This window comes from Pseudomonas aestiva, from assembly GCF_039908605.1.
GTDB lineage: Bacteria > Pseudomonadota > Gammaproteobacteria > Pseudomonadales > Pseudomonadaceae > Chryseomonas > Chryseomonas aestiva.
This window is the reverse complement of the sequence record NZ_CP150916.1, coordinates 4,362,858-4,420,223: the sequence shown is the minus strand read 5'-3', so window position 1 is coordinate 4,420,223 and position 57,366 is coordinate 4,362,858. Positions and strand designations below refer to the sequence as shown.

At 65.8% G+C, this 57,366-nt stretch carries 45 protein-coding genes, 3 tRNA genes, 3 rRNA genes and 1 pseudogene (2 of these 52 running past the window's edge); 37 read left to right on the top strand and 15 right to left on the bottom strand.

The window, feature by feature from the left end; translation table 11 throughout:
* Together AABM56_RS20480 and hemJ are read right to left on the bottom strand one after the other, a co-directional pair.
* Positions 1–770, bottom strand: partial view of an SDR family oxidoreductase gene (locus tag AABM56_RS20480; RefSeq protein ID WP_133863071.1) — the 5' portion only. It extends 19 nt beyond the left edge of the window; only the first 770 of its 789 coding nucleotides appear in the window; it begins with the start codon at positions 768–770; its stop codon lies off the left edge, out of view.
* A 204-nt stretch (positions 771–974) separates the two neighbouring features.
* Complete coding sequence (gene hemJ, locus AABM56_RS20475) at positions 975–1,400, bottom strand: protoporphyrinogen oxidase HemJ (RefSeq protein ID WP_058792657.1); 426 nt, start codon at positions 1,398–1,400, stop codon at positions 975–977.
* A 174-nt stretch (positions 1,401–1,574) separates the two neighbouring features.
* Between hemJ and erpA the strand changes: the two genes are divergently transcribed.
* On the top strand, positions 1,575–1,925 hold the full coding sequence (gene erpA / locus AABM56_RS20470; RefSeq protein WP_007162616.1) for an iron-sulfur cluster insertion protein ErpA: 351 nt from the start codon (positions 1,575–1,577) through the stop codon (positions 1,923–1,925).
* 30 nt (positions 1,926–1,955) lie between these two features.
* Here erpA and AABM56_RS20465 read toward each other — a convergent pair whose 3' ends face one another.
* Complete coding sequence (locus AABM56_RS20465; protein WP_263259635.1) at positions 1,956–3,041, bottom strand: anhydro-N-acetylmuramic acid kinase; 1,086 nt, start codon at positions 3,039–3,041, stop codon at positions 1,956–1,958.
* Between the two features lies 1 nt (position 3,042).
* Positions 3,043–4,281 carry a peptidoglycan DD-metalloendopeptidase family protein gene (locus tag AABM56_RS20460; RefSeq protein ID WP_263259634.1) on the bottom strand — a complete coding sequence of 413 codons (1,239 nt, stop codon included), beginning with the start codon at positions 4,279–4,281 and terminating at the stop codon, positions 3,043–3,045.
* Between AABM56_RS20460 and AABM56_RS23140 the strand changes: the two genes are divergently transcribed.
* The 7 genes from AABM56_RS23140 (at position 4,264) to rrf (ending at position 11,588) form a co-directional block, all read left to right on the top strand.
* On the top strand, positions 4,264–4,500 hold the full coding sequence (locus tag AABM56_RS23140) for a hypothetical protein (protein ID WP_231500985.1): 237 nt from the start codon (positions 4,264–4,266) through the stop codon (positions 4,498–4,500). The two genes, AABM56_RS20460 and AABM56_RS23140, sit on opposite strands and share 18 nt — an antisense overlap.
* 145 nt (positions 4,501–4,645) lie before the next feature.
* A complete protein-coding gene (gene tyrS / locus AABM56_RS20455; protein ID WP_133863074.1) occupies positions 4,646–5,845 on the top strand; it encodes a tyrosine--tRNA ligase in 1,200 nt (399 codons plus the stop codon).
* A 506-nt stretch (positions 5,846–6,351) separates the two neighbouring features.
* A 16S ribosomal RNA gene (locus tag AABM56_RS20450) occupies positions 6,352–7,888 on the top strand.
* Between the two features lie 96 nt (positions 7,889–7,984).
* Positions 7,985–8,061: transfer RNA gene (locus tag AABM56_RS20445), tRNA-Ile, on the top strand.
* A 6-nt stretch (positions 8,062–8,067) separates the two neighbouring features.
* Positions 8,068–8,143 (top strand) — tRNA-Ala (locus tag AABM56_RS20440).
* 278 nt (positions 8,144–8,421) lie between these two features.
* A 23S ribosomal RNA gene (locus AABM56_RS20435) occupies positions 8,422–11,314 on the top strand.
* A gap of 158 nt (positions 11,315–11,472) precedes the next feature.
* Positions 11,473–11,588, top strand: a 5S ribosomal RNA gene (rrf, locus tag AABM56_RS20430).
* The 16S, 23S and 5S rRNA genes sit together here with 2 tRNA genes alongside, the layout of an rRNA operon.
* Positions 11,589–12,094: 506 nt before the next feature.
* Here rrf and mksF read toward each other — a convergent pair.
* From mksF to mksB, 3 genes are read right to left on the bottom strand one after another with little or no spacing between them, the layout of a single operon-like run.
* Positions 12,095–14,896 carry an Mks condensin complex protein MksF gene (gene mksF / locus AABM56_RS20425; RefSeq protein WP_347883668.1) on the bottom strand — a complete coding sequence of 934 codons (2,802 nt, stop codon included), beginning with the start codon at positions 14,894–14,896 and terminating at the stop codon, positions 12,095–12,097.
* Positions 14,893–15,570 carry an Mks condensin complex protein MksE gene (gene mksE / locus AABM56_RS20420; protein WP_347883667.1) on the bottom strand — a complete coding sequence of 226 codons (678 nt, stop codon included), beginning with the start codon at positions 15,568–15,570 and terminating at the stop codon, positions 14,893–14,895. Before mksE ends, mksF begins: the two co-directional genes overlap by 4 nt.
* Positions 15,560–16,822 carry an Mks condensin complex protein MksB gene (mksB, locus tag AABM56_RS20415; protein ID WP_133861597.1) on the bottom strand — a complete coding sequence of 421 codons (1,263 nt, stop codon included), beginning with the start codon at positions 16,820–16,822 and terminating at the stop codon, positions 15,560–15,562. The genes mksE and mksB overlap by 11 nt, the downstream gene beginning before the upstream one ends.
* A gap of 171 nt (positions 16,823–16,993) precedes the next feature.
* On the opposite strand from mksB, the gene AABM56_RS20410 reads away from it, so the two are divergent.
* Both AABM56_RS20410 and rimI read left to right on the top strand, forming a co-directional pair.
* Positions 16,994–17,824, top strand: a complete 831-nt coding sequence (locus AABM56_RS20410) for an energy transducer TonB (protein WP_133861596.1) — start codon at positions 16,994–16,996, stop codon at positions 17,822–17,824.
* Entirely contained in the window at positions 17,821–18,273 is a 453-nt protein-coding gene (gene rimI / locus AABM56_RS20405; RefSeq protein ID WP_133861595.1) for a ribosomal protein S18-alanine N-acetyltransferase, read from the top strand. The genes AABM56_RS20410 and rimI overlap by 4 nt, the downstream gene beginning before the upstream one ends.
* Positions 18,274–18,286: 13 nt before the next feature.
* On the opposite strand, the gene AABM56_RS20400 is transcribed toward rimI, so the two are convergent.
* Positions 18,287–18,820, bottom strand: a complete 534-nt coding sequence (locus AABM56_RS20400; RefSeq protein WP_133861594.1) for a hypothetical protein — start codon at positions 18,818–18,820, stop codon at positions 18,287–18,289.
* Between the two features lie 127 nt (positions 18,821–18,947).
* On the opposite strand from AABM56_RS20400, the gene otsB reads away from it, so the two are divergent.
* Both otsB and otsA read left to right on the top strand, forming a co-directional pair.
* Positions 18,948–19,706, top strand: a complete 759-nt coding sequence (gene otsB, locus AABM56_RS20395) for a trehalose-phosphatase (RefSeq protein ID WP_133861593.1) — start codon at positions 18,948–18,950, stop codon at positions 19,704–19,706.
* 1 nt (position 19,707) lies between these two features.
* Positions 19,708–21,159: an alpha,alpha-trehalose-phosphate synthase (UDP-forming) gene (gene otsA / locus AABM56_RS20390; RefSeq protein ID WP_133861592.1), complete on the top strand. Its 1,452-nt coding sequence runs from the start codon at positions 19,708–19,710 to the stop codon at positions 21,157–21,159.
* 435 nt (positions 21,160–21,594) lie between these two features.
* On the opposite strand, the gene AABM56_RS20385 is transcribed toward otsA, so the two are convergent.
* Positions 21,595–21,671 (bottom strand) — tRNA-Met (locus tag AABM56_RS20385).
* Positions 21,672–21,780: 109 nt separating this feature from the next.
* Positions 21,781–22,695 carry a MurR/RpiR family transcriptional regulator gene (locus AABM56_RS20380; protein ID WP_133861591.1) on the bottom strand — a complete coding sequence of 305 codons (915 nt, stop codon included), beginning with the start codon at positions 22,693–22,695 and terminating at the stop codon, positions 21,781–21,783.
* A gap of 230 nt (positions 22,696–22,925) precedes the next feature.
* On the opposite strand from AABM56_RS20380, the gene iolC reads away from it, so the two are divergent.
* From iolC to AABM56_RS20285, 19 genes and pseudogenes are all read left to right on the top strand, one after another.
* Positions 22,926–24,863 (top strand): 5-dehydro-2-deoxygluconokinase, encoded by a 1,938-nt coding sequence (gene iolC / locus AABM56_RS20375; protein WP_133861590.1) that lies wholly within the window; start codon positions 22,926–22,928, stop codon positions 24,861–24,863.
* Between the two features lie 25 nt (positions 24,864–24,888).
* Complete coding sequence (gene iolE / locus AABM56_RS20370; protein ID WP_133861589.1) at positions 24,889–25,785, top strand: myo-inosose-2 dehydratase; 897 nt, start codon at positions 24,889–24,891, stop codon at positions 25,783–25,785.
* 11 nt (positions 25,786–25,796) lie between these two features.
* The gene (iolB, locus tag AABM56_RS20365; protein ID WP_133861588.1) at positions 25,797–26,612 is read left to right on the top strand and encodes a 5-deoxy-glucuronate isomerase; all 816 of its coding nucleotides are present in this window, start codon (positions 25,797–25,799) and stop codon (positions 26,610–26,612) included.
* Positions 26,613–26,663: 51 nt separating this feature from the next.
* Positions 26,664–28,163, top strand: coding sequence for a CoA-acylating methylmalonate-semialdehyde dehydrogenase (locus tag AABM56_RS20360; RefSeq protein ID WP_347883666.1), 1,500 nt, complete (start codon positions 26,664–26,666; stop codon positions 28,161–28,163).
* Between the two features lie 13 nt (positions 28,164–28,176).
* The gene (gene iolD / locus AABM56_RS20355) at positions 28,177–30,114 is read left to right on the top strand and encodes a 3D-(3,5/4)-trihydroxycyclohexane-1,2-dione acylhydrolase (decyclizing) (RefSeq protein ID WP_133861586.1); all 1,938 of its coding nucleotides are present in this window, start codon (positions 28,177–28,179) and stop codon (positions 30,112–30,114) included.
* Positions 30,115–30,157: 43 nt separating this feature from the next.
* Complete coding sequence (locus AABM56_RS20350) at positions 30,158–31,168, top strand: Gfo/Idh/MocA family protein (protein WP_133861585.1); 1,011 nt, start codon at positions 30,158–30,160, stop codon at positions 31,166–31,168.
* A 42-nt stretch (positions 31,169–31,210) separates the two neighbouring features.
* Entirely contained in the window at positions 31,211–32,305 is a 1,095-nt protein-coding gene (locus AABM56_RS20345; protein WP_133861584.1) for a Gfo/Idh/MocA family protein, read from the top strand.
* A 111-nt stretch (positions 32,306–32,416) separates the two neighbouring features.
* The gene (locus AABM56_RS20340) at positions 32,417–32,587 is read left to right on the top strand and encodes a hypothetical protein (protein ID WP_166655915.1); all 171 of its coding nucleotides are present in this window, start codon (positions 32,417–32,419) and stop codon (positions 32,585–32,587) included.
* Between the two features lie 129 nt (positions 32,588–32,716).
* On the top strand, positions 32,717–33,643 hold the full coding sequence (locus AABM56_RS20335; RefSeq protein WP_133861583.1) for a sugar ABC transporter substrate-binding protein: 927 nt from the start codon (positions 32,717–32,719) through the stop codon (positions 33,641–33,643).
* A 439-nt stretch (positions 33,644–34,082) separates the two neighbouring features.
* On the top strand, positions 34,083–35,636 hold the full coding sequence (locus AABM56_RS20330) for a sugar ABC transporter ATP-binding protein (RefSeq protein WP_133861582.1): 1,554 nt from the start codon (positions 34,083–34,085) through the stop codon (positions 35,634–35,636).
* A 59-nt stretch (positions 35,637–35,695) separates the two neighbouring features.
* The gene (locus tag AABM56_RS20325) at positions 35,696–36,721 is read left to right on the top strand and encodes an ABC transporter permease (RefSeq protein WP_133861581.1); all 1,026 of its coding nucleotides are present in this window, start codon (positions 35,696–35,698) and stop codon (positions 36,719–36,721) included.
* A 234-nt stretch (positions 36,722–36,955) separates the two neighbouring features.
* A complete protein-coding gene (locus AABM56_RS20320; RefSeq protein WP_133861580.1) occupies positions 36,956–38,065 on the top strand; it encodes a Gfo/Idh/MocA family protein in 1,110 nt (369 codons plus the stop codon).
* Positions 38,066–38,114: 49 nt separating this feature from the next.
* On the top strand, positions 38,115–39,383 hold the full coding sequence (locus tag AABM56_RS20315) for a DUF445 domain-containing protein (protein ID WP_133861579.1): 1,269 nt from the start codon (positions 38,115–38,117) through the stop codon (positions 39,381–39,383).
* 279 nt (positions 39,384–39,662) lie between these two features.
* On the top strand, positions 39,663–40,739 hold the full coding sequence (gene uvsE, locus AABM56_RS20310) for a UV DNA damage repair endonuclease UvsE (protein ID WP_133861578.1): 1,077 nt from the start codon (positions 39,663–39,665) through the stop codon (positions 40,737–40,739).
* Between the two features lie 296 nt (positions 40,740–41,035).
* Positions 41,036–41,953: an aldo/keto reductase gene (locus AABM56_RS20305; RefSeq protein WP_347883665.1), complete on the top strand. Its 918-nt coding sequence runs from the start codon at positions 41,036–41,038 to the stop codon at positions 41,951–41,953.
* Positions 41,954–43,246 carry an NTP/NDP exchange transporter gene (locus AABM56_RS20300; protein ID WP_133861576.1) on the top strand — a complete coding sequence of 431 codons (1,293 nt, stop codon included), beginning with the start codon at positions 41,954–41,956 and terminating at the stop codon, positions 43,244–43,246.
* 98 nt (positions 43,247–43,344) lie between these two features.
* Positions 43,345–44,463, top strand: a complete 1,119-nt coding sequence (locus AABM56_RS20295; protein WP_347883664.1) for a metallophosphoesterase — start codon at positions 43,345–43,347, stop codon at positions 44,461–44,463.
* A gap of 217 nt (positions 44,464–44,680) precedes the next feature.
* Entirely contained in the window at positions 44,681–45,634 is a 954-nt protein-coding gene (locus AABM56_RS20290; protein WP_178083909.1) for a GlxA family transcriptional regulator, read from the top strand.
* A gap of 158 nt (positions 45,635–45,792) precedes the next feature.
* Positions 45,793–46,509, top strand: a pseudogene (locus AABM56_RS20285) (transcriptional regulator); the annotation flags it as partial.
* A 621-nt stretch (positions 46,510–47,130) separates the two neighbouring features.
* Here AABM56_RS20285 and AABM56_RS20280 read toward each other — a convergent pair.
* The 4 genes from AABM56_RS20280 to AABM56_RS20265 all read right to left on the bottom strand — a co-directional run bounded on the left by AABM56_RS20280 (position 47,131) and on the right by AABM56_RS20265 (position 50,463).
* Positions 47,131–47,571: a helix-turn-helix domain-containing protein gene (locus AABM56_RS20280; protein WP_133861573.1), complete on the bottom strand. Its 441-nt coding sequence runs from the start codon at positions 47,569–47,571 to the stop codon at positions 47,131–47,133.
* Between the two features lie 115 nt (positions 47,572–47,686).
* On the bottom strand, positions 47,687–48,274 hold the full coding sequence (locus AABM56_RS20275; protein ID WP_133861572.1) for a DedA family protein: 588 nt from the start codon (positions 48,272–48,274) through the stop codon (positions 47,687–47,689).
* Between the two features lie 80 nt (positions 48,275–48,354).
* Positions 48,355–49,077 carry a pirin family protein gene (locus tag AABM56_RS20270; RefSeq protein ID WP_133861571.1) on the bottom strand — a complete coding sequence of 241 codons (723 nt, stop codon included), beginning with the start codon at positions 49,075–49,077 and terminating at the stop codon, positions 48,355–48,357.
* Positions 49,078–49,236: 159 nt separating this feature from the next.
* Positions 49,237–50,463, bottom strand: coding sequence for an MFS transporter (locus tag AABM56_RS20265; protein ID WP_133861570.1), 1,227 nt, complete (start codon positions 50,461–50,463; stop codon positions 49,237–49,239).
* A 97-nt stretch (positions 50,464–50,560) separates the two neighbouring features.
* Between AABM56_RS20265 and AABM56_RS20260 the strand changes: the two genes are divergently transcribed.
* Positions 50,561–51,481: a LysR family transcriptional regulator gene (locus tag AABM56_RS20260; RefSeq protein WP_133861569.1), complete on the top strand. Its 921-nt coding sequence runs from the start codon at positions 50,561–50,563 to the stop codon at positions 51,479–51,481.
* Positions 51,482–51,517: 36 nt separating this feature from the next.
* Here the strand turns inward: AABM56_RS20260 and AABM56_RS20255 are convergent, their stop codons facing one another.
* Positions 51,518–51,925 carry a DoxX family protein gene (locus AABM56_RS20255; RefSeq protein ID WP_133861568.1) on the bottom strand — a complete coding sequence of 136 codons (408 nt, stop codon included), beginning with the start codon at positions 51,923–51,925 and terminating at the stop codon, positions 51,518–51,520.
* 296 nt (positions 51,926–52,221) lie between these two features.
* On the opposite strand from AABM56_RS20255, the gene AABM56_RS20250 reads away from it, so the two are divergent.
* The 5 genes in view from AABM56_RS20250 to AABM56_RS20230 are tightly spaced (at most 52 nt apart) and all read left to right on the top strand, a layout consistent with a single transcriptional unit that may run on beyond the window.
* Complete coding sequence (locus AABM56_RS20250; RefSeq protein WP_133861567.1) at positions 52,222–52,647, top strand: DoxX family protein; 426 nt, start codon at positions 52,222–52,224, stop codon at positions 52,645–52,647.
* Complete coding sequence (locus AABM56_RS20245; RefSeq protein ID WP_133861566.1) at positions 52,644–53,273, top strand: antibiotic biosynthesis monooxygenase; 630 nt, start codon at positions 52,644–52,646, stop codon at positions 53,271–53,273. The genes AABM56_RS20250 and AABM56_RS20245 overlap by 4 nt, the downstream gene beginning before the upstream one ends.
* The gene (locus tag AABM56_RS20240; protein ID WP_263259266.1) at positions 53,270–54,088 is read left to right on the top strand and encodes an alpha/beta fold hydrolase; all 819 of its coding nucleotides are present in this window, start codon (positions 53,270–53,272) and stop codon (positions 54,086–54,088) included. The genes AABM56_RS20245 and AABM56_RS20240 overlap by 4 nt, the downstream gene beginning before the upstream one ends.
* Positions 54,089–54,140: 52 nt before the next feature.
* Positions 54,141–55,982, top strand: coding sequence for an amidohydrolase (locus AABM56_RS20235; RefSeq protein WP_347883663.1), 1,842 nt, complete (start codon positions 54,141–54,143; stop codon positions 55,980–55,982).
* A gap of 12 nt (positions 55,983–55,994) precedes the next feature.
* Positions 55,995–57,366, top strand: partial view of an MFS transporter gene (locus AABM56_RS20230; protein ID WP_263259267.1) — the 5' portion only. The gene runs 224 nt beyond the window's last position; only the first 1,372 of its 1,596 coding nucleotides appear in the window; it begins with the start codon at positions 55,995–55,997; the stop codon falls past the right edge of the window.

Genomic DNA, 57,366 nt, shown 5'->3' with positions numbered 1-57,366 from the left:
TTGCCGACCCGCACCGCGGCCGAACGCACCAGGGCGCGGGGGAAGAAGCGCGGCAACAGGCTGCCCAGGCGATTGCGCCAGCCCGGGACGATCACCGCCTGGCGCCTTTCCAACCCGCGCACCGCGGCCAGGGCCACCTCCTCGGCGGACATCAGCAGCTTGCCTTGCTCCATGCGCCCGGTGTGCAGCCCGGCATTCTTGAAGAAGGCGGTACGGGTCGGCCCGGGGCAGAGCACCGACACCGACACGCCGCGCTTCTTGAGCTCCTCGCGCAGGCCCTCGGAAAAGTGCAGCACATAGGCCTTGGTCGCCGCATAGCTGCTCATGTAGGGAATGGGCTGGAAGGCCGCGGTCGAGGCGACATTGAGAATCTGACCGCCACCCTGGATCGCCATGTGCTGGCCCAGGGCATGGCACAGGCGGGTGAGCGCCAGGATGTTCAGCTCCAGCTGCTCCTGCACCCGCGGCCAGTCGGCGGCGAGAAAATCCCCGCCGCTGCCGATCCCGGCGCAATTCACCAGCAGGCCGATGGCTCTCTCGCTCTGCTCCAGCTCGTGCAGCAGACCGGTCAGGTGCAGCGGCTCCGCCAGGTCGCAGACCCGGTACAGCACCTCCACGTCGAAGCGCTGGGCCAGTTCGGCGGCGATGCTTTCCAGCTTGTCCTTGCGCCGCGCCAGCAGGATCAGCGGCTGACCCCGTCTTGCCAGGGCCTCGGCCAGGGCCAGGCCGATCCCGCACGAGGCACCGGTTACCAGGGCATAACGCTGCATACTGCTTTCTCCAGGAAAACGCCGGTCGCCGGCGGATCTGCCGGGTGAGGGTCTGTACGAAAAGTCGCCGAGCGAAGGTCAGGCAAGGCAAAAATCGGCAAGGAAGCGGACCGGGCTCGCGAACAAGTTTACGAGTGGTAAATGAGCATTCCGAGCTGATTTCTAACGCAGCATTGCCGAGCGCAGGCACTTTTCTTACAGAGCCTAGTAGGGTTTGACCACCACCAGGATCACGATGGCGATGAGCACCAGTACCGGCACCTCGTTGAACCAGCGGTAGAACACATGACTGCGCTTGTTCTCGCCGCGCTCGAATCTCTTGCGCATGGCGCCGCAGACATGGTGATAGCCGATCAGCACCACCACCAGCGCCAGCTTGGTGTGCATCCAGCCCTGGGTCAGCCAGCTCGGATTGATCACCAGCAGGCCGATGCCGAACAGCAGCGTGAGGATCATCGCCGGCAGCATGATGCCGCGATACAGCTTGCGCTCCATCAGGCAGAAGCGCTCGTGGCTCACGGCGTCGCTGCTCTGGGCGTGATAGACGAACAGGCGCGGCAGATAGAACAGACCGGCGAACCAGCAGACCAGGGCAATCAGGTGGAAGGCTTTCAACCATAGATAGAGCATCGGGGCGTTCTCCTTATCGGGCGGCGCGATATTAGAGTGGCGCTGCCGGCAAGTCATTCACTCCGGTCGTCTCGGCTGGCAGCCCATGGTCGCGCAATAGTTGACCGTTTTGCTCGGGCAAGCGGATAATTTCCGGACTGAATTGTGTTCGGCGCAAGCCGGGAGACTACGGCAATGACCATTGAAACCTTCACCCCGACCCCCCTGCAGTTCACCCTGGGCGCGGCCAGCAAGGTGAAGAATCTGATCGAGGAAGAGGGCAATCCCCGCCTGAAGCTGCGCGTCTTCGTTACGGGTGGCGGCTGCTCGGGTTTCCAGTACGGCTTCACCTTTGATGAAGACTCCGCCGATGACGACACCGTCATCGAGCGCGATGGTGTGCACCTGGTGGTGGATCCCATGAGCTTCCAGTACCTGGCCGGCGCCGAGGTGGACTACCAGGAAGGCCTGGAGGGCTCGCGCTTCGTCATCAAGAACCCCAACGCCGCCACTACCTGTGGCTGCGGTCAGTCCTTCTCCATCTGACCCGGCAGTCCCTTCGGCCCGGCGCGCTGGCTAGTGCGGGTAGAGCGCGCCCAGCACGCGAAGGCCACGGGCGCCGGTGACTTCCGGGCAGTTGCCGGGCAGGCGCTCGCAGAAGCGCTGGGCCAGCCAGGCAAAGGCCGTGGCTTCCAGCCAGTCCGGCGAGACGTCATAGGCCGCGGTGCTCTGCACCACGGCTGGTGCCAGCCGCCTGGCCAGACGCGCCATCAGGTCACGGTTGTGTGCCCCGCCGCCACAGACCAGCACCTCGTCCACCGCCTGGGCGGCCAGGATGCTCTCGGCGATGCTGCGAGCGCTCAGCTCGGCCAGGGTGGCCTGCACATCCGCCGGATCCAGTGCCTCCTGCTGGGCGAGCTGTCCCTGTAGCCAGGGCAGATTGAAGTGCTCGCGCCCGGTGCTCTTCGGTCCGCTCTTCATGAAGAAGGGATCGCTCAGCAGCCGTTGCAGCAGCGCCGGCACGACCTGCCCCTGCGCCGCCCAGGCGCCATCGGCATCGAAGAGTCGTCCCTGGCTGTGGTGGGTCCAGGCATCCAGCAACACATTGCCCGGTCCGCAATCGAAGCCCCGTACCGGCAGACCCGGCGCCAGCAGGGTCACGTTGCTGAAGCCTCCGATATTGAGTACCGCACGCGGGCGATCCAGACCGAAGAGATCGGCATGGAAGGCCGGGACCAGGGGCGCGCCCTGACCCCCGGCGGCCAGGTCGCGGCGGCGAAAGTCGGCGACCACGTCGATACCGCTCAACTCGGCCAGCAGGGCGGCATCGCCGATCTGCAGGGTGTAGCCCTGTGCCGGCAGATGGCGGATGGTCTGGCCGTGGCTACCCACGGCGCGGATATCCGCGGAGGTCAGTCCCTGCTGGGCCAGCAACTCGGCGATACCCTGGGCGGCCAGCCTGACCCAGGCCTGTTCGGCCCGGGCAATGCGCTCGATCTCGTTGTCGCCGGGCGCGCACAGCGCCAGCAGCTCCTGGCGTAGCGCGTCCGGCATGGGCACGCCCAGGGCGGCGACGAAACGGGTCCGCTCGTCCTGTTCGATCAGGGCAATATCCAGTCCATCCAGACTGGTGCCGGACATTACCCCCAGGTAGCGCTCCATCTCAGCGCTTGTTCATCGCGAGCAGAGAGGCACGTTCCTGGTCCATGCGGGCCATGAGCGGCTGGCTCTGCGCCAGGAACCGCGAAATCTCGTTCTTGGCGATGGGATCGGCCATGGGCAGCTTCACCCCGAGCGGATCGACGTGGTTGCCGTTGATGCGGAATTCATAGTGCAGGTGCGGACCAGTCGCCAGGCCCGTCATGCCCACGTAGCCGATCACCTGGCCCTGCTTCACCGAGGCGCCGGCCTGCATGCCCTTGGCGATCCGGCTCATGTGGCCATAGACGGTGGTGTAGGTCTTGCCATGCTGGATCATCACCACGTTGCCGTAGCCATTCTCGCGACCGGCCTTGGCGATCTTGCCATCGCCGGTGGCATGGATCGGCGTACCAGTGGGCGCGGCATAGTCGACGCCCTTGTGTGCGCGCATCTTGTTCAGCACCGGGTGGAAGCGGCCCATGGTGAAGCGCGAGCTGATGCGCGAGAACTCCACCGGGGTACGGATGAAGGCCTTGCGCATGCTGCCGCCTTCCGCCGTGTAGTAGTTGGTGGTGCCGTTCTTGGCGGTGTAGCGCACGGCCGTGTAGGCCTTGCCCTTGTTGACGAAGCGAGCGGCCAGGATGTTGCCGTAGCCGACGTGCCTGCCGTTGACCACCTTGTCCTCGTAGACCACCTCGAATTCGTCGCCTTCCTGGATGTCCAGCGCGAAGTCGATGTCGTAGCCGAAGATGGTGGCCAGCGCCATGGTCATGTCATGGGACAGCCCGGCCTTTTGCGCCGAGGCGAACAGCGAACTGCTGATCCGGCCCTGGGCATAGGCCTTGCGGATGTCCGGGGTGACGGTCTTGTGCTCGACCTCGTAGCCCTGGTCGGACTTGACCAGCGACAGTGTCTGCAACGCGGTGAGCTTGGTGCGCACCGCCAGCAGGTCACCCGAAGTATCACGCTGGAATTCGATCTTCTGGCCCACCCGCAGGCGAGTCAGCTTCTTGGCTTCCTTGCTGCTGGCCAGTACCTCGTGCACCACGGCAGCGGCAAGGCCGGCCCGCTCGAACAGCGTCGAGAGGGTGTCGCCCTTGCGCACGGTTTCGGTCTTCCACTGCGGCTCGACGCGTTCCGTGGCGGCAACCTCTTCTTCGGCAGGCGCTTCCTCGGCGGTCTGGGCTTCCGTCTGCTCCGGGGCTACCTGGGCAAAGGGGGAGGGGGACTGGGTGTCCGCGGCTTGAGTATCTGCGAGCACTTGCTCCTTCAGGTCATCCTGACCCTGCACGACGCGCCGGGCGTCCTGTTCAACATCCAGATTGATGGAAGTGCGTTTCGCCTCGACCTGCTGAGAGGGAAACACGAGCAAGGCCAGACTCAAGAGTGCGGCCACCCCGCTGGCGGCCACGAGGTGGCTTTTGGGGTAGAACGGACTTTTGGGGATTGGCTTCGTCATTTAGCTAAAGTGATGATCTGACGTTAAAAGAAGTGAATAACTGCCTAAAATATAATCAAAATCTGGCTGTCACAACCCTTTGGGGTGGTGATCCGACGTGCCGGCTGGCGGCTACTAGGGGCATCTTGCTAAGGTTCACGCTTTCGAAATTCAGAGGCGAAGCCCCATGAAAACGGTCCAGGAGCAGCTGGCGGTCATCAAGCGTGGAGCAGATGAGCTGCTCGTCGAGTCAGAGCTTGTAACAAAACTGGAGCGCGGCACCCCGCTGCGCATCAAGGCAGGCTTCGATCCGACCGCTCCGGATCTGCACCTCGGCCACACCGTGCTGATCAACAAGCTGCGCCAGTTCCAGGAGCTGGGCCATCAGGTCATCTTCCTGATCGGCGACTTCACCGGCATGATCGGCGACCCCAGTGGCAAGAGCGCCACCCGCCCACCGCTGACCCGCGAGCAGGTGCTGGAGAATGCCGAGACCTACAAGGCCCAGGTATTCAAGATCCTTGATCCGGCGCGTACCGAAGTGGCCTTCAATGCCACCTGGATGGATCAGCTGTCGCCGGCCGACTTCATTCGCCTGTCTTCCCAGTACACCGTGGCGCGCATGCTCGAGCGCGACGACTTCAGCAAGAGATACGCGGGCAACCAGCCCATTGCCATCCATGAATTCCTCTATCCGCTGGTTCAAGGCTATGACTCCGTTGCCCTGCGCGCCGATGTCGAGCTGGGTGGTACCGACCAGAAATTCAACCTGCTCATGGGCCGCGAACTGCAGCGTGCCTACGGCCAGGAAGCCCAGTGCATCCTCACCATGCCGCTGCTCGAAGGTCTGGATGGCGTGAAGAAGATGTCCAAGTCCTTGGGCAACTACGTTGGGATACAGGAAGCGCCGGGGGTCATGTACAACAAGCTGGTGTCCATTCCCGACACCCTCATGTGGCGTTACTTCGAGCTGCTCAGTTTCCGCAGCCTGGAAGAGATCGCCCAGTTCCGTAGCGATGTGGAGCAGGGCGCCAATCCCCGCGACATCAAGATCAAGCTGGCCGAAGAGATCGTCGCGCGCTTCCACGGGGAAGAAGCCGCCCAGACCGCCCACCGCTCCGCAGGTAACCGCATGAAGGATGGCGAGCTGCCGGAAGACCTGCCGGAAGTCGAGCTGGAAACCGATGCGGCGCTGCCGGTCGCTGCCGTCCTCAACAAGGCCGGGCTGGTGAAGAACGCTGCGGCAGCCCGCGATCTGCTGGCCGCGGGTAGCGTCAAGGTGGATGGCGAGGTGGTCGATCGCGGCTTCCTGTTCGAGATCGGCCGTACCTATATATGTCAGGCCGGCAAGAAGGCCTTTGCTCGCATCAGTGTCCTTCAGCAATAAATTTGAAATAACCTGTTGACCTGTCCTGAAACTCCCCTATAATGCGCCCCACTTCCGGCGCAGACGCTGAAGCGGCTTGAAAATCAAGCACTTAGGTCTGGGCCGGGCGAGGGGTCCACGGATTCTTCGCTGTTTGGTCGCTACCTCCGGGTGATGACGAGATGAAGCGGAGGGGGTTGACAGCGTCTCAGGATGCTGTAGGATTCGCCTCCCGCTGCCGAGATTGGCTAGGTCGATCAGGCAAGCGCAAGTGGTTGAGTTGAAACGAAAAAGTTCAAACCAACGCTTGACAGGATGTGAGGACAGCGTAGAATGCGCGCCTCGGTTAGCGACACGGTCGCAACCAACTGCTCTTTAACAAGTTGAATCAAGCAATTCGTGTGGGTGCTTGTGAGATAAGTCTGGTGTCGCAAGATTATCAGCAACACAAGTAACTCGTGAATTCATGAGTTTTTTGCGATTGCTGAGCCAAGTTTAGGGTTTTCTCAAAACCCGATCAGTCTACTTAACTGAAGAGTTTGATCATGGCTCAGATTGAACGCTGGCGGCAGGCCTAACACATGCAAGTCGAGCGGATGAGAGGAGCTTGCTCCTCGATTCAGCGGCGGACGGGTGAGTAATGCCTAGGAATCTGCCTAGTAGTGGGGGACAACGTTTCGAAAGGAACGCTAATACCGCATACGTCCTACGGGAGAAAGTGGGGGATCTTCGGACCTCACGCTATTAGATGAGCCTAGGTCGGATTAGCTAGTTGGTAGGGTAAAGGCCTACCAAGGCGACGATCCGTAACTGGTCTGAGAGGATGATCAGTCACACTGGAACTGAGACACGGTCCAGACTCCTACGGGAGGCAGCAGTGGGGAATATTGGACAATGGGCGAAAGCCTGATCCAGCCATGCCGCGTGTGTGAAGAAGGCCCTCGGGTCGTAAAGCACTTTAAGTTGGGAGGAAGGGCTTACAGCGAATACCTGTGAGTTTTGACGTTACCGACAGAATAAGCACCGGCTAACTTCGTGCCAGCAGCCGCGGTAATACGAAGGGTGCAAGCGTTAATCGGAATTACTGGGCGTAAAGCGCGCGTAGGTGGCTTGATAAGTTGGATGTGAAATCCCCGGGCTCAACCTGGGAACTGCATCCAAAACTGTCTGGCTAGAGTGTGGTAGAGGGTAGTGGAATTTCCAGTGTAGCGGTGAAATGCGTAGATATTGGAAGGAACACCAGTGGCGAAGGCGACTACCTGGACTAACACTGACACTGAGGTGCGAAAGCGTGGGGAGCAAACAGGATTAGATACCCTGGTAGTCCACGCCGTAAACGATGTCAACTAGCCGTTGGGATCCTTGAGATCTTAGTGGCGCAGCTAACGCATTAAGTTGACCGCCTGGGGAGTACGGCCGCAAGGTTAAAACTCAAATGAATTGACGGGGGCCCGCACAAGCGGTGGAGCATGTGGTTTAATTCGAAGCAACGCGAAGAACCTTACCTGGCCTTGACATGCTGAGAACTTTCCAGAGATGGATTGGTGCCTTCGGGAACTCAGACACAGGTGCTGCATGGCTGTCGTCAGCTCGTGTCGTGAGATGTTGGGTTAAGTCCCGTAACGAGCGCAACCCTTGTCCTTAGTTACCAGCACGTTATGGTGGGCACTCTAAGGAGACTGCCGGTGACAAACCGGAGGAAGGTGGGGATGACGTCAAGTCATCATGGCCCTTACGGCCAGGGCTACACACGTGCTACAATGGTCGGTACAAAGGGTTGCCAAGCCGCGAGGTGGAGCTAATCCCATAAAACCGATCGTAGTCCGGATCGCAGTCTGCAACTCGACTGCGTGAAGTCGGAATCGCTAGTAATCGTGAATCAGAACGTCACGGTGAATACGTTCCCGGGCCTTGTACACACCGCCCGTCACACCATGGGAGTGGGTTGCTCCAGAAGTAGCTAGTCTAACCTTCGGGAGGACGGTTACCACGGAGTGATTCATGACTGGGGTGAAGTCGTAACAAGGTAGCCGTAGGGGAACCTGCGGCTGGATCACCTCCTTAATCGAAGATGTCAGCTTGCTGGCAAGCACCCACACGAATTGCTTGATTCACTGATAGAAGAGCAATTGAGTTAGTTAGACTCAAGGTAAGACGATTGGGTCTGTAGCTCAGTTGGTTAGAGCGCACCCCTGATAAGGGTGAGGTCGGCAGTTCGAATCTGCCCAGACCCACCAATCGATGGGGCCATAGCTCAGCTGGGAGAGCGCCTGCCTTGCACGCAGGAGGTCAGGAGTTCGATCCTCCTTGGCTCCACCATCTCCACCTACCGCTAACGCAATTGCTTGAAAAGCTCAGAAGTGAGTGTTCGCCGACGCGAATCCTGACTTCTGGTCTTTGATCAGAACTGTTCTTTAAAAAATTGGGAAAGTGATAGAAGTAGACTGCATTAACTGTTTTCACTGGCAGTTAGTGTCGTCAAGGTAAAATCTTGCGAACTCAAGCGCAAGTTTTCGGCGAAATGTCGTCTTCACTCATGTAACGCCTGCAGATCGGTAGCGTCCTTGTGACGCCAGCGAGATTGCTTGGGGTTATATGGTCAAGTGAAGAAGCGCATACGGTGGATGCCTTGGCAGTCAGAGGCGATGAAAGACGTGATAGCCTGCGATAAGCTTCGGTGAGGTGGCAAATGACCTGTGACCCGGAGATCTCTGAATGGGGAAACCCACCTAGCATAAGCTAGGTATCTTAACCTGAATCCATAGGGTTAAGAGGCGAACCAGGGGAACTGAAACATCTAAGTACCCTGAGGAAAAGAAATCAACCGAGATTCCCTTAGTAGTGGCGAGCGAACGGGGACCAGCCCTTAAGTTGATTTGAGAGTAGCGGAACGCTTTGGAAAAGGCGGCCATAGTGGGTGATAGCCCTGTACGCGAAACGCTCTTATCAATGAAATCGAGTAGGACGGGGCACGAGAAACCCTGTCTGAATATGGGGGGACCATCCTCCAAGGCTAAATACTCCTGACTGACCGATAGTGAACCAGTACCGTGAGGGAAAGGCGAAAAGAACCCCGGAGAGGGGAGTGAAATAGAACCTGAAACCGTATGCGTACAAGCAGTGGGAGCCTACTTTGTTAGGTGACTGCGTACCTTTTGTATAATGGGTCAGCGACTTATTTTCAGTGGCGAGCTTAACCGAATAGGGGAGGCGTAGCGAAAGCGAGTCTTAATAGGGCGTTTAGTCGCTGGGAATAGACCCGAAACCGGGCGATCTATCCATGAGCAGGTTGAAGGTTAGGTAACACTGACTGGAGGACCGAACCCACTTCCGTTGAAAAGGCAGGGGATGACTTGTGGATCGGAGTGAAAGGCTAATCAAGCTCGGAGATAGCTGGTTCTCCTCGAAAGCTATTTAGGTAGCGCCTCATGTATCACTCTGGGGGGTAGAGCACTGTTTCGGCTAGGGGGTCATCCCGACTTACCAAACCGATGCAAACTCCGAATACCCAGAAGTGCCGAGCATGGGAGACACACGGCGGGTGCTAACGTCCGTCGTGAAAAGGGAAACAACCCAGACCGTCAGCTAAGGTCCCAAAGTCCTGGTTAAGTGGTAAACGATGTGGGAAGGCTTAGACAGCTAGGAGGTTGGCTTAGAAGCAGCCACCCTTTAAAGAAAGCGTAATAGCTCACTAGTCGAGTCGGCCTGCGCGGAAGATGTAACGGGGCTCAAACCAGGCACCGAAGCTACGGGTATCACCTTTGGTGATGCGGTAGAGGAGCGTTCTGTAAGCCTGTGAAGGTGAGTTGAGAAGCTTGCTGGAGGTATCAGAAGTGCGAATGCTGACATGAGTAACGACAATGCGAGTGAAAAACTCGCACGCCGAAAGACCAAGGGTTCCTGCGCAACGTTAATCGACGCAGGGTGAGTCGGTCCCTAAGGCGAGGCTGAAAGGCGTAGTCGATGGGAAACGGGTTAATATTCCCGTACTTCTAGTTACTGCGATGGGGGGACGGAGAAGGCTAGGCCAGCTTGGCGTTGGTTGTCCAAGTTTAAGGTGGTAGGCTGACTGTTTAGGTAAATCCGGACAGTTAAGGCCGAGAGCTGATGACGATCCTTCTTTTAGAAGGAGAAGTGGTTGATGCCATGCTTCCAGGAAAAGCCTCTAAGCTTCAGGTAACTAGGAACCGTACCCCAAACCGACACAGGTGGTCGGGTAGAGAATACCAAGGCGCTTGAGAGAACTCGGGTGAAGGAACTAGGCAAAATGGCACCGTAACTTCGGGAGAAGGTGCGCCGGTGAGGGTGAAGGGTTTACCCCGTAAGCTCATGCCGGTCGAAGATACCAGGCCGCTGCGACTGTTTATTAAAAACACAGCACTCTGCAAACACGAAAGTGGACGTATAGGGTGTGACGCCTGCCCGGTGCCGGAAGGTTAATTGATGGGGTTAGCGCAAGCGAAGCTCTTGATCGAAGCCCCGGTAAACGGCGGCCGTAACTATAACGGTCCTAAGGTAGCGAAATTCCTTGTCGGGTAAGTTCCGACCTGCACGAATGGCGTAACGATGGCGGCGCTGTCTCCACCCGAGACTCAGTGAAATTGAAATCGCTGTGAAGATGCAGTGTATCCGCGGCTAGACGGAAAGACCCCGTGAACCTTTACTGTAGCTTTGCACTGGACTTTGAGCTTGCTTGTGTAGGATAGGTGGGAGGCTTTGAAGCGTGGACGCCAGTCTGCGTGGAGCCATCCTTGAAATACCACCCTGGCAATCTTGAGGTTCTAACTCTGGTCCGTTATCCGGATCGAGGACAGTGTATGGTGGGCAGTTTGACTGGGGCGGTCTCCTCCTAAAGAGTAACGGAGGAGTACGAAGGTGCGCTCAGACCGGTCGGAAATCGGTCGTAGAGTATAAAGGCAAAAGCGCGCTTGACTGCGAGACAGACACGTCGAGCAGGTACGAAAGTAGGTCTTAGTGATCCGGTGGTTCTGTATGGAAGGGCCATCGCTCAACGGATAAAAGGTACTCCGGGGATAACAGGCTGATACCGCCCAAGAGTTCATATCGACGGCGGTGTTTGGCACCTCGATGTCGGCTCATCACATCCTGGGGCTGAAGCCGGTCCCAAGGGTATGGCTGTTCGCCATTTAAAGTGGTACGCGAGCTGGGTTTAGAACGTCGTGAGACAGTTCGGTCCCTATCTGCCGTGGACGTTTGAGATTTGAGAGGGGCTGCTCCTAGTACGAGAGGACCGGAGTGGACGAACCTCTGGTGTTCCGGTTGTCACGCCAGTGGCATTGCCGGGTAGCTACGTTCGGAAGAGATAACCGCTGAAAGCATCTAAGCGGGAAACTTGCCTCAAGATGAGATCTCACTGGAGCCTTGAGCTTCCTGAAGGGCCGTCGAAGACTACGACGTTGATAGGTCGGGTGTGTAAGCGCTGTGAGGCGTTGAGCTAACCGATACTAATTGCCCGTGAGGCTTGACCATATAACACCCAAACAATCTGACCGTGGTCAGAGCGTGTGGAAGACGACGCCGAAAACCGGCGCGTGGGTTCGCAAGACCCAAGACGAGTTGTCTACTTCGATCACAGACCCAATTGGGCCAGCCAGGCAGCTCTATCGCCTGGTCAGCCAACCGAATTGCTTGACGAACATAGAGCATTGGAACCACCTGATCCCTTCCCGAACTCAGAAGTGAAAGGATGCATCGCCGATGGTAGTGTGGGGTTTCCCCATGTGAGAGTAGGTCATCGTCAAGCGCCTAACATACAGCACCCCCGCTCAGTTCATTCTGGCGGGGGTGTTGTCTTTGGGGCGGGAAAAGTTTGACCGGGCGTCAGGGCGCTTGAGTGCTGGGAGCGGATAATCGGCTAGCGGAAGCCTGATGCGGCGTCGCTGAGGTGGCCCTCACCCTAGCCCTCTCCCGGGGGGAGAGGGGACCAAAAGGGCGCGGCGGCGTTGGAGCAGTGCCTGCTAGGCAGGTGCTGCTTTACGTCCGCAAGAGCCCAAGAGCCCAAGAGCCCCAACAGCCCGGCTGCGCCGGGCTGTTGTGTTGGAAGCGCAGCACAGAATTATCGTAGGTTGGCGCTGAGCGTAGCGAAGCCCAACGATGAGGTCTGCTGCAGGCATCAAGCGAACGGCGGCGAGGCGGTGAGGGGGGCTTCCGGAGGTTGGGCTTCGCCAGGCTCAGCCCAACCCACCTACAACGTTACGCGAGCAGGAAAAAGCCCGGCATTGGCCGGGCTTTTTGCGTTCTGGAGAGGGCTCAAGCCGGTTCGGGCAGGGCCAGGTCGCGTTTGGCGATGTATTTCCAATCGGCTTCGTCGATGTAGATGCCACCGGGGCCGCTGCCGCCTTCGAGGTCGATGGCGACCTGGGCGCTGACCTGGGGCTTGACGCTGGCCAGGATGGGCACGAAGCCCAGTTGCTGACTGGTTTCGATCAGCGCCTGCTGGTTGCGTTCGTCGATGTCGGCGGCTTCGTCCAGGTAGTAGGGCAGGCGGATCTTGGCGGCCTGCTCCCGGTCCATCAGGTGCAGCAACAGGTACATGTTGGTGAGTGCCTTGATGGTCATGGTGGTGCCGTTGGAGGCGGCGCCGTCGATGTCGGTGTGCAGAATCGGCTGGCCGCCCTGCTTGGTGATCTCGAAGGCCAACTCAAAGAGGTCCTTCAGGCCGAGCTGGTTGCCGTTGGCGGCCACCAGGCGTGCCAGGTATTCCTTAGCATCCTCGTTCTTCTGGTCCTGGCTGCTGTCCTGGGTGAGATCGAAGACCGAGAGGGTCTCGCCTTCCTCGTACTGACCCGCGCTGTGGATGATCTGGTCGATGTGCTTGAGCGCTTCCTTATTGGGCGCCAGGACGATGCGGAAGCTCTCCAGGTTGGAGACCTGCTTGCGATTGATCTCGCGGTTGAACAGCTGCAGCTGGTGTTCGAGGTTGTCGTAGTCGCTGCGGATGTTTCTCAGCGTCCGGGCGATGTCGGTGACGGCGGCGCGGCGGGCCTTGGCCAGGGTCAGGGCTTCGTCCTGGCGATGGGCATAGGCATTCACCAGCAGCTGCAGGCGGCGCTCGGGATCTTCCTCGTTGTCGAACTTGGCGACGCCCTTGAGGCGGACCTGGGCATAGAGCGCCTCGATCTGGGTGTCGGCACGCTGCAGGGCCTGCCAGCTGTCCTGGTAGTCGTTGAGCAGCGGCAGCAGGTTCTCCAGGGAATCGTCCACCGCTTCCATGAAGGGCGTGCCCGGGGGCAGGTCGGTGGGCAGCAGCTGGCGGCGGCGCAGGGCGTCGGCCAGGGTACGGTCCCTGGCTTCCAGGTCGGCGAGCTGGCGGCCAATCAGTTGCAGCCTGGCGGATAGTTGCTGGACACGCTCGGTGAAGGCATCGCCGGCGCGTCTCAGTTCGTCCTGAGCGGATTCCAACTGGGCCAGCTGTTCGAGCTTTTCGTTTTCCTCGGCACCGAGGGTCTGGCAGCGACGGAAATCTTCCAGGGCCTTCTGCGCATCCAGCACCTGCTGGTAGAGCACCTCGGCCTGGGCCTTGCTGGCCTGGCGGTCGACGCTGACGCCCTGCTGGGCCTTGAGTTGCTTGAGTTCGCGCTCCAGACGGTCCTTCTGGTCACGCAGCGCGGCGCGATCGGCCAGGGCCTGCAGGGTGGGTGGCTCTATCCCCGAGAGATCGAGGGACAGGCCCTGCAATTCGAGGCGATCGCCCTGGAAACGCGCCAGGATGCCTTCGAAGGTCTTTACCCAAATGCCGTCTTCCGCCAGTTCGACCCCCCTGGGGCCGAGCGGCAGGCTGAACAGCTGGCCGTTGAACAGCCGCATCAGGCGGTCGACGTCGGCCTGGCTGAATTCTTCACGCAGGCGGGCATAGCTGTTGTTGTCGGCGTGGTCGAGTTGCTGGCGAATCCCCTTGAGGCGCTGTTCCAGTTCGCGGACGCGCTGGTCGAGGTCTTCGCTACTGAACTGACTGGCCTGGGACAGGGCGCCGGCGAGTTCGTCGTGGGCGTCCTTGGCGGCCAGCAGCTGGGCTTCGAGGGGGGCGGTGGAGTCCACCAGGGCGAAGCGGTGCTTGAGCTGGGCCAGCTCGGCGAGCCAGCGCTGCAGGCTGCTGATCTCGCGCTCGCGGCGCATCAGTTCGCTGGTGCCGTCGCGCTGGCTCTGCTGCAGGCCATCCTGCTCCTGGCGATAGTGTTCGGTCTGGGCCAGGAGTTCGTCGCGGCGGTCGAGGGCATAGTGCTGCCAGCTGCCGAGCAGGCTGTCGAGCAAGGGCGAGAGGCGATGCAGCTTGCCCCTCAGGCGATCGCGCTGTTCGACGCCATTGGCCAGGGCTTCCACCAGCGGGCCGGCGGCGACCAGCGCCTGGTAGTCCTGCTCCATGCGGCGGACATCGCGGAAGGCTTCCTCGCAGGCGGCGATGTAGTCGACGCTGCCGGATCTCAGGCTGTGCTCGAAGGCGTCGAGAAACAGCTGCTTGAGCTTGGCCGCGGTGATCTCGCGCATGTGCAGCAGGTTGATGAACAGGGCGCGGAAGGTCTTGAGACTCTGTTCGCTGGTGGATCGCAGTGGAATCAGCGTCAGGTCCAGGGGGATGCTGGTATGGCCGCCGACCAGCAGCCGGCGCAATTCGTCGGGCTTGACCTCATAGGCCTTATGGCCGGCGCGCTCCAGGCTGGCGAACAGCTCGCGCTGGCGCAGGCAGGCGCCGTCGCGCTGGTAGTGGGCCAGGTCCAGTTCGCCGGCATAGGCGAAGAACTGGTGACCGAAGCCGCCCCCCGGGCCGCGACCGGCCACGCCGATGACGTGGGGGCCGTGGGCCAGGCGCAGCTCGATGAGGATGTAGCTGGTGTCGGTGGCGAAGTAGAACTTGCGCGACTGCTCGTTGCTGTACTTGCCGAAGCTCATGTCGGAGAGCCGCGCCAGGATGGGGAATTGCAGGGCGTTGATCGAGGCGCTCTTGCCCAGGTTGTTGGCCCCGTAGACCGACAGCGGCTGTTCCAGCGGAAAGAGACCGAGGCTGTAGCCGGCGGTGTTGAGCAGGGCGAAGCGGCTGATGCCGTAGCGGATCATAGGTCGAACTCCCGTTCTGCGGCGATGGCGCGGGCCAGGGCGGCCTCTTCGTCATCCTCGTCGGCGCCTTCCGGCGCGGTGCCGTCTTCGTCGCTGGCGAGGGTTGGCGTCGGCAGTGGCAGGTCGCTGGCATGCATGCCGGCGGCCAGGTCGCGATCCTGTTGCACGGTCAGGCAGACATCGAGAAAGCGGTGCATGGGCGGTAGGAAACGGTAGGTGCCGTTGCTGTCCAGGGCGAAGCCGAGCTGGGTCAGGCGGCGCAGGATCTTTTCCTCCAGCTCTTCCTGGGTGGTGACCTCGGCCTGCAGGAAGAGGTCGCGGTACTTGTCCAGCAACGCCGGCAACTCGTGGCGGCCCAGGGTGCCGCCATCGAGCACGGCCAGCGGATCGCGACCCTGGTCGGCCAGATGCTCGACCAGGATGAAGGTGAACAGCGCCAGGCGCTGGGCGGTCTTGTTGACCTGGGCGCCCATCTGCTCGGGGACGAAGTAGTAGAAGCCGCGCGGATCGCAGACCAGTTCGAAGCCGAGGGCGCGGAACAGCGCGCGGTACTGGTCCTGCTGCTGGCTGAGCTGGGCATAGCTCTCGGGCTCGCTGCGGGACAGGTGATAGCCCTTGAACAGCTCGCGGAAGATGGGCGCGAGCTGGGTCATTTCATTGAGGTCAAGTTGCATGGGCGTCGCTCGCGGGAGATCGGGCGGTCAGGGCGTAGGAGCACAGGCTGACGCGGTGTTCGAGGGTGTCGTAGTGGCGGCGGTCCAGGCGCTGGCGCTGGAAGCGCGCATCGCGGGACAGGCGCGAGAACCAGTAGAGCAGCTCGTCGGTATCGCCGGCCGGCTCCTGCTCCAGCAGCCAGGCCATGAGGTCGGGCAGCGGCAGGGCGTCCTGGCAGAGATCGAGCATCTCGCGGGCGGTACGGGGCGCCGCCGGGCGCTCGCTGTCGCGCGGCCGACTGGCCTGGCTGGGAAAGCGCGCCGGCTTGGGCTCGAAGCGGGCCAGGGCGTAGACATAGCTTTCCACCTGGGCGGTGGTGCCGAGAAAGACACTCTGCGGCCGGCTGAACAGCGGCAGGGCGGCCTGGGGTACGGCATCGAGGCCCTTGCGGCGGATGGTGGCCAGGGCCAGGGCGGCGCCCCGGGTCACGGCATTGTGCCGGCGCGCTTCCTCGCGCAGTGGCAGCAGCAATTCGCGGGCACGACGCAGGGCCAGTTGGGCGGCGTTGTGCATCTCCAGGATGCGCGCCTGGGTGCGCAGCAACAGGTCGTCGTCGACCAGGTGGCCGAGGCGCTGCTGTTCGCCCAGCAGGTGCAGGAGCACCTGCTCGACGCGGTGGACACCCCGCTCGAAGGCGCCGTCGGCGGCCACCAGCTGGATCATCGGCTCGACGTATTCATCCCAGGTGGCCAGCACCTCGGCATAACGCTGGCGCAGGGGGATCTGGCGATCGCTGGTCTTGGCGCGCTCGGCGACGCCTTCCAGGGCATGGCCATCGTTGGCCAGCTTCTTGAGGACATCGCGCACGCGCATGTCGAGCAGACGCAACTGGCGGACGAGGTCGGGGCCGTCGCGATTGTCGAAGGCTTCGCGGATGTGGCCGGCGAGACGTTCCAGGTGGCGCAGGTAGGCTTCGATCTCCAGGCACAGGCCCAGCCGGTGTTCGCGCCTGAGATAGCCGAGGAAGTCGTGGATCTGGCCATTGAGCTCGAACCGATTGGGACTCTTGGCCACCGGCACCAGGATGTCCAGGCGGATCCAGGTGTCGAGCAGGGCGGTGAGGTCGGCCGGCGTGCGCTCGGGCAGCTGCTCGGCCAGACGGGCACGCAACTCGGCCAGGCCCAGGGTGCCGCTGTCGAAGTGGGCGCACAGCGGGTCGATGAGGTGCCAGTGTTCGGCGAGGGTACGCAGGACGCGTTTGGGGTCGATCATGGCGGGGACCGCACCAGACAAAAGCGCCATTGTACTCCAGACGCCAGAGCCTTCGATGTGACCCCGGTGGGACCGATGGGCAGGGCGGCCTTTCGATCCGCGGCGATCCGCGCGACAATGCCGCCCCGCATAATCCCGCCGCGTAACAGCGCAGGCTCTTAGGATCCGCCCATGTCCGACCCCGCCCCTTCCACCAGCCCCTCGCTTGCCGCCGAGGCGCGTCGTCGCGCCTATCTGCAGGCGTTGCAGCTGGATGTCTGGGTGCCGCGCACGGTGTTGCCCTTCGCCGCGCCTTCTCGCCCGGAAGCCCTGTGGGTCGAGGAGCCGGAAGCGGCGCCTGTCGTGGCTCGGGTGGTACGCCCGGAGCCGGTGGCCAAGGCCGCGCCGGCCGCTGCGGTAGCCGAGGCACCGCCGGCGAATCGGCCGCGCATCGAGATCCCGCGACCCGCGGCGTTGAAGCCGGCCGCGCCCCCCGTGGCCGAGCCGGAACCGGAGCGTGCGCTGCCGCCAGCGCGGGAGCCGGCGCCCCGTTTCGCCTTGCAGTTGTTGCAGGCCGGGCGCTGCCTGCTGCTGCTGGAGTTGCCTACCGGCGATACCCTGGGGGTGCGGGATCCGGCCTACCTGCTGCTCCGGGATCTGCTGCGCGCTGCCGGCCTGCCGGACACGCCGCGGATCGTCAGTGAAGAGCCCATTCGCTGGCCACTGCTCAACAACGGTCAACTCGACCAGGGGCCGGCGGCGGCCGCTGAATTCGTGCAGAGCTTCGTCTCGGGGCACCAGGAGCGCCTGGGCGAGGGCCTGGGACTCTGGCTGATCGGTGTGGCCGCGCGACGCTGCAGCGGGGTCGAGGATGCGCAGCTCACGGGGGTGGAGCGGGACACCGCCCTGGGCCCGGCCTGGCTGGTGCCGGGACTGGATATCCTGATGGAAGAGCCGGCCGCCAAGGCCGCGCTCTGGCAAGCCATGCGCCCGTTGCGGCGCCGCTGGATGGAACAGCAATGAACGATGCGGTGAGCTTTCGGCGGATGACCGAAGCCGATCTGAACACGGTGTTGAAGATCGAATATCAGGCCTTCAGCCATCCCTGGACCCGCGGCATCTTCACCGATGCGCTCAGGTCCTACGACTGCTGGGTGATGACGGCCGGCGAGCAGCAGGTGGGGCACGGGGTGATCAACGTCATTCTCGACGAGGCCCATCTGCTCAATATCACCATCAAGCCGGAAAGCCAGGGCCGGGGACTCGGCCTGCGGCTGCTGGAACACCTGCTGCAGGAAGCGCGCAAGGCCAAGGCCAACGAGTGTTTCCTGGAGGTACGCGCCAGCAATCAGTCGGCCTATCGGCTGTACGAACGCTATGGCTTCAACGAGATCGGCCGCCGGCGGGACTATTATCCCGCGGTCGGCGGCCGGGAAGATGCGCTGGTGATGGCCTGTACGCTGCTCGACTAGGCCGTCAGCGGCCTCAGTGATCGGCGCGCTTTTCGTCCAGATCCAGGCTGGTGTCGCCGGCGAGGTCTTCGTCGTTGGCGTCCAGATCAGCGTAGCGGGCCTCTCGCTGGGTCTCGGCTTCGTTGGGGGCGTCGGCCTCGCCGTCCCAGGCCTCGCCATCCAGCGGATGGCTGCGACCGAGTTCGGCTTCGTCCTGACCGGAGCCGCCGCCGATGTCGCTGTCCTCGACCACGCTCAATTCCTTGTCGTTCGGCCAGGCATCGCCGTAGTCGGTCGGCGAGCGCGCGCCCGTCTCGTCCAGCAGGGTCTCGGGGCTGGCGTCGTCCATCGTCGGTTGATGATCCAGGGTTTCACCACCGGTCATGCCGGCCTGGCGCACGCGCTCTTCGGGAAACTGGCCTTCATAGTCGCGCTCGTCCATTTCGTCGCCGATGCGACCACCGCGCTCGTCCTTGCGATCGCTGAAGTCGAGTTCGCGCATGTCGCCCATGCGGTCCTGAATGTCGTCGATCTCTTCGGGGGTCTTGGTGATGTCGGGCTTGTTCATGGTGGTCTCCAAAGGCAGGGCTGCTAGAGCATCTCCCTGAATCCGACTACGCGCCGGCAAGGGGAATTCCTCGGCACCCCCGGAAGATGTGAACGAACCATACGATGACCCGGCAGTCGTACCTTCCATGATCGACCTCGACAGCCTCACCTCATCGGGCCAGCCGCTGGCCTTCTTTTTCGATCTGGATGGCACCCTGGCAGAATTGCAGCCACGTCCGGAACAGGTTTTCATTCCCGCCGAAACCCTCGCTGCCCTTGAACAGCTGGCGCGCCACCATGGCGTCGCCGTGGTTTCCGGACGGCCGCTGGCGGAGATCGACGGCTTCACGGCGCCGCTGCGGCTGCCAGCGGCTGGCGTCCATGGCGCAGAGTGGCGCGATCCCCAGGGCGAGATCCATCGGGTGAGCCTGGATGCGGAGATGCTGGCGCACGTCGGTCGGCGTCTGGAGACCGCACTGGCGGCGCATCCGGACCTGCTGCTCGAACGCAAGAGCGTGGCCTTCGCCCTGCATTATCGCCAGGCGCCGGACAAGGAAGCCCTGGTTCGCGAACTGGCCGAAGGCATCGCCGCCGACCATCCCGAATTCAAGTTGCAGCCGGGCAAGTGCGTCTTCGAACTCAAGCCCGCTGCGGCGAGCAAGGGCGAGGCCATCGCCCGTTTTCTCGAACTGGAACCCTTTGCCGGCTGCCTGCCGGTGTTTCTCGGTGACGATCGCACCGATGAAGAGGGGTTCACTGTCGTCAATGCGCGAGGCGGTCTGACCGTCAAGGTAGGGGAGGGGGAGACGGTCGCCAAGACCCGCCTGCCTTCGGTGGAAGCGGTAGCCCTCTGGCTGCAGCAGCTGAGCCGTGACCTCGCGCCACATTATAAGCAAGGAGACTAGGATGAGCCGTTTAGTGGTGGTATCGAATCGGGTGGCCCCGATCGAGGAAGGCAAGGCGACCGCGGGTGGTCTGGCGGTAGGTGTCCTGGACGCCCTGCGCAAGTCGGGTGGCATCTGGTTCGGCTGGAATGGCGATACGGTCAAGGAAAACGGGCCGGCCAAGACCCAGACCAAGGACAATATCGACTATGTGACCTTCGGCCTGACCAAGCGCGACTACGACCACTACTACCGCGGCTTCTCCAACGCGACCCTCTGGCCGATCTTCCATTATCGAATCGACCTGGCGCGTTACAACCGTGAAGAGTACGACGGCTATCGACGCGTCAACATGGCCATGGCCGAGCGCCTGAAGCCCTTGCTCAAGCCCGATGACATCATCTGGGTGCACGACTACCACCTGATTCCCTTCGCCGAAGCCTGCCGCATGCTGGGCATTCGCAACCGCATCGGGTTCTTTCTGCACATTCCCTTCCCGGCGCCGGAGATCCTCACCGCCATCCCGCCGCATAACGAATTGCTCAAGACCCTGTGCTTCTATGACCTAATCGGCTTCCAGACCGATACCGACCAACTGGCTTTCCAGGACTACATCACCCGCGAGGTGCGTGGCGTGCTGGAGAAGGACGGCAGCCTGACCGCCTATGGTCATAACTTCCGGGTCGGCGTCTATCCCATCGGCGTGATGCCGGACGTCATCCAGAAGCAGGCCGAATCCTATCGCACGCGGCGCCAGTTCATCTCGCGCAGCATCGAGGGCGTGCCCTACAAGACCATCGTCAGCGTCGACCGCCTCGACTATTCCAAGGGGCTGGTGGAGCGCTTCCAGGCGTTCGAAAAACTGCTGGAGCATTTCCCCGAGCATCACCGGGCGGTGCAGTTCGTGCAGATCGCGCCCTCGTCCCGGGCGGACGTGGTCTCCTACCAGAACATCCGGCGTCAGCTAGAGAGCCATGCCGGCCATATCAACGGCCATTTCTCCGAGCTGGACTGGACGCCGATCCGCTACCTGAACAAGAGCTACGACCGACGCACGGTGATGGGGCTGTTCCGCTCCTCCGACGTCGGCCTGGTGACGCCGTTGCGCGATGGCATGAACCTGGTGGCCAAGGAATACGTGGCGGCCCAGGATCCGGAAAATCCGGGCGTGCTGGTGCTGTCGCGCTTCGCCGGGGCGGCGCGCGAACTCAATTCGGCGTTGATCGTGAATCCCTATGACCATGTCGGCATGGCCGAGGCGCTGGACCGGGCGCTGCGCATGCCGCTGGAAGAGCGCAAATCGCGCTACGAAGACATGATGCGGGTGATCCGCAAAGCGGATCTGGCCTCCTGGCGCGACAACTTCCTGCGCGATCTGCGGGCCTTCAGCTCCAAGGCGCTGGTGCAGTCCATCGAGACCCAGGACGCGGCTGCTGTGGAAGAGCTGGAGAGCGAGCAGAAGGTCGCCCTGTAAGCGGGTTGCGCGGTGATTGAGCCCGGCTTAGGCCGGGCTTTTTCATGGGGTGAGGCTGAGGTTTGGTGGGAAGGGGCCCTCACCCTAGCCCTCTCCCGAGGGGAGAGGGGACGAGGAGCGGTGCTAGTTGTGGCTTGGGTCTGCTTCTGCTGGACTCTTCCGGGGCGGGAAGGCTGTCCGGGGGGAGAGAGTGGGGCGGGGCCCTCACCCTAGCCCTCTCCCGAGGGTAGAGGGGACGAAGAGCGGTGCTAGCTGTGGCTTGGGTCTGCTTTTGCTGGACTTTTCCGTGGGCGGGAAGGCTGTCCGGGGGGAGAGCGGGGCGGGGCCCTCACCCTAGCCCTCTCCCGGAGGGAGAGGGGACTAAAAGCGGTGCCGCGGTGCGCTTTTTCGTGGGCAATAAAAAAGGGTCAGCTTACGCTGACCCTTGGAAATAGGTGGTGGCTACGCAGGGACTTGAACCCCGGACCCCAGCATTATGAATGCTATGCTCTAACCAGCTGAGCTACGTAGCCATCCGAGGCGCGCATTATTGGCAAGGCGCCGGTGGCTGTCAAGCCTTCTGCTCAAGAAATTTCTGTTTGTCGATCAAGCGTTTGCGCGGCCCCGCCGGGGCCGGTTCGGCTAGTCGTCCTCGTCCAGCGGCAGCTGGATCTCGTCCATCTTCAGCTCCAGGCGATAGCCCAGGGCCAGGAACAGCGCCTGGCACAGGCAGAGGGTGGCGCTCAGGGAGCGGAAGGCGAAGGCACTGCCTTCGTTGACCAGCAGCAGGGCGTCGGCGCGCTTGGCCAGGGGCGAGAGATTGCTGTCGGTGATGATCAGCGTCTTGGCCTTGTGGTGCTGGGCGATGCGCACGCACTGCTGACTTTCCTTGCCGTACGGGCTGAAGCTGATGGCGATCAGCAGATCGCCCTGGGCGATGCTGCGCATCTGCTCGCGATAGCCGCCGCCCAGACCGGTGATGAGGTGGATGCGCTTGTTGGTGTGCTGCAGGTTGTAGACCAGGTAGTCGGCCACGGCGAAGGAGCGGCGCACCCCCACCACATAAATGTTCTCGGCGTTCACCAGCAGGTCGACGGCCTTGTCGAAGGCGGCGTCGTCCAGCTCTTCGGCCAGTCGATCCAGCCCCGAACGGGTGGCGTTGATGCACTCGCGGGCCAGATCGCCGCTGCTGGCGCGCTGGCTCTTGTTGGCGATCATGCTGCGGATGCGCTGCTGGTAGTTCTGTACCGGCGTGGTCTTGTGGGTGTAGGCCTCGCGAAACAGCGCCTGCATCTCGCTGAAGCCCTTGAAGCCGAAGCGCTGGGAGAAGCGCACGATGGCCGAGGGATGCACCTCGCACTGCCCGGCGATGTCGCTGATGCGATCGACCATGACCCTGTCGCTCTGCTGGCTGACATAGGCGGCCACCCGTTTCAGCTGGCGTGGCAGGGCCTCGTAGTCACGGGCGATGCAGGCCAGCAACTGCTCGACGTTGCCGGGGGGATCGGCCAGCGGCGCGCTGCTGAGGGGGTCGTCGGCCGGGGAGTCGGAGGACATGGGCAATCTCGCGGTAGGGATTCTTGTGCCGGCAACTTAACCCATTCGCCGGGCGGCGTCGAAGTGGGACGGCAGGCGCAGTGTACGCCATTTATGGAAATTAAATTCCATAAAATCTCATGTGGAAAATTTGTTGATTTGTCCGCGGCGTCGTTCTAGCCTGAGCTCACTCACACGTTCGGCCCCTCGGGTCCGCGCGGTTGGCCGATAACAATAAGCAGGAGCCACCCATGGGTGATCATTTCTTCGCCAGCGGGCGCCAGTTGGATGTCATCTGCCTGGGGCGACTGGGCGTCGACCTCTATGCGCAGCAGATCGGGGCGCCACTGGAAGACGTCAGCAGCTTCGCCAAGTACCTGGGGGGATCCTCCGCCAACATCGCCTTCGGCACCGCGCGCCTGGGGCTGAAGTCGGCGATGCTGACCCGGGTCGGCGACGACCACATGGGCCGCTTCCTGAGCCGGACGCTGGCGCAGGAAGGCTGCGACACCCGCGGCATCCAGGTGGATCGCGAACGCCTCACCGCCCTGGTGCTGCTGGGCATCAAGGATCGCGAGACCTTTCCCCTGGTGTTCTATCGCGAGAATTGCGCCGACATGGCGCTGGGCGCGGACGACATCGACGAGGCCTTCATCGCCAGTGCCAAGGCGCTGTTGATCACCGGTACCCACTTCTCCACCGAGGGGGTGTTCCAGGCCAGCAGCCGGGCCCTGGACTACGCCGAGCGCAACGGTGTGAAGCGGGTGCTGGACATCGATTACCGCCCGGTGCTCTGGGGGCTGACCGGCAAGGCCGATGGCGAGACCCGCTTCATCGCCAGTGCCGAGGTCAGCGCCCATGTGCAGCGCATCCTGCCGCGCTTCGACCTGGTGGTGGGCACCGAAGAGGAATTCCAGATCGCCGGGGGCAGCGAAGACCTGCTCACCGCCCTGCGCCGGGTCCGCGAGGTGACCGCGGCGACCCTGGTGGTCAAGCTTGGCGCCCAGGGCTGCACGGTGATCCATGGCGCCATTCCGGCACGTCTCGAGGAAGGCGAGATCCATCGCGGCATTCGCGTCGAGGTGCTCAATGTGCTGGGTGCGGGCGATGCCTTCATGTCCGGCTTCCTACGCGGCTGGCTGACCGGCGGCGATGATGCCGAATGCTGCCGGCTGGCCAATGCCTGCGGCGGGCTGGTGGTGTCGCGCCATGGCTGCGCCCCGGCCATGCCGACCCTGGCCGAGCTGGATTACCTCAACCACAGTCCGGTGCCCATCACCCGGCCCGACCTCGATCCCGTGCTCACCCGGCTGCACCGGGTCAGTACGCGGCGCCGCCAGTGGCAGCCGCTGTTCATCTTCGCCTTCGATCACCGCTACCAGCTGGTGGAGAGCGCTCAGCAGGTGGGCGCCGACCCGGCGCGGATTCCGGCGCTCAAGCAGCTGTTCGTCCAGGCCATCGCCGAGGTCGAGCAGGACCTGCAGCGTCAGGGTGTGGCCGCCGACGTCGGGTTGCTGGCCGACGAGCGCTTCGGCCAGGACGCTCTGAATGCCGCCAGCGGCCGCGGCTGGTGGATCGCCCGGCCGGTGGAGCTGCAGAACTCACGGCCGCTGGCCTTCGAGCATGGTCGCTCGGTGGGCAGCACCCTGCTGAGCTGGCCGAGCGAGCAGATCATCAAGTGCCTGGTGCAATTCCACCCCGATGACGAGCCGCTGCTGCGGCTGGAGCAGGAGGCTCAGCTCAAGGGGCTGTATGAAGCGGCCCAGGCCAGCGGTCATGAACTCCTGCTGGAGGTCATCCCACCGAAGAACCATGCCTCCAGCCGGCCGGACGTGCTCTATCGCGCCATCAAGCGACTGTACAACCTGGGCATCTATCCCGAGTGGTGGAAGATCGAGGCGCAGCCGGTCGCCGTCTGGCAGCAACTCGACCAGTTGATCGCCGAACGCGATCCCCATTGCCAGGGCGTGGTGGTGCTGGGCCTCAACGCCCCGGCCGAAGAGTTGGCCGAAGGCTTTCGTCAGGCCAGCGCCAGCCAGCGCTGCCAGGGCTTCGCCGTGGGCCGGACCATCTTCGCCCAGCCGAGTCGGGCCTGGCTGGCCGGCGAGATCGACGACCGTGCGCTGGTCGCGCAGATCCGCAGCAACTTCGAATTCCTGATCCAGGCCTGGCGCGACGCCCGCGCCTGATCGCCTCCTGACGAGCAGCTCCGACATGACCGCACAACAACTCAAGATCGGCATCAACCCTATCTCCTGGGCCAACGACGACCTGCCGGCCCTGGGCGGCGACACCCCGCTTGCGACCATCCTGCGCGAGGGCAAGGAAATCGGCTTCCAGGGCTTCGAGCTGGGCGGCAAGTTTCCCAGCGAGCCCAAGGCGCTGGGCGAGGTCCTCGGCCAGCATGACCTGGAGCTGGTGTCCGGCTGGTATTCCAGTGGCCTGGCGCACCGGGATGTCGAGGCCGAGATCGAGGCGATCCGTCCGCATTGCCGGCTGCTGGCCAAGAACGGTGCCAAGGTGCTGGTCTACGGCGAGGTGGCCGGCTCCATCCAGGGGCAGCGCCGGCCGCTGATCGAGCGACCGCGCTTCCACAGCGACGCCGCCTGGCAGGCCTATGCCGAGAAGCTCGATCGCCTGGCCGCCTTCACCCTGAGCCAGGGTCTGCGCCTGGCCTATCACCACCACATGGGCGCCTATGTGGAAGCGCCCGAGGACATCGCCCGGCTGATGGCGCTGACCTCTCCGGACGTCGGCCTGCTGTTCGATGCCGGCCATTGCTACATGGGCGGTGGCGATCCCCTGAGCGTGCTGCAGCAACATATCGACCGGGTCTGCCACGTGCACTTCAAGGACGTGCGCAAGGCCGTGGTGCAGCTGGCGCGCAACCACCAGTGGAGCTTTCCGGACTGCATCCTCAACGGCACCTTCACCGTGCCGGGTGACGGCGACATCGATTTCTCGGCGCTGCTCAAGGTGCTGGTGGCTGCCGGCTACTCAGGCTGGCTGGTGGTGGAAGCCGAGCAGGACCCGGCCGTGGCGCCGGCCTACGAATACGCCAAGAAGGGCTACGACCATCTGCGCCAGCTGGTGGCGCAGGCCACTGCCTGAGGAGGAATCCGATGAATCTGCTCGTCAAAGCCGACCGTAGCGCCCGCGACATCGTCAGCGTCCCGGCCGGCGCCCTGGACTATGTCGGCTTCGCCGCCCATCGCCTGCAACCGGGGGAGTCCCTGCCGGTGCTGGCGGGCGATCTGGAGGTCTGCGTCGTGCTGCTCAGCGGCGGCGCCAGTATCGAGGGCGGGCATCCGCAGCTGGGCGCCTTCGCCTGGCGTGGGCTGGCCGGTCGCCAGAGCGTCTTCGAAGACGTCTCGCCCTATGCCGCCTACCTGCCGCCCGGCAGCGAGGCGCGGGTGACCGCCGACAGCACCGCCGAAATCGCCATCTGCACCTCGCCCGGCAATCCGCTGGTGGCGGACCGGCTGCCACCGCGGCTGATCGAGCCGGCGAGCATGCAGCGATCCACCCGTGGCAAGGGTGCCAATACCCGCTATGTCTGCGACATCCTGCCGGACACGGCGGCGGCCCATTCGCTGCTGGTGGTGGAGGTGCGCACCCCGTCCGGGCATTCCTCCAGCTATCCACCCCATCGCCATGACCGCGACAACCTGCCGGCGGAGAGTCTGCTGGAGGAGTCCTACTACCACCGCATCGATCCGGGCCAGGGCTTCGTCTTCCAGCGCGTCTACACCGACGAGCGCGACCTGGACCAGGCCATGGCGGTGGAAGACCACGACGTGGTGCTGGTGCCGCGCGGCTATCACCCGGTCAGCGTGCCCTATGGCTACGAGTCCTATTACCTCAACGTGATGGCCGGCCCCCGGCGCGTCTGGAAATTCCACAACGATCCGCAGCACGAGTGGCTGCTGACCCGCTAACCCCTTTCGCATTCGCCGTGGCGGCGACCCCAGGACACGAGGATTCAGGACATGAGCGACACCCCCGTCATCGGGCACTACATCAACGGCGCGGTCTCGACCCAGGCCGAGCGTTTCAGCGACGTCTTCAACCCGGCCGAGGGCGTGGTCCAGGGGCGGGTCGCCCAGGCCACGGCGCAGACCGTGGACCAGGCGGTGGCGGCGGCCAAGGCGTCCTTTCCCGAGTGGTCCGAGCAATCGGCGCTGCGCCGGGCGCGCATCCTGTTCCGCTTCAAGGAGCTGCTCGACCAGCACCACCGGGAACTGGCGGCGCTGATCACCCGCGAGCACGGCAAGGTGCTGTCCGACGCCATGGGCGAGGTGACGCGCGGCATCGAGGTGGTGGAATTCGCCTGCGGCGCGCCACACCTGGCCAAGACCAGCTACAGCGACAACATCGGCGGCGGCATCGACAACTGGAACCTGCGCCAGCCGCTGGGCGTGTGCGCCGGCATCACCCCCTTCAACTTCCCGGTGATGGTGCCGCTGTGGATGATTCCCATGGCGCTGGCCACCGGCAACACCTTCATCCTCAAGCCCTCCGAGCGCGATCCCTCCGCCAGCCTGCTGCTGGCCGAGCTGCTCAAGCAGGCCGGCTTGCCCGATGGCGTGTTCAACGTGGTCCAGGGTGACAAGGTGGCGGTGGATGCGTTGTTGCAGCACCCGGACGTGGAGGCCATCTCCTTTGTCGGCTCCACCCCCATCGCCGAATACATCCACCAGGAAGGCACCCGCCGCGGCAAGCGCGTCCAGGCCCTGGGCGGTGCCAAGAACCACATGATCGTGATGCCCGACGCCGACCTGGACCAGGCCGCCGATGCCCTGATCGGCGCCGGCTTCGGTTCGGCCGGCGAGCGTTGCATGGCCATCTCCATTGCCGTGGCGGTGGGCGAGGTGGGTGATGCCCTGATCGAGAAACTGCTGCCGCGCATCGATGCCCTGCGGGTGCGCAACGGCGTGGAAGCCGATGCCGACATGGGACCGCTGGTGACCGGCCAGCACAAGGCCAAGGTCGAGGGCTACATCACGAAAGGGGTGGAGGAGGGCGCCAGGCTGCTGGTCGACGGCCGCAACTTCAAGGTGCCCGGCGCCGAGCACGGCTTCTTCGTCGGCGCCACCCTGTTCGATGGCGTGACCCCGGAGATGACCATCTACCGGGAAGAGATTTTCGGCCCGGTGCTGGGCATCGTGCGGGTGCCGGACTTCGCCAGCGCGGTGGAACTGATCAACGCCCACGAATTCGGCAACGGCGTCTCCTGCTTCACCCGTGACGGCGGCATCGCCCGCGCCTTCGCCCGCACCATCAAGGTAGGCATGGTCGGCATCAACGTGCCCATCCCGGTGCCCATGGCCTGGCATTCCTTCGGTGGCTGGAAGAGATCCCTGTTCGGCGATCACCACGCCTATGGCGAGGAAGGCCTGCGCTTCTACACCCGCTACAAGAGCGTGATGCAGCGCTGGCCCGACAGCATCGCCAAGGGCGCCGAATTCAGCATGCCCACCGCCAAGTGACCGGGGAGAAGCCATGAGCACCCAACGTCTGACCATGGCCCAGGCCCTGGTGAAATTTCTCGACAACCAGTACCTCAGCGTCGATGGCGTCGAGACCAGATTCGTCGCCGGCGTCTTCACCATCTTCGGCCACGGCAACGTGCTCGGTCTGGGCCAGGCGCTGGAGCAGGAGGCCGGTGAGCTGGTGGTGCACCAGGGGCGCAACGAGCAGGGCATGGCTCATGCCGCCACGGGTTTCGCCAAGCAGAAGCTGCGTCGGCAGATCTACGCCTGCACCTCCTCGGTGGGGCCGGGCGCGGCCAACATGCTGACCGCCGCGGCCACCGCCACCGCCAACCGCATCCCGCTGCTGCTGTTGCCCGGCGACGTCTATGCCAGTCGCCAGCCCGATCCGGTGCTGCAGCAGATCGAGCAATTCCACGACCTGTCGATCAGCACCAACGATGCCTTCCGCGCGGTGAGCAAGTACTGGGATCGCATCAACCGCCCCGAGCAGCTGATGAGCGCGGCGATCAACGCCATGCGCGTGCTGACCGATCCGGCCGAGACCGGCGCCGTGACCCTGGCGCTGCCCCAGGATGTCCAGGGCGAGGCCTACGACTACCCCGACTACTTCTTCGCCAAGCGGGTGCACCGCCTGGATCGCCGGCCGCCGGTGGTCGCCGCCATCGCGGAGGCGGTGCAGCTGCTCAGGCGCAAGCGCAAGCCGCTGCTGATCTGTGGCGGCGGGGTGAAGTATTCCGGCGCCGCCGCGGCCCTGCAGCGCTTCGCCGAGCGCTTCGAGATCCCCTTCGCCGAGACCCAGGCCGGCAAGAGCGCCATCGTCTCCAGCCACGAACTCAATGTCGGCGGCATCGGCGAGACCGGCTGCCTGGCCGCCAACCTGCTGGCCAGGGAAGCGGATCTGATCATCGGCGTCGGCACCCGCTACACCGATTTCACCACCTCCTCGAAGTGGCTCTACCAGCATCCCGAGGTGGAATTCCTCAATCTCAACGTGGCCGCCTTCGACGCCGGCAAGCTCGATGGCCTGGCCGTGGTGGCCGATGCCCGCGAAGCCCTCGACGCCCTGACCGAGGCGCTAGGGGCTACCGACTACCGCGCCGGCTGGGGCGGCCAGGTGGGGGAGGCGCGTGAGCGCTATCGCCAGGAGGTGGAGCGGGTCTACGCGGTCGGCTACACCGGCGCCGACTTCGTACCGGAGATCGACGACGACCTGCCGCGCGCGGTGCTGGAGGAATTCGTCCGCCTGACCGGTTCGTCCCTGACCCAGAGCCAGGTGCTCGGCCGCCTCAACGAACAGCTGGACGACGACGCCATCATCGTCGCCGCCGCCGGCAGCCTGCCGGGTGACCTGCAGCGCGCCTGGCAGAGCAAGGGCGTCAACACCTACCACCTGGAATATGGCTATTCCTGCATGGGCTACGAGATCAACGCCGCCCTCGGCGTGAAGCTGGCCGAACCGGAGCGCGAGGTCTATGCGCTGGTGGGGGACGGTTCCTACCAGATGCTGCACTCGGAGCTGGCCACCTCCATCCAGGAGCGGCGCAAGATCAACGTGGTGCTGCTCGACAACATGACCTTCGGTTGCATCAACAACCTGCAGGTCGGCCACGGCATGGGCAGCTTCGGCACCGAATTCCGCTATCGCAATCCGGAGACCGGCAAGCTCGACGGCGACTTCGTGCCGATGGACTTCGCCATGAGCGCCGCCGCCTACGGCTGCAAGACCTATAGCGTACGCACCCTGGAAGAGCTGGAAGCGGCCCTGGCCGATGCCCGTCGGCAGACGGTTTCCACCCTGATCGACATCAAGGTGCTGCCCAAGACCATGCTGCACGGCTACCTGTCCTGGTGGCGGGTCGGCGGCGCCGAGGTCTCCACCAGCGAAAAGATCGCCGCCGTCGCCCGGGTGCTCAGGGAAAACGCCGCCCAGGCCCGCCAATACTGAGCGCCGCTCACTCCACAACAAATCCAAATCGGAGAAAGACGTCATGACCTTGAACATCGGTGTCATCGGGACCGGCGCCATCGGCCGCGAACACATCCGCCGCCTGAGCCACACCCTGCTGGGCAGTCGCGTGGTGGCGGTGACCGACATCAACGCCGACCAGGCCGCCCGGGTGGTCCAGGAGTTGGGCATCACCGCGGAGGTCTACGCCGACGGCCATGCCCTGATCGCCGCGGCGGACGTTCAGGCGGTGCTGGTCGCCTCCTGGGGGCCGACCCACGAGGAGTACGTGCTGGCCGCCATCGCCGCCGGCAAGCCGGTGTTCTGCGAAAAGCCCCTGGCGACCACCGCTGAGGGCTGCCGGCGCATCGTCGAAGCCGAGCAGGCCCACGGCAAGCGCCTGGTGCAGGTGGGCTTCATGCGGCCCTACGATGCCGGCTATCGCCAGCTCAAGGCGGTGGTCGACGCCGATCGCATCGGCGCGCCGCTGATGATCCATGCGGCCCACCGCAATCCCACGGTGAGCGAGCACTACAGCACCGACATGGCCATCACCGACACCCTGATCCACGAGATCAACGTGCTGGCCTGGCTGCTGGACGATCATTACGTGTCCGCCCAGGTGGTCTTTCCGCGCAAGGCGCCGGCGGCGCGCGAGCACCTGCGCGATCCCCAGGTGGTGCTGCTGGAAACGGCCAAGGGCGTGCGCATCGACGTCGAGGTCTTCGTCAATTGCCAGTACGGCTACGACATCCAGTGCGAGATCGTCGGCGAGCGCGGCATCGCCCGCCTGCCGGAGCCGACCTCGGTGCAGCTGCGCAGCGAGGCGCGGCTGTCCAACGAGATCCTCATGGACTGGAAGGACAGATTCATCGCCGCCTACGACGTGGAACTGCAGGCCTTCATCGACGACCTCGCCGCCGGCCAGCTGACCGGGCCGTCGTCCTGGGACGGCTACATCGCCGCGGTCACCGCCGACGCCTGCATCAAGGCCCAGGACAGCGGCGCCATCGAGCCGGTGACCCTGCCCAGCCGACCGGCTTTCTACGCCTAGGTCGCTCGCGGGGATGTGTTGCCTGCACGGGAGGCCTCGGCCGTGAGAATCGGACTGGTCGGCTACGACGGCCTCGGACGCCTGCTGCAGGCGCCGCTGATCGCCAGCACCCCGGGCGTCCAACTGGTGGGTGTGGTGACAGTCTCGCCGGCGCAGCATGCCGAGTTGACCAAGGCGTATCCCGGCGTTACCGGCCATCCCGACCTGGCCGGGCTGATCGCCGCCGGGGTGGACAGCCTGGTGATCGCCACGCCTCTCGGCGAACGTCCGGCGCAGGTGCGGGAAGCGTTGCGGCGGGACCTGCCGGTGGTCTGCGCGGCGCCGCTGGCGAGCACCCTGGCAGAGGCCGAGGACCTGGTGGCGCTGGCCGAACGGCGCGGCGTCCCGCTCTGCGTCCAGCAGCTGCGCCGCTGGGATTCGGACCTGCTCACCCTGGCTCGACTGCTGCGCGAAAAGCGCCTGGGCCGGGTACGCCTCTTCGAGTCGCGCCTGCAACTGACCGACCTGGCCGCGGCGGGCCTGGGCACCGAGGCTGGCCTGCTCCTCGAACTGGGCAGCCATCTGGTGGACCAGGCGCTGCTACTGTTCGGGCCGGTCGAACGGGTCTATGCCGAGGCGCAATTTCCCCGTGGCGATCCCGCGCGAGAGCGGGAATTCTTTCTGTCCCTGCGCCATCGCTCGGGGGTGGTCTCGCACCTCTCGGGCAGCGGTCTGCAGAACTGTCCGCAGCGGCTGCGGGTGGTCGGCGAGCGGGGCGTCTATAGCGTCGATGGCCTGGATGGCCAGGCCGCGGCCTTGCGCCGGGGGCGTACCCCGCACAGCGAAAAGGCCAGCTGGGGCGCCGAGGAGCATCAGCGCTGGGGCTGGCTGAGCGTGGGCGACGAGCGCTCACGGGTACCGAGCGAACGGGGCCGCTGGGATCTGTTCTACCAAGGCTGGCTGGCAGCCCTCACCCAGGGCGCGCCCTTGCCGGTCACGCCGCAGGAAACACTGGCCTGCCAGGCGATCCTGGCGGCGGCGCGGCAGAGTGCCCGTACGGGGGAAAGCCTGGTGGTAGAGGGCCTCGAAGAGGCGGCGGAGCGGTCGCGGGCAGGTGCCCAGGGGCGAGCGCTGCGGTCATTCGTACAGGTCGAATGAAATTTCTATTTCTCTCTTGTTGTGGAATTAAATTTCCAATAGAGTCGAGAGCAGTTGCAGAAACGAGTCACCAGGGCCGCGCGCCCCGACAACAATAATAGGTGCCGTCACATGAACCACTCCACGCATTCCTTCCGTCTCGCCCTCGCCACCGTGCACCGCCTCAAGGTGCAGCGCCCCTCCCGACTGCTCGCCCTGCTCGGCCGGCTGTTCTGCCACGAGCGCAGCGGCGCCGTGCTCTGCGCCTCGCCCGGCGCCGCGGTGTTCTACCGCCCGCACTGATTCCCGCGTCTTTCCAGCGTTCGCCCAGGCTCCGCCCGGTTCAAGACCGCGCGGCGCCCGAGGTGCGCCTGGCCGTTGCGCCCGTCTGATCCCCTCGCTGATCGTCACCCCACGAATGGAGCCTGAACCATGCAGAAAAAAACTCGCTTTGCCACCCTGGCGCTGTCGCTGCTGCTGGGCAGCAGTGCGGCCCTGGCGGACCTCAAGGTCGGGGTGACCATGTCGTCGTTCGACGACAACTACCTCACCTATGTCCGCGAATACATGACCAAGAAGGCCAAGACCGACGGCGTGCAGCTGCAGTTCGAGGACGCCCGCAACGACGTGGTCAAGCAGCTCACCCAGGTGCAGAGCTTCATCAGCCAGAAGGTCGATGCGGTCATCGTCAATCCGGTGGACACCGCCGCGACCCGGACCCTGACCGAGGCCGCCACCAAGGCCGGCGTGCCCATCGTCTACATCAACCGCCGCCCCGACGAGCCCACCCTGCCGGCGGGCGTGGTCGCGGTGACTTCCGACGACAAGGAAGCCGGCCGCCTGCAGGCGCAGTACGTGGCGGACAAGCTCGGCGGCAAGGGCCAGGTGGCCATCCTGCTGGGTGATCTGGCCAACAACTCCACCCACAATCGCACCGCCGGGGTGAAGGAAGTCCTGGCCAAGTATCCGGGCATCAAGATCGTCGAGGAGCAGACCGCGGCCTGGCAGCGCGACAAGTCCATGGACCTGACCAGCAACTGGTTGCTGGCCGGCAAGGAGCTCAACGCCATCTTCGCCAACAACGACGAGATGGCCATCGGCGCGGCCATGGCCCTGCGCCAGGCCGGCAAGAAGGACGTGCTGGTCACCGGCGTCGACGGTACGCCCGACGGCCTGGCCGCGATCAAGCGCGGCCTGGTGACGGTCTCGGTGTTCCAGGACGCCAAGGGCCAGGCGGAAGGCGCCCTCGATGCGGCGCTGAAGATGATCAACAAGACCCCCGGCGAGCAGAACGTGCTGATTCCCTTCCGCCTGATCACCCCGGAGAACGTCGCCGAATTCCAGGCCATGACCAAATGACCTGAGGCGCCTGCGCCGTCCTGGAACGAGGGCGGGGCGCCGCGCCAGAACGGCTTTCCAGAGCAAACGGGCAGTCCGGCAACGGACCGCCCGTTTGTCTATCTGGGGCCTTGCCAGCGGCGCCGGGCGGGTTGCGGACCCTCGATGATTATCACCTAAAAATTCCAAAAAGATATTGACTGGAATTTATTTTCCAATAGAGTCGAGGGCAAGCCAAGACGTACAGCGGTGCTTCGCCCCGGCGAACGCACCCTTCAACAAGAATAAAAGGTGCCGTCATGCCATCCCGCTCTCTGTCCCTGCATAGGTCTCCGATCGCCTGTCCGCCAGGTACCTGCCTGCACCTGGCCCGCGCCGTCATGGCCAGCCCTTCGCCCAGCGCCCTCTACTGACCAGCGACCCGCGCCGCCTGGTCGGCGCCCGCGAGGAGATCGTGATCATGCTCAGTTCCGCCACCCCTGCCGTCGCTCCCGCCACCGCGGCCACGGCCGCGCCCGGCGAATACCTGCTGGAAATCGTCGACGTCACCAAGGAGTTTCCCGGCGTCAAGGCGCTGTCCCACGTGCAGCTGCGGGTGCGTCCCGGCACCGTGCTGGCGCTGATGGGCGAGAACGGCGCGGGCAAGTCGACACTGATGAAGATCATCGCCGGCATCTACCAGCCCGACGCTGGCGAGGTACGGCTACGCGGGGTGCCGGTGCGCTTCGAGACGCCGCTGCAGGCACTGCAGTCGGGGATCGCCATGATTCACCAGGAACTCAACCTGATGCCCTTCATGACCATCGCCGAGAACATCTGGCTGGGTCGCGAACCGCTCAATGCCCTGCACCTGGTGGACCACGGCAAGATGCGTCGCCAGACCCAGGCGCTGCTGGACCGGCTGCGCATCGCCCTGGACCCGGAAGACAGCGTGGGCAGCCTGTCCATCGCCGGGCGGCAGATGGTGGAGATCGCCAAGGCGGTGTCCTACGACAGCGATGTGCTGATCATGGACGAACCCACCTCGGCCATCACCGAGACCGAGGTGGCGCATCTGTTTTCCATCATCGCCGACCTCAAGGCCCAGGGTAAGGGCATCGTCTACATCACCCACAAGATGGACGAGGTGTTCCAGATCGCCGACGAGGTCGCGGTATTCCGCGACGGCCAGTACATCGGCCTGCAGCGCGCCGACAGTATGAACGGTGACGGCCTGATCGCCATGATGGTGGGGCGCGAACTGACCCAGCTGTTCCCGGAGCGCACCGCGCCGCGCGACGAGGTACTGCTGTCGGTGCGCGACCTGGGCCTGGACGGGGTGTTCTCCGGCGTCTCCTTCGACCTGCGCGCCGGCGAGGTGCTGGGCATCGCCGGACTGATGGGCTCGGGGCGCACCAATGTCGCCGAGACGCTGTTCGGCGTGACCCCGGCCACGGCGGGCGAGATCCGCATCGACGGCCGGCCGGTACGGATGAGCGATCCTCATCTGGCGATCCAGAAAGGCCTGGCGCTGCTCACCGAAGACCGCAAGGACACCGGCATCTTTTCCTGCCTGTCGGTGGGTGAAAACATGGAGGTGGCGGTGCTGAATGGTTTCGCCAGCGGCGGCTTCGTGCAACAGCAGCGCCTCGACCAGCTCTGCGAGGAGATGCGCCAGCAACTGCGGGTGAAGACCCCCTCGCTGGACCAGTGCATCGCCAATCTCTCCGGCGGCAACCAGCAGAAGGCGCTGATCGCCCGCTGGCTGATGACCCGGCCGCGCATCCTCATCCTCGACGAGCCCACCCGCGGCATCGACGTCGGCGCCAAGGCCGAGATCTACCGGTTGATCGCCAAGCTGGCCGCCGAGGGCCTGGCGGTGATCATGATTTCTTCCGAACTGCCCGAGGTCCTGGGCATGAGTGACCGGGTGATGGTGATGCACGAAGGCACCGTCACCGGCTTTCTCGATCGCGGCGAAGCGACCCAGGAGCGGGTCATGCACCTGGCCTCGGGCAATCCCGTACTGCACTAGCGCATCCTTCGCGCGGTGGGCTGCGCCCATCGCTCCCGGCATACAAGAGGTAGAACAAGATGAGTGCCCTCCTGGACAAGAAAACCGCCGAGCTACCCAGCGCGCGCCCGCGGCGCCGCATTCCCACCGAACTGGGCATCCTGCTGGTGCTGCTGGGCATCGGCCTGGCCTTCGAGGCCTTCGGCTGGGTCCTGCGTGACCAGAGCTTCCTGATGAATTCCCAGCGCCTGGTGCTGATGATCCTGCAGGTCTCGATCATCGGCCTGCTGGCCATCGCCGTGACCCAGGTGATCATCACCACCGGCATCGACCTCTCCTCGGGTTCGGTGCTGGCACTGTCGGCCATGGTGGCGGCGAGTCTGGCCCAGGGCTCGGACTTCGGCCGGGCGGTGTTTCCCTCGCTGACCGACCTGCCGGTCTGGGTGCCGGTCATGGCCGGCCTCGGGGTGGGGCTGCTGGCCGGCGCCATCAACGGCAGCATCATCGCCGTCACCGGCATCCCGCCCTTCATCGCCACCCTCGGCATGATGGTCTCGGCCCGCGGCCTGGCGCGCTACTACACCGAAGGCCAGCCGATCAGCATGCTGTCCGACAACTACACCGCCATCGGCGCCGGGGCCATGCCGGTGATCATCTTCCTGGTGGTGGCGGTGATCTTCCACATCGCCCTGCGCTACACCAAGTACGGCAAGTACACCTATGCCATCGGCGGCAACATGCAGGCCGCGCGCATCTCCGGCATCAACGTCAAGAAGCACCTGATCATCGTCTACAGCATCGCCGGCCTGTTGGCGGGCTTGGCCGGGGTCGTGGCCTCGGCCCGCGCCGCCACCGGCCAGGCGGGCATGGGCATGTCCTACGAACTGGACGCCATCGCTGCGGCGGTGATCGGCGGTACCAGCCTGGCGGGCGGGGTAGGGCGCATCACCGGCACCGTGATCGGCGCCCTGATCCTCGGCACCATGGCCAGCGGCTTCACCTTCCTCGGGGTGGACGCCTACGTCCAGGACATCATCAAGGGCCTGATCATCGTGGTCGCCGTGGTCATCGACCAGTACCGCAACAAGCGCAAGGCCAAGCGCTAGGGCTGGCGCCTTCCCCTCTCCCTGGGAGAGGGCGAGCCAGCACCCGATTGCTTTCCCCTCTCCCGCTGGGAGAGGGCCGGGGTGAGGGGCCGAGCCAGCACCTGACCGTTTTTCCCCCTCTCTCCCTGGGAGAGGGCTGGGGTGAGGGCGCCCCCACTCCAAAGCCATCCCTTTCACCCGGTCGGCTACTGGCTTGGCCGGCCGGGTCTTTCTACACCCCTCACGGAGAACGACATGCGCGACATCGGCATCGGTCTGATCGGCACCGGCTTCATGGGTCATGCCCATGCCCAGGCCTTCCATCACGCGGCGAGCAGCTTCGCGCTCCCGGTCCGCCCGCGGCTGGTGGCCCTGGCCGACGCCGATCCGGAGCGCGCCGCTCGCTGCGCCGACGCCTGGGGCTTCACCCGCAGCTGCGATTGGGAAAGCCTGATCGCCGATCCCCAGGTCGAGCTGGTGGCCATCACCACGCCCAATCTGCTGCACGCGCCCATGGCCCTGGCCGCCCTGGCGGCGGGCAAGGCGGTCTACTGCGAAAAGCCCCTGGCGGTGAGCCTGGAGGAGGCGACGCAAATGCGCGACGCCGCGCGCCAGGCCGGGGTGGTCAACCGGGTCGGCTACAACTACCTGCAGAATCCCATGCTCAGGCAGGCGCGTGAGCTAATCGACAGCGGCGAACTGGGCGAGATCGTCAGCTTCAGCGGCGAATTCAGTGAAGACTTCATGGGCGATCCCCAGGGGCCCTTCACCTGGCGCTGCGAGACCCGCCAGGCTGGCGGCGCCCTGGCCGATCTGGGCAGCCATATCCTGTCGCTGGCGCGCTTCCTGCTCGGCCCGGTGGCGGCGCTCTGCGCCGATCTGCACACCGCCCATGGCCAGCGGCCCCACCAGGGCGGCACCCGGACGGTTGAGATCGACGACCAGGCCCATCTGCTGCTGCGTTTCGCCAGTGGCGCCCGCGGCACTCTGACCACCAGCTGGCTCAAGCACGGGCGCAAGAATCGCCTGGCCTTCGAGGTCTGCGGCACCCGCGGCACCCTCAGCTTCGACCAGGAGCGGCTCAACGAACTGCGCCTCTACCAGGTCGGCGACCGTCCGGGCCTGGCCGGTTTCCGTACCCTGCTGGCCGGTCCGCACCTGCCGGACTACGCCGCCTTCTGCCCGGCCCCCGGCCACCAGCTCGGCTACAACGAACTCAAGACCCTGGAGGTCCGCTCGCTGCTGGAAGCGCTGGGCGGCAACCCCGGGCACACCGGTGTCGACTTCCAGGAAGCCTGGGAAGTGGAGCGCCTGGCCCAGGCCGCGCGGCAATCGGCCCAGGAGGAGCGCTGGGTCAGGCTCTAGTCTGGGGTAGGATGCTGGGATCATCCCGCGCGAGGACTGTCCCTCTTCCATGACCACACTCTCCGGCGACGGCCTCACCCCGGTCCGGCGCATGAAGCTCATCGCGCTGCTGCTGCTGTTCCTGGCGGCCGCGCTCTACTGCCTGGCCACTGGCCTCGAGGCCAGCCATCCGGCCTGGGGCTACGCCGCCGCCTTCGCCGAGGCGGCCATGGTCGGGGCCATCGCCGACTGGTTCGCGGTGACCGCGCTGTTCCGCCATCCGCTGGGCCTGCCGATTCCCCACACCGCCATCATCCCGCGCAACAAGGCCGGAGTCGGGCGCAAGCTGTCGGACTTCATCTGCCTGCACTTCCTCGGCACGCCCCAGGTGCTGGCCAAGCTGGAGGAACTGGACGCCGCCGGGCGCCTGGCCGGCTGGTTGCGCCAGCCGGACAACGCCGCAGCGGTGGCCAGCCAGGCCACCGGCGTCGCCCGCTATTCCCTGGAAGCCCTGCGCGAAGTGCGGGTGCAGGCCTTCATCCGGCGAGTGGCGGTGGAGCGGCTGCAGCGCCTGGACGTGGCGGCGCTGTCCGGCGAACTGCTCGACATGCTGACCGCCGACGGTCGCCATCAGGCGGTGCTCGACGAGGTGCTGCAGGAGATCGATCGCCTGCTGCAGGACGAAGACACCCAGGCGCTGATCGCCCGCACCATCGGCGGCGAGCTGCGTACCCTGAAGTACCTGGGCCTGGACGAGCGGGTCGGACGCTGGTCGGCGATCAAGGTGGTGCAGGCGGTGTCGCGCCTGATCGGCGAGATCAGCCATGACCGCGACCATGAGTTGCGTCGGCACTTCGATGGCTATCTGGTCGGCTTCATCGAGCGCCTCAAGGAGGACCCGGCCTTTCGCCTGCGCGGCGAACAACTGCGCGACCGGCTGCTGGAGCACCCGGCGCTGGCGGGTTATCTGCAGGAGCTGTGGGACCAACTGGTGAACTGGCTGCAGGCCGATCTCGCCGCCCCGGATTCGCGCATCCGCCGGCGCCTGGGCCGGCTGCTGGCCGAGCTGGGCGACACCCTGAGTCGCGACGAAGCCATGCGACGCTGGATCAACGAGCAGCTGATGGCCGTGGCGCCGCCCTTCATCGACCGCAACCGCCAGCGCATCGGCGACTACATCGCCGCCCGCGTGGCCGCCTGGGACACCGACGAGCTGGTCCAGCAACTGGAACAGAGCGTCGGCAAGGACCTGCAGTTCATCCGCATCAACGGCACCCTGGTGGGCGGCCTGGTGGGGCTGGTGCTGCATGCCCTGACGGTTTGGCTGGGGCCGGGGTAGGGCAGCCAGAGCACGCGTGGAAAAGGCTGCGCCGTTTTCCACCCTACCGCCGCCCCCGTAGCGTGGAAAACCGCGCAGCGTTTTCCACTGGCTGCCGCCGCTCAAGCTGATACATCGAGAACGTCACCCCTTTGCCAGACCACCCCCTCTCCCCCTGAGAGAGGGCCGGGTGAGGGCAGACCCGGACGCCAAACCCCAAGCCCCCTCCACCCATCACCCCGCCCGCACCCAAGCGGCGCCGCGCGGACTAAAGCCCATAGTCCCTGTCCCGAGCGTCCCATGTATCGAATCGGCTTTGCCTGCATGTACCGTCATCCCGAGCGCAGTCTGTCGCTCAAGGCACTGGAGCAGGTCGAGCGGGCCTTCAATACCCGCACCACCACCCTGCGCTGGCTCGGCAGCGTCGAACGCGCCGCCGCCGAGGCCAAGTTGCTGGACGTGGTTACCCACAACCTGGATGCCCAGCTGAGATTCGTCGAGCACGTCGCCGACCTGCCGGACAATCTGCGCATGCTGCGCCTGAGCAGCGATTTGCTGCCCTTCTACAGCCACGCCGAATTCGCCTACTTCTATCGTTCCCAGGAGCTCCAGGCGTTGCTCGAGGATCGCTTCGGCCGGCTGGGCGAACTGGCCCGCCGCCGCGATGTGCGGCTGTCGCTGCACCCCGGGCAATTCTGCGTGCTGGGCTCGGATCGCCCCGAGGTGGTGGAGAACAGCCTGAAGGAATTCGAATACCACGCCGATATGATCCGCCTGATGGGCTACGGCCAGAAATTCCAGGACTTCAAGTGCAATGTGCACATCGCCGGCCGCCTGGGCGTGCCCGGCATTCGCGCGATCTGGCCGCGTCTGTCGAGCGAGGCGCGCAACTGCATCACCTTCGAGAACGATGAAAAGACCTACGGCGTCGACGACTGCCTGCAACTGGCCGATCTCGCCCCGGTGGTGCTGGACATCCACCACTGCTGGATCCACGAAGAGGCCCACATCGATCCCTGGGAGCCACGGGTGGCGAGGATCATCGACAGCTGGCGCGGCGTGCGACCGGCCATGCACTACTCCCAGCCGCCGGAAGCCCTGCTGGAAATGGGCGTCTCGCCCAGCGAGCGGATCGACATCAGGTTCCTGCTGCAGCAGATCAGCAAGCGGCTGCTCTATGCCCACAGCGACATGATGTGGAACGACTGGTGCAACCGCTACGCCTGCCAGTTTCTCGACCGCTTCGACATCATGTTCGAGGCCAAGCACAAGAACGTCACGGTGCGGGATTTCTACGACCGCTACCTGGGGGGCGACGGTACGCTGCCGCCGGCAGATCACGGGATTCTTGCGGGCCAGGATGCCGCCAACCCGTAGCGTGGAAGACCGCGCAGCGTTTTCCACAGGTGGGCATTGGCGCCACCCGTGGACAAGGCTACGCCGTTGTCCAGGCTACGGGAGTCGGTACGTAGGTTGGCGCTGAGACGGCTCCATCGTCGAAGCCCAACAGGGAGCTTCAACCCTGGACACCGTTGGGCTTCGCTGCGCTCAGCGCCAACCTACGGGCAGGGCTTCATTCGCAACATGCGGCAATGAGCCCGGTGGGCGGTCGGCTGGAAGAACCGCTTAACTCAAGGGTCATCCTTCCGAATTCGATCGTCGCGAGGCCCGCCATGCCGACCCGTCGCCATTTCCTGCAGACCACCACCGCCCTGGCCGCCGCGGTCACCGCCGCGCCCTGGCTGTGGCAGAGCGCCCAGGCCGCCGAGCCGTTGCTGACCCGCAAGATCCCGCGCAGCGGCGAAGCCCTGCCCGTCATCGGCCTGGGCACCTCGGGCAATCTCGATGTCGAGCTGAACGATGCCGCCCTGGCGCCACTGCAGGAGGTACTCAAGGCGTTGCTCGACGGCGGCGGCACCCTCATCGACACCGCGCCCAGCTATGGCAATTCCGAACGGGTGGCCGGCGAGCTGGTGAAGCGGGCCCAGGCTCGCGAGCGGGTCTTTCTCGCCACCAAGGTGTCGGCCAGCGGGCGCGAACGCGGCGCGGCGCAACTGGCCGCCAGCTTCAAGGCCCTGCAGAGCGAACGCCTGGACCTGGTCCAGGTGCACAACCTGCAGGACACCGCCAACCAGCTGGCCCTGCTGCGCGAACAGCAGCAGGCCGGCAAGGTGCGCTATGTCGGCGTCACCCACTATCGCGAAGCGGCGCTGGACGATCTGCTCGCCACGCTGCAAAAGGAGAAGGTCGACTTCGTGCAGTTCAACTACTCGATAGGCGAGCGCGAAGCCGAAAAACGCCTGCTGCCCTATTGCCGCGACCAGGGCATCGCCGTGCTGATCAATCGCCCCTTCCAGCGCGGCAATCTGCTCTCCGGCACCCGTGGCAAGCCGCTGCCAGCCCTGGCCGCCGAACTGGGCGCGACCAGCTGGGCGCAACTGCTGCTCAAGTTCATCCTCGCCGACCCGGCGGTGACCGCGGTGATCCCGGCCACCAGCAACCCACGCTACATGATCGATAACCTCCAGGCCGGTCGCGGTCGCCTGCCCGATGCGCGCCAGCGTGAGGCCATCGCCGGGCTGTTCGCCTAGATGAAGGATTGGCTCGGTCGCGTCCTCGACGCCCGCGCCGGCGAGTCGCCCGCGGCCCTGGCCGGCTTTGCGCTGTTTCTCTGCCTGTTCGCCGGCTACTTCATGCTGCGGCCGATCCGCGAGGCCATGGGCATCGCCGGTGGCGTGGAGAATCTGCAGTGGCTGTTCACCGCCACCTTCCTGGTGATGCTGCTCGCCGTGCCGCTGTTCGCCTGGCTCAACTCGCGGGTGGCGCGGATTCGCTTCGTCGACTGGGTCTACGGCTGCTTCGCCCTCAACCTGCTGGCGTTCGCCGCCTGCTTCGCCAGCCTGGGCGACAGCGTCTGGCTGGCGCGCATCTTCTATGTCTGGATCTCGGTCTACAACCTCTTCGTGGTCTCGGTGGCCTGGAGTCTGATGGCCGATGTCTTCGACGGCGCCCAGGCGCGGCGGCTGTTCGCCTTCATCGCCGCCGGGGCCAGTGTCGGCGGGCTGCTCGGGCCGGTACTGGCCGCCGCCCTGGCGCCCCGGGTCGGCGAGGCGGGGCTGGCGCTGCTGGCCGCCGCGCTGCTGCTTCTGGCGCTCAGGCTCAAGGCCTATCTGATGGGCTGGCGCGAGACCCGGGGCGCCGGACGCCCGGGCGCGCCACCGACCGAAAGCCCGCGGCGCCCGGTGGCCGGCAATCCCTTCAGCGGCCTGACCCGGGTGCTGGCCTCCCCCTATCTGCTGGCGGTGAGCGCCTTCGTCATCCTGCTGGCCACGGTCAGCACCTTTCTCTACTTCGAACAGGCGCGCCTGGTGGCCGAGCTGTTTCCCGATCGCGCCCGCCAGGTGCAGGTGTTCGGCCTGCTGGACTTCGTGGTCCAGGCCGGCGCCCTGGCCAGCCAGGTGCTGATCACCGGCCGCCTGGCCCAGCGCCTCGGGGTGTGGGTGCTCCTGGCCGGGGTGCCGCTGCTGATGTGCATCGGCTTCCTGGGCCTCGCGCTGCTGCCCACCTTCGCCATGCTGGCGGGGCTGATGATCGTCAGGCGGATCGGCGAATACGCCTTCATCCGCCCGGGCCGCGAGATGCTCTTCGCGCCGCTGGATGCCGAGACCCAGTACAAGGCCAAGAACTTCATCGACACCGTGGTCTATCGCGCCGGTGACGCCGCCAGCGGCTGGGCCAAGAGTCTGCTGGACCTGCTCGGCCATGGCGCCTGGCTGCCGGCGCTGGTGGGCGCCGGTTGCGCGGCGCTCTGGGCCTGGCTCGGCTTCTACCTGGGCCGCCGGGCGGACCAGGCGGCCCAGGCCGACGAGGCGGAGCGGCGCTGAATACCGGCTGAATCGTTGTAGCCGGAAACAACCCGGGGCTCCGAGAGGCGCCCTGCAGGGTGCTAAGGTAAGGCCTTCTTCCTGCCTCAAGGCCCTCCATGTTCCGCTCCCGCGCCATGATGTACCTGGTCCTGTTCGCCCTGCACCTGTTCATCGGCCTCAGTGTCATCGGTGACCTCGGGCTGTCGCCTGTCGCCCAGCTGCCGTTCTGGGCCCTGCTGATCCTGTCCTTCGTCCTGGTGCCCCTGGGCTTTCGCTCGCGGGACATGAACTCGCGCCTGCTGGCCTGGGCGGCGCTGATCGCCATGGGCGTGTTTTCCAGCCTGTCGGTGTTCAGTCTGCTGCGCGGCCTGGTGGTGGCGCTCGCCAGCCTGGTCGGCCACCCGCTGGACGCCGCCTGGCGCGTCGGCAGCGCCTGGGTGGTGCTGGGCCTGGTGTTGCTGGTGGCGCTGCGCAGCGTCTACAACGCCCGGCGCACCGCCAAGGTCAAGGAAGTGGAGCTGGCCCTTCCGACGCTCCCCGCTGGCCTGGAAGGACTGCGCATCGTCCAGCTCAGCGACCTGCACATCGGCCCGACCATCAAGGCCGGCTATCTGCAGCGCATCGTCGAGCGGGTCAACGGTCTGGACGCCGACCTGGTGGCCATCACCGGTGACCTGGTGGACGGCAAGGTGGCCGAACTGCGGCAGGAATTCCTGCCGCTGCAACAACTCAAGGCGCGCCTGGGCACCTACGCCATCACCGGCAATCACGAATACTATTCCGGCGCCGAAGCCTGGGTACGTACCTGGCGCGAGCAGAGCCTGATTGTGCTGCTCGACGAGCACCGGGTGCTACAGCACCAGGGCACGCCCTTCGTACTGGCCGGCATCACCGACTACTCGGCGCCGCTCTATGTGCCGAGCCACCGCAGCGACGCCGCGACCGCCTTCGCCAACGCCCCGCAAGGGCTGTTCCGCCTGCTGCTGGCCCACCAGCCGCGCTCGGCGCCCAAGGCCGCCGCCGCCGGCGCCGACCTGCAGCTCTCCGGCCACACCCACGGCGGCCAGTTCTGGCCCTGGATGCACTTCGTGCGCCTGCAGCAACCCTGGGTCGCCGGCATCCACCGCCTGGATCGGTTGACCGTCTACATCAGCCGCGGCACCGGCTACTGGGGCCCGCCGCTGAGATTCGGCGCGCCGAGCGAGATCACCCTGATCAGGTTGCGAAAAGGGTAGCGGCAGGCGAAGCGGCGGTATCCGCATCCGGCACGCCAGGAATCCCGACCCAGAGCCCCTGGGCACTTCGAGCCCTGATCGCGCAAGGCAAAAGGCAGATGGGTGGCCTTTTGCCACTGCTTGTCCTCAGGGGACAGATCCTTATCCTCGTCCCTGCATTCACCCGGACGCCCCAGCGTTCAAGGACCAACTGCTACACGGATAAGGATGTATCGCCATGACGAGGACAGTGGCTTTCTTGCTGGTCCCCGAGGTGCTGATGCTGGATTTCGCCGGGCCGGTGGAGGTGTTTTCCATCGCCAATCGCTATCTGGCCGCGGCTGACCACTATCGCATCGTGACCATCGCCGCCGGGCGGCGGCGGACCCTGCGTTGTTCCAATGGCATGACGATACGCACGGAACTCACCACCCAGCAGCCGCCCGCGGCCTATGACCTGCTGCTGGTGCCCGGTGGACCGGGGGCCTATCTGGAGCCCCATCCGGACGTCGCGGCCTGGCTGCGCCAGGTGCCCGCGCAGTGCGCGCGCTACGGGGCGGTCTGCACCGGTACCTTTCTGCTCGGCAGTGCCGGCCTGCTCGATGGCCGACGGGTGACCACCCACTGGAATTATCGCGAGCGCCTGGCGCGACGCTTTCCCCGTGCCCAGGTGACCGCCGATGACATCTACCTGAGCGATGGCCCGCTGCTGAGCTCGGCCGGGGTCACCGCCGGCATCGACCTGGCGCTGGCGCTGGTGGCCGAGGACCATGGCAAGGCCATCGCCCGGGAGGTGGCCAAGGTGCTGGTGGTGGTGACCCAGCGGCAGGGCAAGCAGGCCCAGTTCAGTCCGCTGTTCGACGAACCTGAGGCGGCCACCGCCATCACCCGGGTGCAGCACCACGTCGTGGCGAACATCGACCAGGCCTATTCGATCAGCCGGCTCGCCGAGCTGGCGACCATGGGCACCCGCAACTTCGCCCGGGTGTTCAAGCGCGACACCGACATGACGCCGCTGGAGTTCGTCCTGCGCGCGCGCATCGATCACGCCCGTGGATTGCTGGAGACCTCCGAGCTGCCGCTGAAGACGGTGGCCTTTCGCAGCGGCTTCGCCAGCGACCGCTGCATGCGCGCTGCCTTCCAGAGCCATCTGGGCCTGACCCCGGCGCAGTACCGCTATCAATTCAGCTGAAATCGGCGGCTGATGGCGGTATCACGCCCATCGATGGCAGCTTCTGGCCGTAGATCGTCGTACAACCTGCCTGGGCAGCGGCCAGAATGGTCCTACCTATCGGCTAAGGAGAGGCGCAGACGCCCGCGGGCGCCGGGAAGGAGTACCCCCGGCGACCCATGGCGGCGTGGCGCGGCATGGTCATGCAAGAGCTCAAGTCCCTGGAAGACGCCAGTGCCTTCCGCTTCTGCGGCCTGGTCCTGGATGCGCGACGGCGCCTGTTGCTCGATGGCGAGCGCGTGCTGCCCCTGCGCGGGCGGGCGCTGGACATCCTGCGGGTGCTGCTGGAACACCCTGGCGAGCTGGTCGACAAGCAGACCCTGATGACGAGGGTGTGGCCCGGGAGCGTCGTCGAGGACATCAATCTGCGGGTGCACATCTCGGCCCTGCGCCGGGTGCTGCGCTCCTACAGCGCCGACGATCCCATCCTCAGCGTCCGCCAGCGCGGCTACGGCTTCGCGCCGCCGGTGGAGCGGCTGGGCGAAGGCGACCTGATACCCCTGGTCGAGACGTCACCGCCGCTGACGCACCTGGAAGGTCGCGACACCAGCCTGGTCGAACTGCGCCGGTTGCTTGCCCAGCGCCGCCTGGTGTCGGTGGTGGGCACCGGCGGTGTCGGCAAGTCGCTGCTGGTCCAGCATCTGCTGCCCGTGCTGGCGGAGGACTTTGCCGACGGGATACAGAGTCTCGATCTCGCCGCACTGGGCCACATGATGGCGCTGGTGGAGCGCCTAGCCAGCGACCTGGGCCTCGCCAGCGGCAGCGGTCTGCCGGCGCTGCAGGAAGCCCTGGCCACGCGCCGCCTGCTGCTGGTGCTGGACAATGCCGAGCGGCTGGTCGAACCGGCGGCCTGGCTGGTGGAAAATCTGCTGCAAGGCTGTCCGCAGCTCAGGGTGCTGGTCACCAGTCGCGAGGCCCTGCGGGTGGAGGGAGAGGCCGTGTTGCGCCTGGCACCGTTGCCGATCGCGAATCCACCCTCGCACCACCTGCGCGAGGCCATGCGCGAACCGGCCTTTCGCCTATTCGTCCGACGCGCCCGGGCGCGGCTGCCGGGGCTGCGACTGCAGCCGGCCGACGTGCAACTGGTCGGCGAGATCTGTCGGCGCAGCGAGGGCGTACCCCTGGCGCTGGAGATCCTCGCCGAGCAGGTGGCGGCCCAGGGCCTGAACGGAGTGCTGGCGCAACTCGAAGGCGGCTACTACCTCAGTGTCCAGGGGCGGCGGACCGCGGCGCAGCGGCAACGCAGTCTCGGCGCCATGCTGGACTGGAGTCTGCACAGCCTGGGCGAGTCGGAATTCGCGGTGCTGGCGACCCTGGCCGAGGCCGGCGAGCGCTTCAGTCGCAGCGAGGCCCTGGCGCTGGCGGCGCAGCGCGGGCTGGAGGAGGCGCACTTCATCCCCCTGCTGGGGCAACTGGTGGAGAAGTCGCTGATCCTGGTGGAAGGCAGCGGGGCGACGCTAGGCTACCGCCTGCTGGCCATGCTGCGGCTGCATCTGCGGCAGTTCCGCCAGCAACCGCCGCTCCAGGGCCTGCTGCTGCCAGGCCAGCGGCGGGACCCCGATGGCGCGGGTGAATACCCGGCTCAGATGCGCCTGATCGAAGAAGCCGCATTCCAGGGCGATCGCCGCCAGGGGCAATTCGCGCTCGGCGAGTAATTGCTGGGCGCGGTGGATGCGCTGCTGCCGCAACCATTCCAGTGGAGCGAGCCCGGCACTGAGCTTGAACTGGCGGGTGAAGTGACTGCGCGACAGGCCGCAGACGGAGGCGACCTGGCTGACGCTGATACCGCGCTCCAGATGCTGCAGCAGGACCTCCTTGGCCAGCCGTTCCTGCCAGGCGGCCAAACCGATCAGTCGGGTGCTGGATAGAGCCAGGGTGCTATCGACGGTCATGGACATGGCGCTCTCCCTATCAAACCAGCCGCGTCGCGCGACCGCCTGGATGAGAATGATTCCCTGCAGTTGTCTGACGTGCGAGTTGCCTATCGTTAATTAGCGTTAAGGCGGCAACGCTCTAGGCGCAATACTGTCGCGCCGGAGCTGGCCGAGGGTGCCGCCGGGCCAGCAGGTGCCAGCCCAGCAGGGCGAGGCCGAGTAGTCCGGCGATCAGCAGGGGCGCCGGACCATAGGCCTGGAGTCTGTCGAGCAGGGCCAGGATGTGTTCTTCGAACAGCTTTCCCAGAGCCAGGCCGGAGCCGATCCACAGGGTGGCGCCGCCCAGGTCGTAGGCCAGGAAGCGCCGCAGGGGCATGGCGCTGGCACCGGCGCTGAGGGTGGCGAGGGCCGCGGCGCCGGGGACGAACTTGGCCACCAGCAGCAGGCCGGGCAGGCGGGTAGCCGCCGGGACGTGGCCAGGCAGGTGGCGCAACAGCCAGGCGCCATGTCGCCGGCCGGCCCAGTACCAGAGCAGATCGGCCACGCCGGTGACCGCCACGGTAGCCAGCAGCGCCAGGAGCAATTCGGCTTCATCGGCCGCGGCGCCCATCACCACCAGCGACGGATAGGCCGGTACCGGCAGGCCCAGCTGTTCGCCAAAGACGTTCAGCGTCAGCCAGAGGGTGGCGTTACCGGCCACCAGGGAGGTCAGGGCTTGGGTGCTCATGGCGCGTTCTCGGCAAGGGGAGGCCGTTGGAGCGGCCTCCTAGCGCAAACAGGGCCTACGATTTCGCGAGCAAATCGTAGTCAGGGCATTTGCGGCAGTTCGTTGGGCCGCAGATCAAACACCAGCACCTCGGCGTCGGTGCCGTGGGCCAGCTGCAGTTCGCGCTCGCCGCGCAGTCTGGCGCCGTCACCGGCCTGCAGCAGGACGCCGTTCAGTTCCAGGCTGCCGCGGGCGACGTGCACATAGGCATGGCGCTCGGGGGCCAGTTGCAGAGTGGCGCCTTCGCTGCCGTCGAACAGACCGGCGTAGACCCGGGCGTCCTGGCGCACTTCCAGCGAACCCTCGGCGCCGTCCGGCGAGATGATCAGGGCCAGGCGGCCACGCTTGGCCGCGGCGCTGAAGTGCTGCTGCTGGTAGCGCGGTTCGGCGCGGCGCACGTTGGGCACGATCCAGATCTGCAGGAAGTGCACGCTCTCGCGCTCCGAGTGGTTGTACTCGCTGTGACTGACGCCGCTGCCGGCGCTCATCAGCTGGACGTCACCGGGGCGGATCACCGAGCCGGTGCCCAGGCTGTCCTGGTGCTCCAGGGCGCCTTCGAGCACATAGGAGAAGATCTCCATGTCGCGGTGCGGATGCTCGCCGAAGCCCTGGCCTCCGGTCACGGTGTCGTCGTTGATCACCAGCAGGTCGGAGAAGCCCTGCTCCGCCGGATTGCGATAGCTGGCGAAGGAAAAGGTGTGGAAGGACTTGAGCCAGCCGTGGTTGGCGGCGCCGCGATCGGAAGCTTTACGAATGGCCAGCATGATGAGGCTCCTTGTCTGAGTGGGGCGCGGTCTGTTCCGACGCCATGGAAGTCATCCTACTGTGGCGCCTGGGTTTGATTAACGAGCTGGAAGTAGAATGGCCGTCCTGTTTTGGTTGACGATGGCCTTGCCTGGCCGACGTCACCTTCGGCGCCGCGCTCATCGAACCCGGCGCTGACCGGCTGGCCAGAGCCGGACGGTCAGCGCCAGCAAAGCGGTCGCCAGCGCCAGGCCGGCGACGCCGCTCCAGCCCAGCCGCGCCAGCAGCAGGCTGCCCAGGGCCGCGCCGCTAGCCATGCCGATGAACATGCCGGTGAAGAGCACCGCGTTGAGCCGGCTGCGCGCCTCGGGTTCCAGGCCGTAGACCTGGGCCTGGTGGGCGATCAGGGTGGCCTGGACGCCCAGGTCGAAGATCACCGTCGCCAGCGCCAGCAGTACCAGACCGGCCACGCCCGGCAACCAGGGCAGCAGGAGCAGGCTGGCGAAGGCCAGGGCCGCCAGGCCGATGCCCAGGCGCGTTACCCACTCTGAGCCGTGGCGATCCGCCAGGCGGCCGGCCCAGGGCGCGGCCAGGGCACCGGCAGCACCGGCCAGGCCGAAGGCGCCGGCGGCGGCGCTGCCCAGCTGGAAGGGCCCGGCGTGCAGATAGAGGGCGAGGGTCGACCAGAAGGCACTGAAGCCCACCGACAGCAGGCCTTGCGCCAGGGTCGCCCGGCGCAGCGCGGCATGCCGGCGCCAGAGCGCGCCCAGGGAGCCGAGCAGGGCCGGATAGCTGAGTCGGGTGGTGGCGGCGAAGGCGGGCAGGCCGCGCCACACCGCCACGCCGATGGCGGCGATGCTCAGGGCGGCGAGCAGATAGACCGCCCGCCAGCCAAACCACTCGCCCACCAGGCCGCTGACCACCCGGGACAGCAGAATGCCCAGCAGCAGGCCGGTCATCACCGTGCCGACGATGCGCCCGCGCGCGGCCGGCGGCGCCAGGGTCGCGGCGGCAGGGACCAGGTCCTGGGCCACGGTGGCGGCCAGCCCGGTCACCAGGCTGGCCAGCAGCAGCCCGTGCAGCCCCGGCGCCAGGCTGGCGCCCAGCAATGCCAGCAGCAGCACGGCCAGCTTGGCCAGGATGATGCGGCGGCGGTCGAAGCGATCACCCAGGGGCGCCAGCAGCAGCAGCCCCAGGGCATAGCCGAGCTGGGTAAGGGTGGGGATTAGTCCCACGTCGGCGGCTGGTGCTGGCAGGGCACCCGCGAGAATGCCGAGCAGCGGCTGGCTGTAATAGAGGTTGGCCACGCTCAGCCCGGCGCCGGTGGCTAGCAGGCCGAGCAGGGCAGGGGATAGGCTGGCAGTTTGAGATGAGGTCTGGCTATGCGGAATTGGAATGTCGGTCATGGCGGTTCTCCTAGTGGGAAGACGATGAGCGCATTCTCCACCAGAGCCATCGCTATCTGTAGCCGAATGCCGGGTACAGGGGGTATACGTAGGCCGTATGAACACCACCTTTACCCATGACCGTCTCGACCTGCTGGAAACCTTCGTGCGCATCGTCGAGGCCGGCAGCCTGTCGGCGGCGGCACGCCAGCTCGGCACTACCCAGCCCACCGTCAGTCGGCGCCTGCAGGCGCTGGAGGCCGCGCTGCAGGTGCGCCTGGTGCAGCGCTCGACCCACGCCCTGCGCCTGACCGAGGACGGCCAGCGCTGCTATCGCCAGGCCCAGCAACTGCTCGGCGATTGGCAGGCCTTCGCCGCCGCCCTGCACGGCGCCCATGCCGAGCCCGAGGGACGGCTGCGGGTGGTGATGCCCCATGCCTTCGGCCAGGAGCAGTTGCTCGATCCGCTGGAGACCTATCTGCGGCGCTATCCGGGGATGCAGGTGGACTGGGTGCTCAGCGACCGGGCACCGAATTTCGTCGCCGATGGCGTCGACTGTGCCATCCGGGTGGGGGTGGTGGAGGATCCGGACACCGTGGCGGTGCGCCTGGGCGACGTCCAGCGCATCCTGGTGGCGGCGCCGGAGCTGGCGAGCGCCCTGCAGACACCCGAGGAGCTGACGGCGCTGCCCTGGATCGCCATGACCCAGTTCTACCAGACCGAACTGCGCCTGCAGCTGGGCGCCACTGGCGAAAGCCGGCTGGTCCCCTTGCGGCCACGGCTGGCCACCGAGAGCCTCTTTGTCGCCCGGCATGCCGCGGTGCGCGGCCTGGGCTGCGCGGCACTGTCGCACTGGATGGTGCGCGAGGACGTCGCTGCGGGGCGCCTGGTCCATCTGCTCCCCGAGTGGCAGGCCGCGCCCCTGCCGCTCTATCTCATCTATCCCTATGCCCGCGTCTACCCGGCGCGGCTGCGCCTGTTTCTCGAGCTGGTGCGCGAGGCCTGCGCCAGGATGCTGGATGTGACAGCGCCCGCCTGAACGCAAGGATCGGGCGGGCGCATCGAGCGAGGGCGATCAGGCGAGGCGGGCCGACCGCGCCGGCCGCCGGCCATCCAGGCTCAGGGCCCCGGCGCCGAAGGCGGCCACCTGCAGCAGGCCACCGGCGATGGCGACATTCTTGAGGAAGTGGATCAGCTGGTTCTGGTCGGCGAAGTTGTGGTGGAACACCAGGGCAGTCACCAGGGTGAAGGCGGCCATGGCCAGCGCCACCGGCCGGGTGCGATAGCCGATCAGCAGCAGGCTGGCGAGTCCCAGCTCCACCGCCAGGGCGCCGAGGTAGGCAAGGTCCGGGAAGGGCAGGCCCATGGCGGCGATGTAGCCCTTGGTGGCCGCCGGAGCGAGCAGTTTGCCCGCGCCGCTGAACAGGAAGAGGCTGGCGAGCAGCAGGCGGCCGGTGGTGGCGGTGAGGGCTTGGGTGTTCATCGTTGACTGTCCTTGGTGAGGTCCGGCATCCGGTGTGGATGCGATGGGGCCAGGTTACTGTCCACTCTGAATTCGATTAAGTAGCCGTTCCGCGTTTCATGGTCTCTCAAGAGTTGACTATTTCCGACGTACTGATCCGTACTGTGACCTGAATCCTTTCACCTGCACGCCACAGCACAGGCGTACAAAAACCAGCACAGACGTCCAAGGCCGCCCAGCGTCGTCCGGGTGAAAGTCCGCTCCATCGACGGCGCGGGGTCTTCTCGCAGCCGATTCTTTCCGCGGGAGGCTGGGCCATGGAACGCTTGCGACTGGATCTGGGACTCTTGTTCCTGCGCCTGGGTGGCGCCGGACTGCTCCTGGCGGTGCATGGTCTGCCCAAGGCGCTGCATTTCCGCCAGCAACTCGGCCTGATCGAGGACCCGCTGCACCTGGGTGCCTGGCCGACCCTGGGTTTCGCGGTCTTCGCCGAGGTCGTCTGCCCGCTGTTGATCGCCCTGGGCTGGGCGACGCGCCTGGCCTGCCTGCCGATCCTCGGCGTGCTGCTGATCGCGCTGCTGGTGGTGCATCTGCAGTGGTCCCTGGAAGAAGGCCAGTTCGGCTGGCTGCTGCTGGTGCTGTTCGGCACCCTGGCGCTCACCGGTCCGGGTCGCTATTCGCTGGAGGCGCGGCTGGCCAGGCGTCAAGCCACCCAGGGTGGTTTCGCGAGGGCGCTGTCATGAGTGCCGCACTCGGGCAGGACCTGCAGCAGGCCCACAGCCGCATCGTCACCCTGGTGATCCGCCACCAGCCCCTGGCCGACCAGCAGGACGCCTACCAGCGCTGGCTGCAGCGCGCGGTCACCGCCGCCCGCGCGGCCTGCGGCCACCTGGGCGTGGATGTCATCCCGCCGGCGGAGGAGGGCGCCGCCTTCACCACCCTGGTGCGCTTTGCCGACGTCGACCAGCTCCAGGCCTGGCTGGCCTCGCCCGAACGCCAGGCGCTGATCGCCGAGGTGGCGCCGCTGCTGCGCGAGGCCGATGCGCCCGAGGTGCATGCCGACGCCGAATTCTGGTTCAACCCGCCGCGCCCCGGCGTGCGCCCGCCGCCGGCCTGGAAGCAGGCGGTGCTGACCTACCTGGTCATCGCGCCCCTGACGATGCTGATCCCACCACTGTGGCAGCCGCTGTTCACGCGCTATCCCGCGCTGGCCTGCACTGTACCGAGCAACCTGCTGATCACCCTGTGCATCGTGCCGCTGGTGGTGTTCCTGATCATGCCGAGGGTGAGCCGCCTGTGCGCGCCCTGGCTCAACGCCCGCTCGGGCGCCTTTTCCACTCCTTCCACCCACAGAGGCGAGCAACCATGAGCACCTTCACCACCCGCGACGGCGTCGAGATCTATTTCAAGGACTGGGGCAGCGGCAAGCCCGTGCTGTTCAGCCACGGCTGGCCGCTGGACGCCGACATGTGGGACTACCAGATGCACCATCTGGCCAGCCACGGCTATCGCGCCATCGCCTTCGACCGCCGCGGCTTCGGGCGCTCCGGCCAGCCGTGGAATGGCTATGACTACGACACCTTCGCCGACGACATCAAGGAGCTGATCGAGCACCTGGATCTGCGCGACGTCACACTGGTGGGCTTTTCCATGGGCGGGGGCGACGTCAGCCGCTACCTGGCGCGCCATGGCTCGGCGCGCGTGGCCAAGCTGGCGCTGCTCGGCGCCGTCACCCCGCTGTTCGGGCAGCAGCCGGACTTCCCCCAGGGCGTCGACCAGGGCGTCTTCGACGGTATCCGCGGTGGTCTGCTGAAGGACCGCGCCCAGTTCCTGGCCGACTTCGCCCCGGTGTTCTATGGCACCAACCAGGGCCAGACGGTCTCTGCGGGCGTCTTCACCCAGACCCTCAACATCGCCCTGCTGGCTTCGCTGAAAGGCACCCTGGATTGCGTCACCGCCTTCTCCGAGACCGACTTCCGGCCGGACATGGCCAAGATCGACGTGCCGACCCTGGTGATCCACGGCGACGCCGACCAGGTGGTGCCCTTCGCGACCACCGGCAAGCTGGCCGCCGAGCTGATCCGTGGCGCCGAGCTCAAGGTGTACGCCGGCGCCCCCCACGGCTTCGCGGTGACTCACGCCGAGCAGCTGAACCGCGACCTGCTGGCCTTCGTCGCCCGCTGAGCCTTCCCGGGCGCCTCGCGCCCGGACTTCTGATCCTGGTCCCGGAGGCCACATGCAACACGCCGATCTGATTCTGCACAACGGCAAGCTCCACACCGTCGATCCCGAGCGCCCCGATGCGACCGCGGTCGCCATCAGGGACGGCGTCTTTCTTGCCGTGGGCAGCGACAGCGACGTCATGGCCCATCGCGGCCCGGGCACCCAGGTCGTCGACCTGCGCGGTCGCCGCGCCATCCCGGGCCTCAACGACTCCCACCTGCACCTGATCCGCGGTGGCCTCAACTACAACCTGGAACTGCGCTGGGAGGGCGTGCCCTCGCTGGCCGACGCCCTGCGCCTGCTCAAGGACCAGGCCGAGCGCACCCCGGCGCCCCAGTGGGTGCGGGTGGTGGGCGGTTGGAACGAATTCCAGTTCGCCGAGCGCCGGCTGCCGACCCTGGAGGAGCTCAACCAGGCCGCGCCGGACACCCCGGTGTTCATCCTCCACCTCTACGACCGGGCGCTGCTCAACCGCGCCGCCCTGCGTGTCGTGGGCTACACCAAGGACACGCCCAATCCGCCAGGTGGCGAAATCCAGCGCGATGCCCGCGGCGAGCCCACCGGCATGCTCATCGCCCGGCCCAATGCCATGATCCTCTACGCCACCCTGGCCAAGGGGCCCAAGCTGCCGCTGGAATACCAGGTCAACTCTACCCGCCAGTTCATGCGCGAGCTCAATCGCCTGGGCCTGACCAGCGCCATCGACGCCGGCGGTGGCTTCCAGAACTACCCGGACGACTACCAGGTGATCCAGGAACTGGCCGATGCCGACCAGCTCACCGTGCGCATCGCCTACAACCTCTTCACCCAGCGGCCCAAGGAAGAGCTGACCGACTTCAGGAACTGGACCAGCAGCGTCACCCTGCACCAGGGCACCGACTTCCTCCGCCACAACGGCGCCGGCGAGATGCTGGCCTTCTCCGCGGCCGACTTCGAGGACTTCCTCGAACCGCGCCCGGACCTGCCGCCCACCATGGAGGCCGATCTGGAACCGGTGGTGCGTCACCTGGTGGAGCAGCGCTGGCCGTTCCGCCTGCACGCCACCTATGACGAATCCATCTCGCGCATGCTCGACGTCTTCGAGCGCGTCAATCGCGACGTGCCCTTCAACGGGCTGCCCTGGTTCTTCGACCACGCCGAGACCATCAGTCCGCGCAACATCGAGCGGGTCAAGGCCCTCGGCGGCGGCATCGCCATCCAGGACCGCATGGCCTTCCAGGGCGAATACTTCGTCGACCGCTATGGTGCCCAGGCGGCCGAGCAGACCCCGCCGATCCAGCGGATGCTCGCCGAAGGCGTACCGGTTGGGGCGGGTACCGATGCCACCCGCGTCTCCAGCTACAACCCCTGGACCTCGCTGTACTGGATGGTCAGCGGCCGTACCGTCGGCGGCCTGGCGCTCTACCAGGAAGGCCTGCCACGGGCCACCGCCCTGCAGCTGTTCACCCAGGGCAGCGCCTGGTTCTCCTCGGAACAGGGCAAGAAGGGCCAGCTGCGGATGGGCCAGCTGGCCGATGTGGCGGTGCTCTCGGCAGACTTCTTCACGGTCGAGGAAGAGGCCATCAAGCATCTGGAGTCGGTGCTGACCGTGGTCGGTGGCCGTATCGTCCATGGCGCCGAGGAATTCGATCGCCTGGGTCCGCCGCCCCTGCCCGTCACCCCGGACTGGTCGCCGGTGGTCAAGGTGCCCGGCCACTGGAAGCCCGGCGCGCCCCTGCAGGCCGCCGTGCACCAGTGCGCCGGCGCCTGTTCCGTGCATGGCCACGGCCATGAGCGGGCGCGCCAGAGCCGGGTGCCGGTCAGCGACTTCAGTGGCTTCTGGGGCGCCTTCGGCTGCTCCTGCTTCAGCTTCTGAGGAGCGTCCGCCATGACCGCCGCCGCCCTGACTTCCACCACCGCCTCGCCCTGGCAGCCCCTGCGTCAGCGCACCTTCCGCTGGCTGTGGCTGGCCAGCATCGCCTCCAACATCGGTACCTGGATGCACGAGGTGGGCGCCGGCTGGCTGATGACCTCGCTGTCGGCCAGTCCTCTGGCGGTGGCCCTGGTCCAGGTGGCGGGGGCGTTGCCGATGTTCCTGCTGGCACTGCCAGCCGGCGCCCTGGCCGACATCGTCGACCGCCGGCGCTACCTGCTCGGCGTGCAGCTGTGGATGGCCGCGGTGGCCCTGGCTCTGGCCGGGCTGACCCTGGCCGGCTGGATGACCGTGCCGCTGCTGCTGGGCCTGACCCTGGCCATGGGCGTGGGCACGGCGCTGATGCTGCCGGCCTGGTCGGCGCTGACCCCCGAGCTGGTCGATAAAAGCGAGTTGCCCGCGGCCATCGCCCTGTCCAGCCTGGGCATGAACGTGGCCCGTGCCCTCGGCCCGGCACTCGCCGGGGTGCTGGTCAGCCTGGCCGGTCCCTGGCTGACCTTCGCCCTCAATGCCGTTTCCTTCCTTGCCGTGATCGTCGCGCTCCTGACCTGGCGACGCCAACCTGCAGCCGCCGTGCTGCCCGCGGAGCGCCTGCTGGGCGCCGTCCGGGTCGGCCTCCGCTATGCCCGCAGCTCGCTCCAGCTGCAGGTGGTGCTGGCCCGGACCGCCGCGTTTTTCCTCGGCGCCAGCGCCGGCATGGCCCTGTTGCCACTGCTGGTGCGCCAGGCCCTGCAGGGCACCGCCCTGGATTTCGGCATCCTGCTCGGGTGCGTCGGCCTGGGTGCCATCGGCGGCGCCATGCTCCTGCCGCGGCTGCGCGAACGGCTGTCCAGCGACCTCCTGGTGGCGGGTGCCAGTACGCTCTATGCCGGAGTGCTGCTCGGCCTGGCCTGGATTCGCGACTTCGCCTGGCTGCTGCCGGTCATGCTGGTCAGCGGCCTGGCCTGGATCGCCGTGCTCTCCAGCCTGCAGGTGGCGGCCCAGACCGCCGTGCCCGGCTGGGTGCGCGCCCGTGCCCTGGCCGTCTACATCCTGGTGTTCTTTGGTACCAGCGCCCTGGGCGGCTTGCTCTGGGGTGCCCTGGCCAGTCACTTCTCCCTGAGTCTGGCGCTGAGCGCGGCGGCCGGGGTGCTGCTGGCCGGCATCGGGCTGACCTGGCGCCTGCGTCTGCCGGTCACCCCGGCCGCCGATATCGCCCCTTCGCTGCACTGGCCGGCGCCGATCCTCGACGACTCCCTGGATCGCGAGCGCGGCCCGGTGATGGTCACCCTGGAGTACGACATCGCCCCCGAGCATGGTCCGGCCTTTCGCCAGGCCATGCAGGCGG

Excerpts from the sequence above, each read along its gene's own strand:
- AABM56_RS20235 (WP_347883663.1), top strand. The coding sequence starts at position 54,141 with ATGCAACACGCCGATCTGATTCTGCACAACGGCAAGCTCCACACCGTC.
- AABM56_RS20335 (WP_133861583.1), top strand. The coding sequence starts at position 32,717 with ATGCAGAAAAAAACTCGCTTTGCCACCCTGGCGCTGTCGCTGCTGCTG.
- AABM56_RS20265 (WP_133861570.1), bottom strand. The coding sequence starts at position 50,463 with ATGACCGACATTCCAATTCCGCATAGCCAGACCTCATCTCAAACTGCC.
- tyrS (WP_133863074.1), top strand. The coding sequence starts at position 4,646 with ATGAAAACGGTCCAGGAGCAGCTGGCGGTCATCAAGCGTGGAGCAGAT.
- hemJ (WP_058792657.1), bottom strand. The coding sequence starts at position 1,400 with ATGCTCTATCTATGGTTGAAAGCCTTCCACCTGATTGCCCTGGTCTGC.
- iolB (WP_133861588.1), top strand. The coding sequence starts at position 25,797 with ATGAATCTGCTCGTCAAAGCCGACCGTAGCGCCCGCGACATCGTCAGC.
- AABM56_RS20465 (WP_263259635.1), bottom strand. The coding sequence starts at position 3,041 with ATGGAGCGCTACCTGGGGGTAATGTCCGGCACCAGTCTGGATGGACTG.
- AABM56_RS20410 (WP_133861596.1), top strand. The coding sequence starts at position 16,994 with ATGTCCGACCCCGCCCCTTCCACCAGCCCCTCGCTTGCCGCCGAGGCG.
- otsA (WP_133861592.1), top strand. The coding sequence starts at position 19,708 with ATGAGCCGTTTAGTGGTGGTATCGAATCGGGTGGCCCCGATCGAGGAA.
- AABM56_RS20315 (WP_133861579.1), top strand. The coding sequence starts at position 38,115 with ATGACCACACTCTCCGGCGACGGCCTCACCCCGGTCCGGCGCATGAAG.
- mksB (WP_133861597.1), bottom strand. The coding sequence starts at position 16,822 with ATGATCGACCCCAAACGCGTCCTGCGTACCCTCGCCGAACACTGGCAC.
- iolE (WP_133861589.1), top strand. The coding sequence starts at position 24,889 with ATGACCGCACAACAACTCAAGATCGGCATCAACCCTATCTCCTGGGCC.
- AABM56_RS20275 (WP_133861572.1), bottom strand. The coding sequence starts at position 48,274 with ATGAGCACCCAAGCCCTGACCTCCCTGGTGGCCGGTAACGCCACCCTC.
- mksF (WP_347883668.1), bottom strand. The coding sequence starts at position 14,896 with ATGATCCGCTACGGCATCAGCCGCTTCGCCCTGCTCAACACCGCCGGC.
- AABM56_RS20250 (WP_133861567.1), top strand. The coding sequence starts at position 52,222 with ATGGAACGCTTGCGACTGGATCTGGGACTCTTGTTCCTGCGCCTGGGT.
- otsB (WP_133861593.1), top strand. The coding sequence starts at position 18,948 with ATGATCGACCTCGACAGCCTCACCTCATCGGGCCAGCCGCTGGCCTTC.
- AABM56_RS20270 (WP_133861571.1), bottom strand. The coding sequence starts at position 49,077 with ATGCTGGCCATTCGTAAAGCTTCCGATCGCGGCGCCGCCAACCACGGC.
- AABM56_RS20255 (WP_133861568.1), bottom strand. The coding sequence starts at position 51,925 with ATGAACACCCAAGCCCTCACCGCCACCACCGGCCGCCTGCTGCTCGCC.
- mksE (WP_347883667.1), bottom strand. The coding sequence starts at position 15,570 with ATGCAACTTGACCTCAATGAAATGACCCAGCTCGCGCCCATCTTCCGC.
- AABM56_RS20280 (WP_133861573.1), bottom strand. The coding sequence starts at position 47,571 with ATGTCCATGACCGTCGATAGCACCCTGGCTCTATCCAGCACCCGACTG.
- AABM56_RS20260 (WP_133861569.1), top strand. The coding sequence starts at position 50,561 with ATGAACACCACCTTTACCCATGACCGTCTCGACCTGCTGGAAACCTTC.
- AABM56_RS20340 (WP_166655915.1), top strand. The coding sequence starts at position 32,417 with ATGAACCACTCCACGCATTCCTTCCGTCTCGCCCTCGCCACCGTGCAC.
- iolD (WP_133861586.1), top strand. The coding sequence starts at position 28,177 with ATGAGCACCCAACGTCTGACCATGGCCCAGGCCCTGGTGAAATTTCTC.
- AABM56_RS20245 (WP_133861566.1), top strand. The coding sequence starts at position 52,644 with ATGAGTGCCGCACTCGGGCAGGACCTGCAGCAGGCCCACAGCCGCATC.
- AABM56_RS20360 (WP_347883666.1), top strand. The coding sequence starts at position 26,664 with ATGAGCGACACCCCCGTCATCGGGCACTACATCAACGGCGCGGTCTCG.
- AABM56_RS20330 (WP_133861582.1), top strand. The coding sequence starts at position 34,083 with ATGCTCAGTTCCGCCACCCCTGCCGTCGCTCCCGCCACCGCGGCCACG.
- AABM56_RS20380 (WP_133861591.1), bottom strand. The coding sequence starts at position 22,695 with ATGTCCTCCGACTCCCCGGCCGACGACCCCCTCAGCAGCGCGCCGCTG.
- AABM56_RS20300 (WP_133861576.1), top strand. The coding sequence starts at position 41,954 with ATGAAGGATTGGCTCGGTCGCGTCCTCGACGCCCGCGCCGGCGAGTCG.
- AABM56_RS20350 (WP_133861585.1), top strand. The coding sequence starts at position 30,158 with ATGACCTTGAACATCGGTGTCATCGGGACCGGCGCCATCGGCCGCGAA.
- AABM56_RS20295 (WP_347883664.1), top strand. The coding sequence starts at position 43,345 with ATGTTCCGCTCCCGCGCCATGATGTACCTGGTCCTGTTCGCCCTGCAC.
- AABM56_RS20290 (WP_178083909.1), top strand. The coding sequence starts at position 44,681 with ATGACGAGGACAGTGGCTTTCTTGCTGGTCCCCGAGGTGCTGATGCTG.
- AABM56_RS20320 (WP_133861580.1), top strand. The coding sequence starts at position 36,956 with ATGCGCGACATCGGCATCGGTCTGATCGGCACCGGCTTCATGGGTCAT.
- AABM56_RS20305 (WP_347883665.1), top strand. The coding sequence starts at position 41,036 with ATGCCGACCCGTCGCCATTTCCTGCAGACCACCACCGCCCTGGCCGCC.
- AABM56_RS20325 (WP_133861581.1), top strand. The coding sequence starts at position 35,696 with ATGAGTGCCCTCCTGGACAAGAAAACCGCCGAGCTACCCAGCGCGCGC.
- erpA (WP_007162616.1), top strand. The coding sequence starts at position 1,575 with ATGACCATTGAAACCTTCACCCCGACCCCCCTGCAGTTCACCCTGGGC.
- uvsE (WP_133861578.1), top strand. The coding sequence starts at position 39,663 with ATGTATCGAATCGGCTTTGCCTGCATGTACCGTCATCCCGAGCGCAGT.
- rimI (WP_133861595.1), top strand. The coding sequence starts at position 17,821 with ATGAACGATGCGGTGAGCTTTCGGCGGATGACCGAAGCCGATCTGAAC.
- AABM56_RS20400 (WP_133861594.1), bottom strand. The coding sequence starts at position 18,820 with ATGAACAAGCCCGACATCACCAAGACCCCCGAAGAGATCGACGACATT.
- AABM56_RS20240 (WP_263259266.1), top strand. The coding sequence starts at position 53,270 with ATGAGCACCTTCACCACCCGCGACGGCGTCGAGATCTATTTCAAGGAC.
- iolC (WP_133861590.1), top strand. The coding sequence starts at position 22,926 with ATGGGTGATCATTTCTTCGCCAGCGGGCGCCAGTTGGATGTCATCTGC.